Source organism: Imhoffiella purpurea (assembly GCF_000585215.1).
Taxonomy (GTDB): Bacteria; Pseudomonadota; Gammaproteobacteria; order Chromatiales; family Chromatiaceae; genus Imhoffiella; species Imhoffiella purpurea.
Window position 1 is genome coordinate 1 of record NZ_AONC01000003.1, and the last position, 55,146, is coordinate 55,146.

At 65.4% G+C, this 55,146-nt stretch carries 59 protein-coding genes, 2 tRNA genes and 1 pseudogene (1 of these 62 only partly in view); 36 read left to right on the plus strand and 26 right to left on the minus strand.

Annotation, left to right across the window (positions count from 1 at the left end; translation table 11 throughout):
• The 7 genes from D779_RS01020 to D779_RS01050 all read left to right on the plus strand — a co-directional run.
• Positions 1-334: hypothetical protein (locus tag D779_RS01020; protein ID WP_043748158.1), on the plus strand; the 334-nt coding region annotated here is incomplete at its 5' end.
• Positions 331-1,350, plus strand: a complete 1,020-nt coding sequence (locus D779_RS01025) for an ATP-binding protein (protein WP_043748160.1) — start codon at positions 331-333, stop codon at positions 1,348-1,350. The genes D779_RS01020 and D779_RS01025, both read left to right, overlap by 4 nt.
• A gap of 3 nt (positions 1,351-1,353) precedes the next feature.
• Positions 1,354-2,457: a metal-dependent hydrolase gene (locus D779_RS20835; protein WP_052347649.1), complete on the plus strand. Its 1,104-nt coding sequence runs from the start codon at positions 1,354-1,356 to the stop codon at positions 2,455-2,457.
• Positions 2,458-2,549: 92 nt separating this feature from the next.
• A complete protein-coding gene (locus D779_RS01035; RefSeq protein WP_081763261.1) occupies positions 2,550-3,092 on the plus strand; it encodes a thermonuclease family protein in 543 nt (180 codons plus the stop codon).
• Positions 3,089-3,373 (plus strand): hypothetical protein, encoded by a 285-nt coding sequence (locus tag D779_RS01040; RefSeq protein WP_043748164.1) that lies wholly within the window; start codon positions 3,089-3,091, stop codon positions 3,371-3,373. Before D779_RS01035 ends, D779_RS01040 begins: the two co-directional genes overlap by 4 nt.
• A complete protein-coding gene (locus D779_RS01045) occupies positions 3,360-3,686 on the plus strand; it encodes a hypothetical protein (protein WP_043748166.1) in 327 nt (108 codons plus the stop codon). The genes D779_RS01040 and D779_RS01045 overlap by 14 nt, the downstream gene beginning before the upstream one ends.
• Positions 3,683-4,342 (plus strand): 1-acyl-sn-glycerol-3-phosphate acyltransferase, encoded by a 660-nt coding sequence (locus tag D779_RS01050; protein WP_043748169.1) that lies wholly within the window; start codon positions 3,683-3,685, stop codon positions 4,340-4,342. The genes D779_RS01045 and D779_RS01050 overlap by 4 nt, the downstream gene beginning before the upstream one ends.
• Positions 4,343-4,853: 511 nt before the next feature.
• Here the strand turns inward: D779_RS01050 and D779_RS20840 are convergent.
• Positions 4,854-7,766 carry a DNA/RNA non-specific endonuclease gene (locus tag D779_RS20840; RefSeq protein ID WP_052347652.1) on the minus strand — a complete coding sequence of 971 codons (2,913 nt, stop codon included), beginning with the start codon at positions 7,764-7,766 and terminating at the stop codon, positions 4,854-4,856.
• Positions 7,767-8,424: 658 nt separating this feature from the next.
• On the opposite strand from D779_RS20840, the gene D779_RS01060 reads away from it, so the two are divergent.
• The 3 genes from D779_RS01060 to D779_RS01070 all read left to right on the plus strand — a co-directional run bounded on the left by D779_RS01060 (position 8,425) and on the right by D779_RS01070 (position 11,407).
• The gene (locus D779_RS01060; protein ID WP_043748172.1) at positions 8,425-9,006 is read left to right on the plus strand and encodes a LexA family protein; all 582 of its coding nucleotides are present in this window, start codon (positions 8,425-8,427) and stop codon (positions 9,004-9,006) included.
• A 5-nt stretch (positions 9,007-9,011) separates the two neighbouring features.
• Positions 9,012-10,274 (plus strand): Y-family DNA polymerase, encoded by a 1,263-nt coding sequence (locus D779_RS01065; protein ID WP_043748174.1) that lies wholly within the window; start codon positions 9,012-9,014, stop codon positions 10,272-10,274.
• 158 nt (positions 10,275-10,432) lie between these two features.
• Entirely contained in the window at positions 10,433-11,407 is a 975-nt protein-coding gene (locus D779_RS01070) for an HNH endonuclease (RefSeq protein WP_043748177.1), read from the plus strand.
• Here the strand turns inward: D779_RS01070 and D779_RS01075 are convergent.
• Positions 11,404-12,636 carry a DNA cytosine methyltransferase gene (locus D779_RS01075; RefSeq protein WP_043748180.1) on the minus strand — a complete coding sequence of 411 codons (1,233 nt, stop codon included), beginning with the start codon at positions 12,634-12,636 and terminating at the stop codon, positions 11,404-11,406. The genes D779_RS01070 and D779_RS01075 overlap by 4 nt on opposite strands.
• A gap of 134 nt (positions 12,637-12,770) precedes the next feature.
• Between D779_RS01075 and D779_RS01080 the strand changes: the two genes are divergently transcribed.
• The 13 genes from D779_RS01080 to D779_RS01130 all read left to right on the plus strand — a co-directional run bounded on the left by D779_RS01080 (position 12,771) and on the right by D779_RS01130 (position 21,421).
• The gene (locus tag D779_RS01080; protein ID WP_081763263.1) at positions 12,771-13,184 is read left to right on the plus strand and encodes a very short patch repair endonuclease; all 414 of its coding nucleotides are present in this window, start codon (positions 12,771-12,773) and stop codon (positions 13,182-13,184) included.
• An 81-nt stretch (positions 13,185-13,265) separates the two neighbouring features.
• Positions 13,266-15,533 (plus strand): pentapeptide repeat-containing protein, encoded by a 2,268-nt coding sequence (locus D779_RS20845; protein WP_052347654.1) that lies wholly within the window; start codon positions 13,266-13,268, stop codon positions 15,531-15,533.
• Between the two features lie 2,071 nt (positions 15,534-17,604).
• On the plus strand, positions 17,605-17,913 hold the full coding sequence (locus D779_RS01090; protein ID WP_043748185.1) for a hypothetical protein: 309 nt from the start codon (positions 17,605-17,607) through the stop codon (positions 17,911-17,913).
• A 75-nt stretch (positions 17,914-17,988) separates the two neighbouring features.
• Positions 17,989-18,201 carry a hypothetical protein gene (locus D779_RS01095; RefSeq protein WP_043748188.1) on the plus strand — a complete coding sequence of 71 codons (213 nt, stop codon included), beginning with the start codon at positions 17,989-17,991 and terminating at the stop codon, positions 18,199-18,201.
• The gene (locus D779_RS22030) at positions 18,194-18,364 is read left to right on the plus strand and encodes a hypothetical protein (protein ID WP_157726291.1); all 171 of its coding nucleotides are present in this window, start codon (positions 18,194-18,196) and stop codon (positions 18,362-18,364) included. Before D779_RS01095 ends, D779_RS22030 begins: the two co-directional genes overlap by 8 nt.
• 43 nt (positions 18,365-18,407) lie before the next feature.
• On the plus strand, positions 18,408-18,788 hold the full coding sequence (locus D779_RS01100; protein WP_043748190.1) for a hypothetical protein: 381 nt from the start codon (positions 18,408-18,410) through the stop codon (positions 18,786-18,788).
• Positions 18,789-18,829: 41 nt separating this feature from the next.
• Positions 18,830-18,994, plus strand: coding sequence for a hypothetical protein (locus D779_RS22035; protein WP_157726292.1), 165 nt, complete (start codon positions 18,830-18,832; stop codon positions 18,992-18,994).
• Between the two features lie 97 nt (positions 18,995-19,091).
• Positions 19,092-19,475, plus strand: a complete 384-nt coding sequence (locus tag D779_RS01105) for a hypothetical protein (RefSeq protein ID WP_043748191.1) — start codon at positions 19,092-19,094, stop codon at positions 19,473-19,475.
• Positions 19,472-20,215, plus strand: a complete 744-nt coding sequence (locus tag D779_RS01110; RefSeq protein ID WP_043748196.1) for a ribonuclease H-like domain-containing protein — start codon at positions 19,472-19,474, stop codon at positions 20,213-20,215. Before D779_RS01105 ends, D779_RS01110 begins: the two co-directional genes overlap by 4 nt.
• Positions 20,216-20,371: 156 nt before the next feature.
• Entirely contained in the window at positions 20,372-20,590 is a 219-nt protein-coding gene (locus D779_RS01115) for a hypothetical protein (protein WP_043748198.1), read from the plus strand.
• Positions 20,587-20,913, plus strand: a complete 327-nt coding sequence (locus D779_RS01120) for a hypothetical protein (RefSeq protein WP_043748200.1) — start codon at positions 20,587-20,589, stop codon at positions 20,911-20,913. The genes D779_RS01115 and D779_RS01120 overlap by 4 nt, the downstream gene beginning before the upstream one ends.
• Positions 20,910-21,122, plus strand: coding sequence for a hypothetical protein (locus tag D779_RS01125; protein WP_043748203.1), 213 nt, complete (start codon positions 20,910-20,912; stop codon positions 21,120-21,122). Before D779_RS01120 ends, D779_RS01125 begins: the two co-directional genes overlap by 4 nt.
• Before the next feature lie 62 nt (positions 21,123-21,184).
• Complete coding sequence (locus D779_RS01130; protein WP_043748208.1) at positions 21,185-21,421, plus strand: hypothetical protein; 237 nt, start codon at positions 21,185-21,187, stop codon at positions 21,419-21,421.
• Between the two features lie 169 nt (positions 21,422-21,590).
• Here D779_RS01130 and D779_RS01135 read toward each other — a convergent pair whose 3' ends face one another.
• Positions 21,591-21,950, minus strand: coding sequence for a hypothetical protein (locus D779_RS01135; RefSeq protein WP_157726293.1), 360 nt, complete (start codon positions 21,948-21,950; stop codon positions 21,591-21,593).
• A 224-nt stretch (positions 21,951-22,174) separates the two neighbouring features.
• Between D779_RS01135 and D779_RS01140 the strand changes: the two genes are divergently transcribed.
• The 4 genes and pseudogenes from D779_RS01140 (at position 22,175) to D779_RS01145 (ending at position 23,968) form a co-directional block, all read left to right on the plus strand.
• Positions 22,175-22,399 carry a hypothetical protein gene (locus D779_RS01140; RefSeq protein ID WP_043748213.1) on the plus strand — a complete coding sequence of 75 codons (225 nt, stop codon included), beginning with the start codon at positions 22,175-22,177 and terminating at the stop codon, positions 22,397-22,399.
• A 2-nt stretch (positions 22,400-22,401) separates the two neighbouring features.
• On the plus strand, positions 22,402-22,638 hold the full coding sequence (locus D779_RS22040; protein ID WP_157726294.1) for a hypothetical protein: 237 nt from the start codon (positions 22,402-22,404) through the stop codon (positions 22,636-22,638).
• Positions 22,635-22,793, plus strand: a pseudogene (locus D779_RS23245) (helix-turn-helix domain-containing protein); the annotation flags it as partial. The gene D779_RS22040 and the pseudogene D779_RS23245, both read left to right, overlap by 4 nt.
• A gap of 68 nt (positions 22,794-22,861) precedes the next feature.
• Entirely contained in the window at positions 22,862-23,968 is a 1,107-nt protein-coding gene (locus D779_RS01145) for a tyrosine-type recombinase/integrase (protein ID WP_052347656.1), read from the plus strand.
• Between the two features lie 11 nt (positions 23,969-23,979).
• On the opposite strand, the gene D779_RS01150 is transcribed toward D779_RS01145, so the two are convergent.
• From D779_RS01150 to ybgC, 8 genes are all read right to left on the minus strand, one after another.
• Positions 23,980-24,055: transfer RNA gene (locus tag D779_RS01150), tRNA-Lys, on the minus strand.
• Between the two features lie 175 nt (positions 24,056-24,230).
• Positions 24,231-25,124, minus strand: coding sequence for a tol-pal system protein YbgF (gene ybgF / locus D779_RS01155; RefSeq protein WP_043748215.1), 894 nt, complete (start codon positions 25,122-25,124; stop codon positions 24,231-24,233).
• 14 nt (positions 25,125-25,138) lie between these two features.
• Positions 25,139-25,684 (minus strand): peptidoglycan-associated lipoprotein Pal, encoded by a 546-nt coding sequence (gene pal / locus D779_RS01160; protein WP_043748218.1) that lies wholly within the window; start codon positions 25,682-25,684, stop codon positions 25,139-25,141.
• A 12-nt stretch (positions 25,685-25,696) separates the two neighbouring features.
• Positions 25,697-27,007 carry a Tol-Pal system beta propeller repeat protein TolB gene (gene tolB / locus D779_RS01165; RefSeq protein ID WP_043748220.1) on the minus strand — a complete coding sequence of 437 codons (1,311 nt, stop codon included), beginning with the start codon at positions 27,005-27,007 and terminating at the stop codon, positions 25,697-25,699.
• Positions 27,008-27,023: 16 nt separating this feature from the next.
• Positions 27,024-28,202, minus strand: coding sequence for a cell envelope integrity protein TolA (gene tolA / locus D779_RS01170; RefSeq protein WP_043748222.1), 1,179 nt, complete (start codon positions 28,200-28,202; stop codon positions 27,024-27,026).
• Between the two features lie 3 nt (positions 28,203-28,205).
• Positions 28,206-28,649, minus strand: a complete 444-nt coding sequence (gene tolR / locus D779_RS01175) for a protein TolR (RefSeq protein WP_043748225.1) — start codon at positions 28,647-28,649, stop codon at positions 28,206-28,208.
• A 17-nt stretch (positions 28,650-28,666) separates the two neighbouring features.
• A complete protein-coding gene (tolQ, locus tag D779_RS01180) occupies positions 28,667-29,341 on the minus strand; it encodes a protein TolQ (protein ID WP_043748228.1) in 675 nt (224 codons plus the stop codon).
• 5 nt (positions 29,342-29,346) lie between these two features.
• A complete protein-coding gene (gene ybgC / locus D779_RS01185) occupies positions 29,347-29,808 on the minus strand; it encodes a tol-pal system-associated acyl-CoA thioesterase (protein WP_043748231.1) in 462 nt (153 codons plus the stop codon).
• Positions 29,809-29,973: 165 nt separating this feature from the next.
• Here ybgC and D779_RS01190 point away from each other — a divergent pair, with 165 nt between their 5' ends.
• Positions 29,974-30,465 carry a methyltransferase family protein gene (locus D779_RS01190; RefSeq protein ID WP_043748234.1) on the plus strand — a complete coding sequence of 164 codons (492 nt, stop codon included), beginning with the start codon at positions 29,974-29,976 and terminating at the stop codon, positions 30,463-30,465.
• Positions 30,466-30,525: 60 nt separating this feature from the next.
• Here the strand turns inward: D779_RS01190 and purL are convergent, their stop codons facing one another.
• The 3 genes from purL to rnr all read right to left on the minus strand — a co-directional run bounded on the left by purL (position 30,526) and on the right by rnr (position 37,695).
• Positions 30,526-34,419: a phosphoribosylformylglycinamidine synthase gene (gene purL, locus D779_RS01195; protein WP_043748440.1), complete on the minus strand. Its 3,894-nt coding sequence runs from the start codon at positions 34,417-34,419 to the stop codon at positions 30,526-30,528.
• 110 nt (positions 34,420-34,529) lie between these two features.
• Positions 34,530-35,276 carry a 23S rRNA (guanosine(2251)-2'-O)-methyltransferase RlmB gene (rlmB, locus tag D779_RS01200; RefSeq protein WP_043748236.1) on the minus strand — a complete coding sequence of 249 codons (747 nt, stop codon included), beginning with the start codon at positions 35,274-35,276 and terminating at the stop codon, positions 34,530-34,532.
• A gap of 1 nt (position 35,277) precedes the next feature.
• Positions 35,278-37,695: a ribonuclease R gene (rnr, locus tag D779_RS01205; RefSeq protein WP_043748239.1), complete on the minus strand. Its 2,418-nt coding sequence runs from the start codon at positions 37,693-37,695 to the stop codon at positions 35,278-35,280.
• Positions 37,696-37,811: 116 nt separating this feature from the next.
• Between rnr and D779_RS01210 the strand changes: the two genes are divergently transcribed.
• Positions 37,812-37,898, plus strand: a tRNA-Leu gene (locus D779_RS01210).
• A gap of 365 nt (positions 37,899-38,263) precedes the next feature.
• Here the strand turns inward: D779_RS01210 and pssA are convergent.
• Positions 38,264-39,016 carry a CDP-diacylglycerol--serine O-phosphatidyltransferase gene (gene pssA / locus D779_RS01215; RefSeq protein ID WP_043748241.1) on the minus strand — a complete coding sequence of 251 codons (753 nt, stop codon included), beginning with the start codon at positions 39,014-39,016 and terminating at the stop codon, positions 38,264-38,266.
• A 304-nt stretch (positions 39,017-39,320) separates the two neighbouring features.
• Between pssA and hoxE the strand changes: the two genes are divergently transcribed.
• From hoxE to D779_RS01250, 7 genes are all read left to right on the plus strand, one after another.
• Entirely contained in the window at positions 39,321-39,815 is a 495-nt protein-coding gene (gene hoxE, locus D779_RS01220; RefSeq protein WP_043748243.1) for a bidirectional hydrogenase complex protein HoxE, read from the plus strand.
• Position 39,816: 1 nt separating this feature from the next.
• Positions 39,817-41,433, plus strand: coding sequence for a NuoF family protein (locus D779_RS01225; protein WP_043748245.1), 1,617 nt, complete (start codon positions 39,817-39,819; stop codon positions 41,431-41,433).
• A 78-nt stretch (positions 41,434-41,511) separates the two neighbouring features.
• The gene (gene hoxU / locus D779_RS01230) at positions 41,512-42,243 is read left to right on the plus strand and encodes a bidirectional hydrogenase complex protein HoxU (protein ID WP_043748248.1); all 732 of its coding nucleotides are present in this window, start codon (positions 41,512-41,514) and stop codon (positions 42,241-42,243) included.
• A gap of 11 nt (positions 42,244-42,254) precedes the next feature.
• The gene (locus tag D779_RS01235; RefSeq protein WP_043748441.1) at positions 42,255-42,797 is read left to right on the plus strand and encodes an NADH-quinone oxidoreductase subunit B family protein; all 543 of its coding nucleotides are present in this window, start codon (positions 42,255-42,257) and stop codon (positions 42,795-42,797) included.
• A 49-nt stretch (positions 42,798-42,846) separates the two neighbouring features.
• Positions 42,847-43,134 (plus strand): hypothetical protein, encoded by a 288-nt coding sequence (locus D779_RS01240; RefSeq protein ID WP_043748251.1) that lies wholly within the window; start codon positions 42,847-42,849, stop codon positions 43,132-43,134.
• A gap of 61 nt (positions 43,135-43,195) precedes the next feature.
• On the plus strand, positions 43,196-44,623 hold the full coding sequence (locus tag D779_RS01245) for a Ni/Fe hydrogenase subunit alpha (RefSeq protein ID WP_043748254.1): 1,428 nt from the start codon (positions 43,196-43,198) through the stop codon (positions 44,621-44,623).
• 5 nt (positions 44,624-44,628) lie between these two features.
• A complete protein-coding gene (locus D779_RS01250) occupies positions 44,629-45,096 on the plus strand; it encodes a hydrogenase maturation protease (protein WP_043748256.1) in 468 nt (155 codons plus the stop codon).
• 80 nt (positions 45,097-45,176) lie between these two features.
• On the opposite strand, the gene thiL is transcribed toward D779_RS01250, so the two are convergent.
• The 11 genes from thiL to pgl form a co-directional block, all read right to left on the minus strand.
• Complete coding sequence (thiL, locus tag D779_RS01255; protein ID WP_043748259.1) at positions 45,177-46,127, minus strand: thiamine-phosphate kinase; 951 nt, start codon at positions 46,125-46,127, stop codon at positions 45,177-45,179.
• A 10-nt stretch (positions 46,128-46,137) separates the two neighbouring features.
• On the minus strand, positions 46,138-46,629 hold the full coding sequence (nusB, locus tag D779_RS01260; RefSeq protein ID WP_043748261.1) for a transcription antitermination factor NusB: 492 nt from the start codon (positions 46,627-46,629) through the stop codon (positions 46,138-46,140).
• A gap of 1 nt (position 46,630) precedes the next feature.
• Positions 46,631-47,101, minus strand: a complete 471-nt coding sequence (ribH, locus tag D779_RS01265) for a 6,7-dimethyl-8-ribityllumazine synthase (RefSeq protein ID WP_043748263.1) — start codon at positions 47,099-47,101, stop codon at positions 46,631-46,633.
• 57 nt (positions 47,102-47,158) lie between these two features.
• A complete protein-coding gene (gene ribBA, locus D779_RS01270; RefSeq protein ID WP_043748265.1) occupies positions 47,159-48,283 on the minus strand; it encodes a bifunctional 3,4-dihydroxy-2-butanone-4-phosphate synthase/GTP cyclohydrolase II in 1,125 nt (374 codons plus the stop codon).
• A 48-nt stretch (positions 48,284-48,331) separates the two neighbouring features.
• Entirely contained in the window at positions 48,332-48,991 is a 660-nt protein-coding gene (locus D779_RS01275; RefSeq protein WP_043748267.1) for a riboflavin synthase, read from the minus strand.
• A 36-nt stretch (positions 48,992-49,027) separates the two neighbouring features.
• Entirely contained in the window at positions 49,028-50,179 is a 1,152-nt protein-coding gene (gene ribD, locus D779_RS01280; RefSeq protein WP_043748271.1) for a bifunctional diaminohydroxyphosphoribosylaminopyrimidine deaminase/5-amino-6-(5-phosphoribosylamino)uracil reductase RibD, read from the minus strand.
• Positions 50,176-50,691: a transcriptional regulator NrdR gene (gene nrdR, locus D779_RS01285; RefSeq protein ID WP_043748273.1), complete on the minus strand. Its 516-nt coding sequence runs from the start codon at positions 50,689-50,691 to the stop codon at positions 50,176-50,178. Before nrdR ends, ribD begins: the two co-directional genes overlap by 4 nt.
• 108 nt (positions 50,692-50,799) lie before the next feature.
• Positions 50,800-52,056, minus strand: coding sequence for a serine hydroxymethyltransferase (gene glyA, locus D779_RS01290; RefSeq protein WP_043748275.1), 1,257 nt, complete (start codon positions 52,054-52,056; stop codon positions 50,800-50,802).
• A gap of 84 nt (positions 52,057-52,140) precedes the next feature.
• Positions 52,141-52,578: a phosphate-starvation-inducible protein PsiE gene (locus D779_RS01295; protein WP_043748442.1), complete on the minus strand. Its 438-nt coding sequence runs from the start codon at positions 52,576-52,578 to the stop codon at positions 52,141-52,143.
• Between the two features lie 316 nt (positions 52,579-52,894).
• Positions 52,895-54,457, minus strand: coding sequence for a glucose-6-phosphate dehydrogenase (gene zwf, locus D779_RS01300; protein WP_043748277.1), 1,563 nt, complete (start codon positions 54,455-54,457; stop codon positions 52,895-52,897).
• A gap of 9 nt (positions 54,458-54,466) precedes the next feature.
• Positions 54,467-55,146: the 3' portion of a 6-phosphogluconolactonase gene (pgl, locus tag D779_RS01305; RefSeq protein WP_232424034.1), read on the minus strand. It continues 43 nt past the right edge of the window; the window shows 680 of its 723 coding nt (coding positions 44-723); its start codon lies beyond the right edge, outside the window; its stop codon occupies positions 54,467-54,469.

Consider the following 55,146-nt stretch of genomic DNA (forward strand, 5'->3'; position numbering starts at 1 on the left):
GGACCGGGCCAGCGCCACGGCCAAGGAGGACGCGACCCGGGCGGCGTTGCTGGGCGACGTTCAGGCGCTGTGCGAGCAGGCGCATCAGGTCCTGGCCCTGGATGCCGCGCACCAGTTCGCCCGCGATCAGCTCACCTACCAGCAGCAGCGGGTGGACCAGGGCATCGACCCGGCCGATTCGCTGTGGAACGCGGCGAGCGCCTTCCAGGTCGCCAAGCATCAGTGGGAGCAGGAGGCCGCGAAGCTCGACACGCGGCGCCTGACTCTCGCGCGTCACTACGGCGGGCAGGAATGGCTGCGGCTCCGGGTCCTCTTCGAGGCCATGACCCAATGAGCGCGACACCGGAGCTTGACCGCAACCACACTGAGGCCCCGGCCGACACAGACGCACGGAGCACACCGGAGCCGATCGCCGAGGAGCGGATCTTCGTTGGGCGCCGCCTGGAGATCAGCCAAATCACGAGCGCGTTGCTCAAGGGCTCCTCGGTCATCGTCAAGGGCCGGGCCGGGATCGGCAAGCGGACGCTGCTCGGGAAGGTTCGAGAGGAGCTGGCGACGCAGCGGGTGTGCCTCGCGCCCTCGATGTCGACCGTCAAACAGATGGCCGCCGACCTGGCCGAGCAAGTGCACGAGGCCATCGGGCTACAGGTGCCCGAGCGGCTGATCCCACCGCGTTTCCGGGCGATGGCCGAGCGGACCGGCGCGGTCCCCTTCCGCCACATCAAACGCAACCTCTCGCGCGAGCCCGTGGCCGATCAGCTCGCGCTGGTCATGCAGTCGTTGAAGAAACGCGACGATGTGATCCTGTTCGTCGAGGCCCTCGAGGTGCCGCCGACCCAGGCCGATTTCTTGGCGCAGATCGCCGAGCACTGCCAACTGTGCGCCGCGATGGACTCTGACAACCGCCGCGTCAGAATCCAACGGCTCTTGTGGAAGTTCCAGGCGACCGTGGAGATCAAGCCGCTGGTCTCGCCCGTGGTGCGTGAGTGGGTGGAGCTATGGCTGGAGCGTCACCCGCTGGCCTTCGAGTCGAACCGCATCCGTAAGGCGTTCATCCGGGGCGTGGCGCGAGACTCCAACGGGGTGCCCGCCGCCGTCCAGGGGATTCTGGACTTCGCCCTCACCGAGCATGCCGTGACCCGCTCGACACTGCGCGAGATGGAGCACGACGCCGCGATCTACTACCTCGACATGACGCCGATCCTGGTGATCGTCTCGGTGGGGTTCATGGCCTTGCGCTACATCAGCCGGGGCATGGGCATGAAGGAAATGATGGTCATGGCCGGGGTTGGGACCAGCATGTTCTATCTGCTCCTCTACTTCGGGCGGATGATGCAGAAGCGGAGATAGGCGATGCTGACACCGACCCACCTCTTGTTCGCGCAGAGCGCTTACCTGACCACCTGTGTCGTGGCGGCGCATCCGCCCGCGCCCGAGGAGGCCGCCGTGGCGTTGCTCGGGGCGACCCTGCCGGACCTCGATAGCCGCGCCTCCTACATCGGGCGCATCCTGCGGCTGACCTCGGATCTCATCGAGCGGTACTTCGGGCATCGCTCCTTCACCCATTCGCTCCTCGTTCAGCTCATCGCCGGAGGACTGGCGGTTTGGCTGCTGCCGGACGGCTACGGCCTGGCGTTGATGGCCGGCTGGGTCTCGCACTCCTGGGCGGACATGATGACCCCCGGCGGAGTTTCGTGGTTCTGGCCCTCTCGGATTCGCTGTGTGCTGCCCGGAAATCCGGACTTCAGGATGGAGCTTGGCAAGGGCGGCGAGATGGGCTTCATGCTCGTCATGACATTGCTCGGTGTGGTCATGATGCCGCTGGCCGCGACAGGCAAAGGGACCACGGGCTTGCTGCGCGGGGCGCTCGGGGATATGGAGATGGTGCGTCGAGAGTATGACCAGTATCAGGGCGGGTATCTGTTCTCTGTCCAGATCACGGGGAAGGACAACCGGACCTCGGCGGACATCTCGGGAACCTACTCGGTTCAGGGTCCGTGGCGCGATGCGGGGCTGATCCTCGACACGCCAGACGGCCCTCGGTCGCTGTGCCCGTCGAGCGCCTGCCAGTGGTACAGCGCCCATGCCGGACTCAACCGGGGCGAGCCGATCAAGACCTCGACCGTGAGCGTGAGCGCTGGCCTGCTGGCAGTGTCCGAGCTGCGCGAGCGCGTCTCCGAGCTGACCCAGGCCGGGGAGGTCTTCCTACTCGGGACCGCCCAGGCGGAAGGCGTCAAGGCGCAGCCGCCAACCCTCGAGGTCACCACCGACACGCTGACCTTCGCCTATGCCGCTCCCGCGATCCTGGAGCCGTTCCAGGGACGCACGCTGCGCAATGCAGACCTCACCATCCAGGTGCGGCACAGCCCGGATATCGCGCTACCAGCGGCGAGCCGAGCACCGATCCAGGCGCGCAACGAGGACATTCCGGCCCTGCTCGAACGGTGGCTGAAATGACATCGGCGCCCCGCGAGCTGGCACGCGAGCTTGCGCAGCTGAGTTTGAGTCAGTGACAAAAAAATCCGTTCAAAACTCGACAGGAGGACGGCATGACAGGATTCCGCATCCCGTGGCACCGCTTGGTTCCGCATCATCAGAGAGTCACCGTGTTTTGGATCGTCTCGGGGTTGGGAATCGCCGCGCCCTGGCTGTTGGGCGATGGGTTCCTGTTCGCCCCCCGATCAGAGAGCGCGTGCATCGTCAACAGCATCTATGACGGCGACACGATGCGGGCGACCTGTGGCGGCAACGAGAAGGTCAAGATCCGGCTGTACTGTATCGACACGCCGGAAATGCAACAGAAGCCGTGGGGCACCGAGAGCCGCGACCATCTGCGCCGCATCGCCCCTCGCACCGTGCGTCTCGTCGAGCATGACAAGGATCGCTACGGCCGGATCGTCGGCGAGGTCTTCAACGACGAAACGAGCCTGAATCTCGCGATGGTCGCTGCCGGGCACGCCGCCGTTTACCCGAAATACTGCTCCGAGTCGCGCTTCTTCCAGGCTCAGAACCGGGCCAAGTCGCAGCGGCTGGGGATCTGGGAGAAGCCGGGCGACCAGCAACGCCCCTGGGAATGGAGGCGCCACAAATGACCCGCCGCGAGGCTGGTTTGACCCTGGTGCTGATGGATCGGTTGCGCACCCAGCGCTTGCCCAGACTTCAGGCCATGCATGCCCGCGTGACGGCCGGAGACTGCCTCGACGCGCACGACCTGCGCTATCTGTGTGTGTCGCTGGAGGAGACCCAGCGGATGAAGTCCCCGAGCATTGACACGCGCGAAGCGATCCGCGCGGTCCTGGCCCGGCTGTATCACGAGATCACCACCCAAGCACTCAGCAACGAACAGGCGAGGTTCCGCCATGCCGCGCATTGAAGACGCCGATATGACGCTGGATTGGTTTGAAGCAGGCGAGGCCATCTTTGAAGCCGCGACCGATGACCCGAGCTGCTACCCGCCGCTCCATGATCCCGAGACCCAGCGTGCGTGGCTGGCGGGATTCGTCGCAGCCTGGGGCGAGCATGACATGGTCGAAGCTGAGAAGCGGACAGGCGACCCGCGCGACCTACCCATACGAGAGATCCTGGCCCTCAGACTGACCGACCACCCCGAGCTGTTGAGCCAACTACAGGAGATCGGCGAGCGTTCCCTCGACGAAGGCGCCTCTTATCGAGTCAAGCGGACATGACGACCCTGGACCTGGCGCGCTGGGCGGCGGCTCGACTCCTCGCCCTGCGCTATCGGCTCGACATCCGCGACCGCTCGCACCTGCCCGAGACTGGTGCCGTCCTGCTGCTAAGCAATCACGCGAGCTGGATCGACTGGCTGTTGATCGGGGTCGCCTCCCCGCGACCCGTGCGCTTCGTCATCGACCGAGGCATCTATCGGCGCTGGTACTGGCGATGGCTGCTCGACCGTGTGGGCGTGGTCCCGATCTCCAGGCGGCGGCCGAGACAGGCGCTCGCGACCATCGCCGAGCGGCTGGAGTCCGGCGAAGTGGTGTGCCTCTTCCCGGAGGGCACCATCACGCGAACCGGAGCCCTGGGAGAGTTCCGACCGGGATTTGAGCGCGCCGCCCGCGCCGTGAGAAGGGGCGTGATCCTCCCGGTTGCGATCACTGGCACCTGGGGAAGCCAGTTTTCCCGAGGGCGACGGTTGCGAGTCGCGGGACTGCTTCGCCGTCGAGCAATCGGCCTTCGGTTCGGCCGTCCGCTTGGGTTGGACGTGACAGCCGCCGAGGTTCAGGAGCGAGTCGTCGAATTGCTTGCTGGCTCCGAGGACAGCGTAGAGCGGGCCAGTCACGGCGCTTGCAGATCCAGGCCACCCGGAGCCTTCGCCGCTTGATCCAGGTGTGGCGGCCCCGGCCACCCTGGGCAAGCGCCGCGCCCGCCCCGACCGACTCTGACATCTCCCTCCCGGCCCCCGCTGGGGGTGCATTGCGCGCGTCCGCCCGGCTCTTGGCACACACCGCCAACAGCCGTTCGGCCACGACCGACTTTCGATGCGGGAGCCCCCGCACCCCTCGGGGTCGCTGTGCTCCAAGGTAGGTCTGCCGCCGCGGGGTCGTGCCCGGCAAACCCCGCCGGTCACTCCTTTCCCGCGCCGTCAGCCCACCGAGTTCGATCACCCCCGGCCCCCTCAAGGTGGAAGGCATAGCCACGACCTCTGTGGACATCTCCCCCCTGTCCCCCCGCTGGGGGGAACGCCCGGTGCACGGCTCACGTCATGGGGCCAGCCATGGGGCGTGGAGACTGGCCGCCTAATTTGCCCGGCGGTACCCATTGGCCTTGACCTCGATCCCGGCTGAGATGCCCGAGGCAGGCACCAGCAAGGTAAAGGCCACTCGCTCCATGGATCAGAGTCCGAGATCTTCGCGGCCCAGGACCAGGCGCACCCCACCACTTGTCTCGAAGCCCTCGCCGGCGACGTCTTCAGAAATGAGCCCCTCTAGGTCAAGCCCCGAAAGCTCCGCCAGGATATGGATTGGCACTCGGTGCGTCTTGTAATCGCCGAACGCCTCCTCGACTGAGGGGATCAGGTTTTTCTGGGTGTGCAGATAGCCGACCGCCCGAAAGCGGCCCGACTGCTCGGCGATGGCGACCTTCCAGTAATCCGCAGGCACCTGCACCAAGCCGCGATAGAGTGGATCGTCGGGTCGGAACAAAGGACCGGTGAAGATCGACAGTCGTGCCGCGTTCTCCTCCGCCCAGTCGAGCAGGTAGTTCTCCAGCTCGAGCCAGCTCTTCTGATTGAGCCGAGCGTGCTGCGGAGCGCACACTGTGTAGTGGAAGGTATCGGCCTCGGCAAAGCGTGCCTCTGCCTCGCTTCCCCACATGGGAGCCACACGTCGCACCAAATGGCCGCGGTCATAGTCGTTGTTGACATAGGCCTCGTTGCCGATCTGCTCGGTGCGTGTGAGCCGCGGATCGTGGCGCCAAGCCCCGCGCCGCTTCAGCCGCTTGAGGCGCGTGCCATCGACATTGCATGCCGTGACCATCGGCAGCTTCCTGGTCGCATGCATCACCACCGAGAAATGCATGTAGGTTAGGTCCGCGCGTCCATCCACCTCGCGGACACCATTCCCGCCCTGGGGCAGCGGCAGCGATATTGGTTTGTTGAGGAAATTAGGGTCGTATCCGGCCACCTCGCGCCAACGATCGACGCCAAAGGCCGCCTCTTCCAGATCGACGCGCCGATAATTAAGGGTATCGCCCGTCAGCGATGGCATCAGACCGGATTCGCCAGGACGCAGCGGCTGCGGCTGTAACGCAGGCATGATAGGCGCGCTGACGGGTGTGTCCGCGTCTAGGAGCGCGAGGATCTTCTGCGCATCCCGATCACCCTGAGTGGCCGCCTCGCGTAGGCGCGCGAAGATCCGACTGATGCGGATGCCCCGGTTGGCAATCCACTTGTCGCTGCCTTTGGGATCCGGAACCGAGCGGTGATGCAACGCCACCGGTAGCCATTGATCGTTGAGCACAGGTGCACCAGAGGAGCCGGGCTCGGTGTCGGTGGTGTAATAGATGAAATCACCCTTCACCCCGAGAATACGGCTGTCGCGTAGCGCGATGCTCTTGAGCCCGCCGCTCGGGTGCTGAATGATGGACACGGGCTCATTCTTGATTGCCTTGCCGGATTCCTCGATCAGGGTGAAATGCCCGAGCTCGGTCAAATCTTGGCCCTGATTGTTGACCGGGCGCACGGAAACGAAGGTGAAGTCGAGTGCGTCGCGATCCGAGGTAAAGAAGATGTCGCCGGTCAGGTCGAAGCGCTTGCTCGGCATGACCTGGAATTGGTCGTTTTCCTGGTAGTCGAACACAGCCTTTGCCAAGCGCGCCTCCTCACGGCTGCTCAGCACATGGTTGTTGGTGAGCAGCAGACCAGGCGCGACCAGGAAGCCAGAACCGGAGCCTGAGGGGATCGCCCCTTGGTAGAAGAGCTGAATCTTGGCCACCGCACGTGCCAGGTGCGCTCCGCGGCTGAGGTAGTTGATCGGAAAGAGATTCGAGATGCCAAGGATGCGCTCGAAGGCTTTATCGTCCGCCTCCGGCACCATGTGGCGGCGGGCACGCAGGCGCTTGTCCTGATCCGGCTCGAGCGTCTGGCGGCGCAGCGCACGAGCGTCCTCGAGAATCTCCCGCTCCAGCGGTGTGGGTCCGGAGGCGATTGCCGCAGCCGCCTGCACTTGCGACGCAGGCCTGACGTCGATCAACGCCTCGTCCGTCAGCCCAAGCAGGGCTTCGGCTTGAGCGAACGCTTCGTCTCTGGGGGTCCAGACTTCATCCATCGGAGTGGTGTGACGTTCTATGCCCCCGGCGGATGTGACCGCGCGACGCTCGTGGCGCATCGCCTCGATCTGCTGCTCGAATAGGTCGGCTACTCGTGCATAGCCGGGGTTGCGTGGGTGCAGCTCGTCATACCAACTTTGCATACTTGGACCGACGCGACCACGGCAGTCGACGTGACGCACCTGTCCAGGGAAGCGCGATTCCAGTTGTGCAAGCCGCTCGTTCAGGTGGTCGATCAGATAGCCCGTCACTTCGGGCTGCAGGAATGCGGGAATCCCCAGCCCAGCCATCGGTTCACCGAGCCAGCGCCCATCTTGGCGGGGCACGGGACGATCATAGCCGTGGAAGAGAACCCCAATCCTTGGATTGACGGCAATCACCTCTTGGATGACGGTCTGATATCCATCCTCGATCTTGGCCAGCGTAGCGGATAGGACGTCGTGTCGGACGATGTCCTGCACCTCCATGCCCGGGGCATAGGAATGAAGGAGATCCGCTAAATGGCCACCACCAAGGGCATCATTACCCGAAGCGCTGAAGAGGAAGAAGTCCGCTTGTTCCTCAGCGATGGCATCGCGGTATTCTGCCTCGGCAAGCATGTTCGTCAACGTGTCCCCGGCGGCCCCGAGCGACAGGATGGCATAACGCTCGGAGAGGTTATCGATCACGTCCTTGAGTCGCACTGGGTACTGAAACCAGCTGTCGCCCTCCGAGACGATAATCGGTCCCGTATAGCCTGAGCGGCGCCGCTGGCGATAGCGAAGGGTGCGAATGGCTCGGCTAAGGCCGTTGGCCAGCGCGATGCCGGTATCCGCCTCAAGCTCGGACTCGCCGGGGCTGCTGCGCAAACGCACGCAGGGCTCAAACGGCCGGCTCGGTTTGCCGTCGTCTAGAAACTCCTGCTGCAGTTTCTCCAGTGTTTCGAGATCCTCTGCATCGATTGCGGCATTCAGCGCATGCTCGAATTCGGTCGGTGTCATGAAACAGTCCTCGCTCTGGTTGTTGTTGTCGCCGACACCTGCGGAGGGTGTGGCGATTGCTCGAGACAGCGAAATCGAGGAGATCGGCGGCGGGAGGGGACCGGAGACGGCGCCGCTGCGAGTGCCAGTATCGACCGACCTCGATCGGGGGAAAAATGAAGATTTGATGACGTGGGCTAGGCGCCAAGCGCTCAGCCGTGTTGGCCAGAGAATCCACGTCAGTTGCCTCGCATCTATCGAAGCCACCCCGTCGAACGGATGCAGGGAGCCACGGCTCCCAATGTGCATATGTGGCTGGCTGAGTATGGCGCCCTGAGAGCGGCACGAAGGTTGTGGACCTCTGCGTGACGCCGCTCCCCATCATGGTTTCAGAGTGTGCGGGCCCTTACCGGATGCCACCTCTGGCTACTTACCGTTCGGTGCAAGACGGACACAGCGTGGCACCTAACATCCGCGCGCGCGACTCGCCCCCGCCGGACGGCGGGGTCTCGACCGCCCGCGCGCGCGGCGTCGGCGTGGCTGAGAGGTGGGTCAGGGCGCGCGCGGTCGCTCTCGGGCGTCGCGACCCCGGCTTGGCCGTCACGTCGCGCGTTTCACACGGCACTCGCCCAGTCGGCTATGATTTCCGTACAGGAATCATTATGACGACGGTTTCCACATGACGGATCGACGCTCGAAACCCCGTGGCGGCTTCCGGCCTGGCGCTGGCCGCAAGCTCGGCTCGGGACCCTACGGCGAGCCCACCCAGGCGATGCGTCTCCCCGTGAGCGCGGTCCCGGCGGTGCGCGCCTGGCTCGCCGAGCGCACGGCCCCACTTCTGTCGGAGGCCCTGGCCTTCACGGCTTCACCGATCCCCTGGCCCCTGCCGCTCTACGGCTCGCGCATCTCCGCCGGCTTTCCCTCGCCAGCCGACGACGACATCGAGGCGACCATCGACCTCAACGAGCACCTGGTCCAGCATCCGGCCGCGACCTTCTTCGTCCGGGTCCAGGGCGAGTCCATGACCGGGGCCGGCATCCATGACGGCGATCTGCTGGTGGTCGACCGCGCCCTGGAGCCCCGATCGGGCGCGATCGTGGTCGCCGTGGTCGATGGCGAGCTGACGGTGAAGCGGCTCAAGATCGAATGCGAGCGGGTCTGGCTGATGGCCGAGAACCCGGCCTATCCGCCGCTGGAGATCCGCGACGGCCAGGAGCTCTTCATCTGGGGCGTGGTCGCCCATGCCGTGCGCTCCTTCTGAGCGCCATGCTGGCCCTGGCCGACTGCAACAACTTCTATGCCTCCTGCGAGCGCCTCTTCCGGCCCGATCTGGAGGGGCAGGCAATCCTGGTGCTGTCCAACAACGACGGCTGCGTCATCGCCCGCAGCAACGAGGCCAAGGCGCTCGGCATCGCCATGGGCACGCCCTTCTTCAAGCTCGCCCCCGCGCTCCGGCGCCAGGTCGTCGTCTTCTCCTCGAACTACGCCCTCTATGGCGATCTCTCGCGGCGGGTGATGCAGGTCCTGGCCGGATTCGCGCCCCGGATCGAGGTCGATTCGATTGACGAATGTTTTCTCGACCTCGAGGGATCCGCGGATCCGACGGCGGAGTGTCTGGGCATCGTCCGCATCCTGCGCCAGTGGACCGGCATCCCGGTCTCGATCGGCATCGCGTCGACCAAGACCCTGGCCAAGCTCGCCAACCGGCTGGCCAAGCAAGGCCGGAGCCCCGACGGCCCGGTGCTCGACTGGTCGCGTCTGACCGATCCCGAATCCCATCTCGCGGCGACGCCGGTCGAGGATCTATGGGGAATCTCCCAACGTTGGGGTCAGCGTCTGCGCGCGCTCGGCATCGCCGAGGCCCTGGCCCTGCGCGAGGCCGATCCCAAATGGCTGCGCCAGCACCTCGGCGTGGTCGTGGAGCGCCTGGTTTGGGAGCTGCGCGGACAGTCCTGTCTCGCCCTGGAGGAGATGGCCCCGCCACGCCGGCAGGTCCGCGTCTCGCGGAGCTTCGGCGCGGCCGTGACCCAGTGGGTCGAGCTGCGCGCCGCGCTGACCCGCTTCGCCACCCGTGCCGGCGAGAAACTCAGGGCGCAGGGACTGGCCGCCCCGGCGTTGACCGTCTTCATTCAGACCGATCCCTTCGACACCAGTCGTCCCTTCTACAGCAACGCCCACACCAGCGCCTTCGACCAGCCGACGTCGGACAGCGCGGTGCTGATCCATCATGCGACCCAAGGCGCCAAGCGGCTCTGGCGCCGGGGCGACGCCTACCGCAAGGCCGGGGTCCTGCTGCCCGATCTAGTGCCGGCACGGCTCGGGCCTGGGGATTTCTTCGCCGATCCCGCCGAGGCGGAGCGCGGTGCACGCCGGATGGCCGTGCTCGATGACATCAACCGCCGCTTCGGGCGCGACAGCCTGCGCTTTGGCGGCGAGTTCGTCGGCACCACCTGGCACCGCCGCGCCCGGCTGACCTCCTCGGTCTCGACCACGCGCTGGGAGGCGCTGCCGGTGGTACGGGCGCGTTGAGGTTGGCGGCGGGGGTATGGGTACCGGTCGATCGCTGGAGGATTGCCGCAATGCCCGATGGTGATCAGCCACCGCGGGTAGGCGTCGACAGATTGAGGGGCGCCAGGATAGCGGTATTATTGCTCCCAGTAATAATGCTGTGGAAGGGATAAGCAGTCATGGCTAGAGGTCGGCTTCGTTATCTTGAGCTGCTGGCGGATCAGCTGGGCTCGGATCTGATGCGGGTTTTGAGTGAGCGGGACGGATGGCCTGCGCTGTGCGAGTTTAAGGTTGGCGATGCCTGGATGCCGGTGGGGCTGCACATCGGGCTGATTGGCAAGTCCGGCCGTGGACGTGATGACGTCGAGCGGCGGTTCCAGAACCCGGGCGACAAGCGACCTATGATTGCGCTGCAAGGCTATATACCGGCCCTGGTTGGCGTGCGCTTAGGCGCCGATGAGCGCATCGACGTGATGGCCGGGATGCACGCCGCGCCGCGTGTTGGACAGGCTACCCGGCAGTCCCTGTTTCTTCCTCTGCAAGGGCTTGACGCGGCAGCGTCGGGGGGATGGGTTGATCATGTCTCGGCTTCGGGGGAGGTCATCCACCTGTTCCGCCCCGAGCTTCTGCCAGCCCACCTCGCGCTCGGTGATCACAACATCGGCCTGCCCGAGGCGCCCGCAATCGTCGAGGCATCCGGCTGGCTGGACGAGCAGGATACGGCTTCCATCGAGCGCGCGCGTTATGCCTCGGTGCGCGCCGCGCGCAGGCAAGGCTTCGGACGCGAGGTCGCGCTGGCTTATGGCGAGCGCTGCGCGATGTGCGGGCTTGGCTCAGGGCTAATCGAGGGCGCGCATATCTACCCGGTCGAGGCGCCGGGAAGCCCGGATGCGGTCTGGAACGGCATCGCCCTTTGCCGGAACCACCACCGGGCGTTTGACCTGCATCGCATCGCCGTGGATGTCGGCTCCTGGCGGATTGCGGTGCATCCCGAGCTTCGCTCCGCCAGCGGCGCCGACGCCGCGCTCAGCCGTTTTCTGGAGATGACATCGCCGGTCCTGACGCTTCCGGCCGACCTGGCGATGCAACCGAAGGTGGAGATGCTCGAGCAGCGCTACGCCTTCTATGGGGATCAATACGAGTGGCTGGGCTAGGCCGCCTGGTCCCGCCGACGGGCGCCAGGACCAAGGCCGGTGCCTGGGTGATCCTCGTGCTCCCCGATGAGCCGCTGATATTGCTTCGGCAGCGGAGCTAGGGCCTCCGGCGGGGGCATCCCCTCCCGCCGAGGGGGTAGAAGCGTTGGCGCCGGGGGCAGCCCCTCGGCCTCATCGAGCAGCTGCATGCGGATCTCTCGCGCCAAAACCTCGGCGAGCAACGATGGGACGGCATTGCCGAGCATGCGCTGCACATCGCGCTGTCCTGCGCTGAAGCGCAGGCCATCTGGGAAGGTCTGGATCCGGCAGAGCTCCTGCGGAGAGAGGTGGCGGCTTCGCCAATGGAAGGGGCCGACAGCCGGCCCAGGCTGAGCTTGGATGGTCCAGGCCGGTCGGTTCTTCGCCAGCTTGAGCAGGAACGACCAGAAGCGCGTCCGCCAGCCGAAGATGCTGGCTCCGCCACCGCGGTTGGTGTGCCAGAGGTAGTTCTCGCCCTCGGGGATGGTTGGCAGCAGGGCGGCCCATTTGCCGCGCATGCTCAGCGCGGGGTCATCCAGCTCCTGCGGCAGATCTCCGATGGCGTCCCACGCCGTGCGGAGCGGCTCCAGGCCGGAGGCCAGGAGGTCGTCCTCAGCCATGTCGGCATGGGTCGGCTCCGGGAAATGGAACGGGGTGCCGTCGCGGGCGCCGACCAGAAAGACACGCTCGCGCATCTGCGGCACCCCAAAATGCGCGGCGTTGAGCTTGGCGACCGATGGGCGGTAAGCGGTCCCAGCGCTGCGGTTGATCGCCTTGATGCCATCGAGCAGGAGCTTCATCCCCTCGCTCTTGGAGCTGAACACCATGCCCGGCACGTTCTCGAGCAGGAAGGCGCGAGGGCGCGTGTCGCGCAGAACACGGAGATACTGCTCCAGGGTGCTGGAGCGCGGATCGTCCAGCCGCTTGGTCTCCCCGCTGGCCCAGAAGCCCGCCTTCGAGAAGGGCTGGCAAGGCGGGCCGCCGATCAGGACATCGGCCTCGCCGGGCTCGAGCCCGGCCGCGCTCAGGATCTGCGCGGATGTGAAGCCGTGGATGTCGCCTGGCAGCACTGGCCAGCCTGGCCGGTTCTCGGCGAGTGCCGCGCAGCAAACCTTGTCCAGCTCAACGGCGGCACGGGTCTCGAACCCTGCCGCCTCGAAACCGAAGTCCAGGCCGCCTACACCGGTGTAAAGGCTGATCGCGGTAGGCATCTGCTGCGGATGCTCCTCTGATGAGTGATTGAACGGGGATCCTTGGCCACGCGGCGCGGCGCTGGATGCTTGCCGCCGTATCATACGCGACCTGGCGTGCGTCACGAAGGGCGGCGCCTCTGGCTTCTGGAGGCATGCCGACGGATAAGATCAGCCCGCAAGCGCGCAGCGAGGTCATGCGCAGGATCCGCAAGCGCGACACCAAGCCCGAGCTTGCCCTGCGCCGCCTGGTGCATGGCATGGGCTACCGCTACCGCCTGTACCGCAAGGATCTTCCAGGATCGCCGGATCTGGTCTTCCCAGGGCGCAGGGCTATGATCTTCATGCATGGCTGCTTCTGGCATCAGCATCCCGGGTGCCGGCTGGCCCGCCAGCCGAAGAGCCGTCCCGACTATTGGCTCGCCAAGCTCGCGCGCAATGTCGAGCGCGACGCCGAGGTGAGGGCGCAGCTGGCCGCCCTTGGCTGGAAGGTGCTGGTCATCTGGAAATGCGAGATCACGGATCCCGGACTCGTCGGCGAGCGGGTGGCCGCGTTCCTGGGCTCATGAGCCATGATGCCCAGGTGGTGACGCCTCGTTCGCGCCCTCCTACAATGGGGCCACCCAACGTGGCATGGAGCATGGCCCAGCATGGCCAGGTTCACTCAGGATAACCTCTGGTCGCTCGAGGAGGAGTACGTCCTCAACAAGCTCGCGGTGCTGCGGAACGCGGCCGATGATGCCGCGCGGCATGTCCGCAACCTCTATGTCACCTTCCTGCTGTTCGCCTTCTACATCACGGTCATCGTCCTCTCGACGGATGACGAGCAGCTGCTGAAGGAGACCGGCGCCACCCTGCCGCTGCTCAACGTCGAGCTGCCGCTGCTCGGGTTCTACATCATCATCCCCTGGCTGGTGCTCCTGTTTCACGGACACCTGCTGCTGCAGGTCTTTCAGCTCTCACGCAAGCTGTTCAACTTCGAAGATCTGCTGCGGACGCTTCCCCCCGAGGTCGAGCGCGTCCACCGGGAACTGCCCTTTCCGCTCGCCTTCAGCTATGTCCTCATCGGGCGTCACCATCCAGGCCTGATCCGCTGGCTCTTCCGGGTCGTGGTCAAGACGACCATGGTGCTGCTGCCCGTGCTCCTGCTGGTGGCGATCCAGTGGAAGTTCCTGCCCTACCACAGCGGCTGGATCACCTTCGATCAGCAATTGGTGCTCACCCTGGACCTGCTGCTGCTCTGGGCGATCTGGCCGCGGATGCGCTCGCGCACAGGACGCTGGCGGGTTTGGTGGCCCTGGCGGATGCGGCTTTCTTGGCTCTGCGAGGTTGGGGGGTTCATTCGGCCGTGGCGGCGCAAGCAACGTTGGCAGGCGGCCGGAATGCCAGTGCTCATCAGCTGCTTTCTGATTGACGTCTGGGGCTTCCTGATTCCGCCAGGCGACGGGATCGAGCGTCTGATCGGCTATCAGACCTGGCTGAACCTCACGCACCGGAATCTGGTTCTGCGCGAGCGCGTTCTGATGCGTGAGGCCCCGCCGCTGGAGGTTTTGTTCGCCGCGCATGTGGATACCGAAGAGGAGAGAGCGGAGATCTGGCGAGAGGCTGGGCAGGCGCTGGATTTGCAGGGGCGGGATTTACGGTATGCGGATTTTTCGCAGTCGGTTTTCTGGAATGCTGATCTCCGTAATGCTCAACTGCAGGGGGCGAATCTCGGGTCGGCGCAACTGCAGGGGGCGCATCTCGGGTCGGCGCAACTGCAGGGCGCGAATCTCGGGTCGGCGCAACTGCAGGGCGCGAATCTCTGGTCGGCAGAACTGCAAGGGGCGAATCTCGATATCGCGCGCCTGCAGGGGGCATCTCTCACCTACGCGAAACTGCAGGGGGCGAATCTCCTCTTGGCACTAATGGAAGGAGCGGATCTCAGCAATGCGGAACTGTGGGGAGCGAATCTCCTCGTTGCGCAACTTCAAGGCGCGGATCTCAGTTTTGCTGAACTGCAAGGGGCGAATCTCGGGTCGGCGCAGTTGCAGGGGGCGGATCTCAGTTTTGCTGAACTGCAAGGGGCGAATCTCAGCAAGGCGCAGTTGCAGGGGGCAGATCTCAGGAAGGCGCGCCTGCAGTGGGCGGATCTTAGGGAGGCGCAACTGCAAGGGGCGAACCTTAGGGAGGCGCAACTGCAGAGCGCTAATTTGCGTGGGCTACATGTCTTCTCAACCAAATTTGAAGATGCGGATGTAACGCTTGCCGATCTGCGAGGGATTCAGTCAGTCCCCGTGGGGATTAGCCCAAACCCAAAGAATGATCCGACGTGTTCGTTTTTGCCGGAAGGGTGTATCGGCTCAGCTAGCATCGATCGGGTCAGCCTGCTGCTCACTCAGGATCCTAGCGCGTTACCCTATGAGGCGAAACAACGCATTGCTGCAAGCGTCGAGCAATATTGGTCCCTTACCTTCGACTTGCCATTTGAGCCGACGGAGATATCGCCTTTGCAGGGTTTCGACGCGGTGCACGATCAGCGCGGACTCTTCATTACTTGGCCCCTCCCACCAGACGAGCCCAGTCTACAGCAGGCCGGATGGGTAGATTTCCCCGAACTCATCCAACTCGCCATACGCGTCTGCACCAACGAATACTTCGCTAAGAGCATAGCCTCAAGATCCGACAGATCACCAGAATTAGTCCAAGCCCTTCAGCGTTGGGCGGACGAAGACGGATGTGCACCTGTGACCGATTCGTTCAACGCCTTGAGAGCCTTGAGGTCCTTGGGATTCCACCTATCGAACGACCGCGGATCCGAATGTCAGATCTTTTCAACACTCTCGGTATACATGCCTGGCTGGAAAATTGACTGTGATGATCGGTTCTGGCCGACGCTGCCAACCCGAAGAGGGTTCTTTCTCTTGCATCCACCCTAGCGTTTTGATGACCAGCACAACTCCTCCGGACACGAAGAGCTGAAGCCAAATTGACTTCCACCGCTGAGCGCTCTGCGGAAACACTTCTCCGCGCCGGATCCTGCCTTTCTCGTCCCAGGGACCGTCCAGACCAACCCCGCTGAGACGAATCACACTTCCCACATACCCGGAGACCATTCCGCCACTTCACACCCTATGGCAGGGTAGCCAATTGTCCGGGGTTCCATTCCGCTACGGTCGTCGTTCCTCCTCCCTACGCTCCACTCCACCCCGGCCAACCGGCAACTGATCCTGCCGGGTGTGAAGCGTCGGCATGGTCTCCTCAGCGGCTGTTGTCGCGCTCCAAAGCAAGGTGGTGCCCGCTTCCATGCGCTCGGGCCTCTCAGCTCGCCCCACCCTCCTACCAGCGCATCGAAGCGGTCACGGCTGAGGATTTTGATCCCCCCTCCGCCCCCCAGGGGGAACGGGTGCTCGCATCAGCATAGGCGCTCTGCGCCGTTTCGCGTTAAACGCAAGTTATTGTTTTAATGTGCTTTACTTGCTTTTTAATTGCCTTCAGCTATAATTAATAGCATAAAGCAATAGCTTGTGGGGCTCACCATGCCAGTATCCGCTTCCTTCTCTTCGGTCCCCGGTCGCTGGTCGGGTCGCGTGGTCTTTCGCGTTCACGCGCGCGGGTCGGTTTGGGCGTTGCGCCTGCCTCGTGCCGGTGAGCGTGTTCCGCCTGCCTGTCTGTTCCTGCCTGCCTCCCGTAAGCCCTTGGCGCTGGCCTTCGCGGCCTTGGCTCGGGGCCTCGGTTGGCGCGCGGAAGTGCGCCCTGGCTCTGGGTGCGCGGTCTGGCGGTCTGGCCCACTGTCGGCTTCGTGTCCAGCGTTCGCGGTCAAGGTCTGGTTGCCGGCTGGCGTGTCGGCCGCCCAGGCTCGCGCCGCCCTGCGTTCCGCTTGGGTCGCGGTTCATGTTGCGTAAGTGGCCTCGGTGCCTGGCGTTGTGGCGCGGGTTTCGCGCCTCGGCGGGGCAGGCGCCGCTCGGTCGGCGGCTGCTCGGGCTGGCCCTGGCCCTGCTGCCTTTGTCGGTGCGTCGTCCGGTGCTGCGGCTGCTCGGCATCACCTGGCCGCGCTGGGTGCGGTTTGGCGTGTCTTGGCTCGGTAGTTACCTGGCGGTGTGCTCGGTCGCGCTGGTCGTGCTGTGGTCGCTGTCACTGGTCGGTCCCTGGCTGTGTTCCTCCTCGGTCTTGTCTTGCGGGGTGTCTCATGTCTCAGCTTTGCCTTGATTTTGCATTGTCCCCTTCGGTTCCTGCGGCTGTTCCGGTGTGGGCCTTCGGCGGTTCCCGCCAGCTTCCGCCCCAGGGGTGCGCCCTCGCGGAGCGCGCGGCCTTGGCGCTGCTGCGCTCGGGCGCGGAACTGGTCACGGGGTGCTGTACGGGCGCGGATGCATGCGCGCTGTCTGCTGCGTGCTCGGCTGGTCTGGCTCCTCGGGTCTCGGTCCTGTCGGCCTTTGGCCCTGTTCCTGGCTCGGGCTGGCCTTCGGGTGCCTGTCCTGCGTCCGCTGTCGCTGATGTGCGCCGGGCTGCTGCTCTCGGGGCCTCAGTGCGGCCCTGGTCTGGCGGCCCCGCGTCCGTCTCGCTTTCGGCACGGCTCGCGTCACGTACTCGCGCCGTTGCTCGGGCTTGCACGGCGGGTGCGGTTGTGGTCTTGGCTCCAGGGTCGCGCGGTTCGCTCATCCTCGCCCGCGCTGTCGCGCGTCGTGGTCTGCCGGTGCTGGGCCTTCCGGTCGCGGGTGCCTCGCTGCCGGATCTCGGCGGTCATTGGGTGCCGGCTACTGGCGCGCTCGCCAACATCAAAGCGTGTTCTCTGCGCTTGTCAAATAATTGCTGACAGCTATAATATATAACTATAAGAAGTTGATCGGGAACGGCCCCCGCGATAGGCCGGAGCCCCGGAGGATCCAGGACGGAGACGATGGGAGCGAGGAAACGGCCGGCAGCCGCCCGCCATGCCTCGCAGCTGCTGGTGTGCAGATCGGAGCGTTCGCATCGCGAGCGTTGGGCTGTGCTCACTAGGAGGCTACGCACATGGGCTATATCGCCAAAATCCCCTCGCGCGTGTCGGGCATCCCGTGCCTGGTCGGCGTGGAGTCGTACCACCGTCAGCCGCCGGATCACGGCACCTGGGCGAGCGATTGGGATTACTACGGTTACACGGAATCGGATTGGCAGATCTTGGACCGCCGCGGCCGGCCGGCCGATTGGCTGGAACGGAAGCTGACCCGCAAGGATGAAGATCGGATCGGTGAGGAGATCGACGCGCATTTTGAGCGCGAAGCGAAGGAGGCGAGAGACGACGCCGCGATTGATCGGTACTTGGACCGTCGCGGCGACTAACGAGAAACGGCTTGTCAGGGGGCAACCTGGCAAGCCGCTTGAGTTCCTCAACATTGGCACGCCGAGGAAATTTGAATGTATCTCGAAGACCTGCAAGACATCAACACCCTTGTTGACGATGAACGCCCGGTCGACACGTTCGAGGATTGGGCCATGTCGTTTGACGCCTGGCTGGACACGCCCGCCGGGCTGGTCTGGCTGGCCGAGCAAGAAGAGGCCTTTTCAATGGCGCGCGATGCCGAGCTGTACGGCGTCCGCCCCGCTCTCGGGGGACGCCGCCATGGCTGAACGCGCGCTGACTTCCTACCTCATCAGCATCCTTGCCGAAGCAGTGCAGGAACTGGCCGAAGCAATGGATCAGTGGGGCGCCGGTTCGGATGAAGTGTTCGGCATTCTGCGCGAATGCCTAGCCGCCGCAGAGGTAGACCAACGTCTCGACAAAGCCGCCTAACCCCACCCAGCGCCCGGCCCCGCGCCGGGCTGGAGGATCGGCAATGAACTATGCACGCAACGCCCTTGAATCGCTGCGCTATGCGGGCATCGACGATTACCAGGCACTCACCGATTCGGAACGGTCGAAACTGACCGAGCTTTTCGGGGACTGGACCCGGATCACCGCAGAGCAAAACGCACGGCTCGCGGCCCTGGCCGAGGACGCGCAAGCCGAGGCAGAGCGGCAAGCCGCCCGCGCCAAGGTGCACGCCCACCAAGCCACCCTTGAGGATGTCTATTGCGGACTCGGGGGCTTCGCCCGCCGCGAGCTTTCGGCCTACCTCGCCGAGGATGCCGACTTCGACGCTCCACTTGATACCTGGCTCAGCCAGCTTTCACCGCCTGAACGCGCCAAGGTCACCGCCTTGGTTGCCACCATCTGACCCACCCACCGCCCGGCATCGCGCCGGGCTGGAGCAACACCATGTCAGACCATGAAGACCTCGACCGTCTGTACCGCGAGGAGATCGCCGCCAAGCGCCGCATGAACGCCCAGGAAGAACAGGCGGAGATCGCCGCCGGTCGTGAGGACTGGCGAACTGAGGACGATAGCCACAGCGAGTACATGATGCTCCACGGCACCGAATGACCACCACCAACCCGGCCGAGCGCCGGGTTCTTCATTGAAGCCGACGCAGCGATGCGCAAATTCTTTGCGCTTCGATGCGTTGGCAGGAGCCGCCAACATGACCGACCAACCCAACCCCGACCCGAGCGCCCAACTCGCCGCCCAGCTCGCGGCCCTGCAACAGCAGATGGCCGCTTTGCAGCAATCCCCGGCCGCTGCAACGCCCGCCGCTTCGCCATGGGCGAGTGCGCCGACCGCCGCGCCTCAGATCAACGGGGTCGCGGTCCCAGTGAAGATGCAGACGCCTGCCGGCTCGATCCGGCTGTATTTCTCGCTGCCGGCCGAGTGCGCCGCGACTCCCGAGGCACTGATGGCTGCCCTTGAGAGCATGGCCGCCGCCGGTCTTCCCCTCGACACCTGGAGCTCGCGCGAGAGCGGGAGCGGATGGGGAGGCAGCCGCCGCGACAGCTACGCCAGCAACCGAGGAGGATGGAAACGATGATCGCCGCCCCACAAGCCGCCCCCGTCGTCACCCTGACCCAGACCGCCGCCGCGCGGTATGTCGTCCTCGACATCGAGACCGGCGACGCCCCCGAGGACGCGATTCAAGCCGCCCTGGGTTCCTGGAAGGCCCCGAAGAACTGGAAGCCGGAAACCGTCGAGAAGAACCGCGCCGAGGCGGCCGAGAAGATCCGCAGCAAGGCCGCGCTTCTCGATGCCTCGCCGATCCTCTGTGTCGGCGCCCGAACCGATCGCGAGGCGATCATGTTCAACGGGATGGGCGAGGCTGGACCGCTCGAACTGTCCGGCTGGTCTGTCCGCAGCTACCCGGACGAGGGCGCCATGCTGGCAGGCATGGCCGCATGGCTCGACACCCAGACCGACGCGGACACGATCTTGATCGGTCATAACGTCCGCGCCTTCGACTTGCCGAAGATCCGCGGAGCTTTCGTCCGCCACCGCTTGGCTCTGCCCGCGTGTCTCAAGCCGCGCACGGACGGCAGCCAACCGATGACAGACACCATGAGCCTATTCAAGAGCTTCAGCATGGAGCATCGAGACGCCTTCGCGGTCGGGCTGGATGTCGTCTGCACCGCCTTCGGCATCCCGCGACCCAAGCAAGTGATCTCGGGTGATGACGTGCCCCGACTGCACCGTGAGGGCCACTTCGCCGAGATCCTGATCTACAACGCCATCGACGTGGACGCCACCACCGAGATCTACCGGCTGATGATGGCGTGAGCTTCGCTCGACATCCGCCCGACGAGCCCGCTTTGTGCGGGCTTTTTTGTGGGCGCCGATTTAAAAGCCGGCACGCGGCCGAGCCGATGCAAGAAGAGGCCGCCGCTTGAACCTCCCCGCTCTCGCGGGGAGGCCCCACCGCATGGAGGACCACCGATGACGACGATCCATCTCACATTCCACCAAGCTCCCACTGAGCCCGGCTGGTATTTCGTGCAACTCCAGCATGGCCACCCCGACGGCAAACCGTATGACGTGGATTACTTCTACGGCATCCGCCACGGCATTGCCGAATGGGCGACCTGGTATGCCCACAACATTTCGGCCTGTGCGCCGATCGAGTCATGCGACAAGACCGAGGATGACCCGCGATGACCGCAACCGAACGCGCACTTGTTAATGCCGTCGCTCTGCGCGTCCAATGGGGCGACTGCCGCGACGCCATCCAGGCCGAGCCGATTCCGCCGCTCAACTGGCAGCTCGGCATTCATCGCATGCCCTGCCCGGTCCTGGCCCACTCGCCCTGGGGGGTGTCCGATCTGGTCACTGGCCGCCTGGTCGCGATCGAGACCAGCCGCGAGCTGGCGATCTCGGGAGCCATCAAGCGACTGGCCCGCGCCGCCTGCGCCGAACGGCTGAGCATCCCCGAATTTCTGAACCGCGCCCGCCAGCGCATCGCCTGCGGGAGCCGAGCATGAACCAGGACCTCGACCGACTCTGGTGGCGTAAGCGCGTCACCCAGCAACGCCTCGAGCAGGCCCAACAAGAGCTCGCCCAACTACGCCGCCAGCTTCGCGACGCCGAACGCCGCGCCCAGAAGCTCGCGCATGAACGCAACGCCGCCCGTGCCGACTGGCGCACGGCAACCGCCACCAGAGCCCAGCTCATCCCTCAACGTCTCCACTGACCCCGCCGGCCCGGCCGTGCGCCGGGCGGTCCCGCTCACCCTGGACACCGGAGGTTTCGACCATGCTCGACCTGACTCAGCCGCTTCCGGATTGCCTCGTCACCTGCCGCTGCGGACACACTGGCCCGCTGGATGCCTTCGCCGTGGAAACCGACCGCTGGGCGTGCCCCGCCTGCGGCTGGCGTTGGCGGGTCAACAGCGTTGGCTCAGCGAAGATCGGCCTACTCGGCACCCTTCAATTCCCGCGCCGGGTCTGCCAAGACGACCCCGACGCCCAGCAGATGGAGATGACTCTATGATCGCCCGCCGGAAGCGCGCCGCCTCCGACTCAGGACTTCGACGACGATATCCCGTTTTTGGGTTGAGAATGGCCGCAACATACGCCGATAGGCTCAATTCCGTGAACCGATTTAATCGACCCAACAGGACGACCTCAAGCTAATGGAGCACCGCCCATTTTCTCAACGACTATTCATCAAGATACCCAGAAATAGCCGCCTGGCTCCGACCGAGGATGTCCCCGATCTGCTTCTGCGTCAGACCCATGGCACGTAATTCCCTGGCTTCCTCTTTCAGTTTCGGATCACCGTGCTGGGGTTGCTTCCCGACGATGCGACTCTCAGCGATACGACCAGTCGATCCCACTTCCTTATAGGTTGCGAAAATTTGCTGATCCCCATGCTTACCCATGATCTTGACACTCCCATCCCGGCCAATGCTTGCCTCTAATTCGTTCTGTGGATCGGAAAGCGTATCCACAACGTGTCTGATAACTGCTTCCGAAATGACCGGTTTCTGGCTGCCGCGCTTTACCAACTTACGTTTCATGTCATGACCCTCGCGTATCATTTTGATGATATTGATATCATAAATATCATTCTTGCATATCGCAAGCAGTAGTCGATGATGACTCTCGCTCAACCAGCGTCACGATCAGATGCTGAATCCTGACGCAGCAAGAGACTTATGACAGGATCAGCAGAGTTACAGAGTTCCAGCCGTTTTAACCAAGCCCGCCTCGCGCGGGCTTTTTCGTCTCTGGAGATCAGCCAATGACTGAACTTGAGCAATGGGCCAAGCCAGCCGCCCAAGATTTGTGCTGGATCGTTGCGGAAATCACCCGCAGTGATGGACACGACCGAGGGACCGTCGAGCTGCGAGCGTTCCTCAAGGAGTGCGACGAAATTCGCGCCGGGCGCCCGACCTGGCGGGCACGACTGGCGAAACCCGCTCACCGTGACGACCTGTGCATCTTGGCCTTTCTGGGGGAGGACTGAGCATGCCGACCACCAAACGGCTTGATGTACTTGTGGAGCATCTCAGAGCGGATGGAGGTAGCGCCGAGATCGGCCCGTTGTCGACAGGAGAGCGCTGCTTTGTGGCTATCGCTGCGGATCGCTACGACCTCTTGCCGCCAGCCTATGCCGATCCGATCGAGGCATGGTTTCGGCTCGATACCCACTGGCAGCTGGCGGCCTGCGAGTGGCGTGATTGGCCAAGGAGCTACGCACGATGACCAGTCCCGACTTGCTGTTACTCACCCTGGAGCATGCCGCCAAGCGCCTCTCAGTCAGCACCCGCACCGTGCGCAGACTGATCGACACGCGCGAACTCACTTCGGTACGGATCGGCCGATCCCTGCGCGTCTCAGCCGACAGCATTCAAGCCTACGTAGACCGCAATATGACCCTGAGCAATAATTCCGGTCGCGTGGGGCCGGTTGTGCAGGAGAAAGGCACATGCCGAGAAAACGCAAGCAAGACCAGGACGGCCTCTATCGTCGTCCCGATTCGGAAAAGTGGTGGGCGTCCTACATCGGCAGCGATGGACGCCGAGTTAGACGCTCTACTGGAACCAGCAAGAAGACAGAAGCCGCCGCGCTCCTCGGCAAATGGAAAGCCGAAGCGCACAACGAGACCCACTGGGACCAAGCGCCTAGCCGAACATTCGAGGAATTGATGACCCGCTACCTGATCGAAACAGCGGGGGAACGGCGCAGCGAAAGCAGCGTAAAGCTGAACATCGCCCGCCTGCGACTCACCTTTGCTCAGTTCGACATTCAGGCACTTGAGCGCGAGCACATCCGTGGATACATCGCCCAGCGCAAGGAAGAAGGCGTCGGCAATGCCACCATCAATCGCGAGCTTCAAGCGCTCGGGGGTGCGATCAACTACGCCAACATCCATTGGCAATGGAACCTGCCGAACCCGGTCAAGGGAAACATGCTCAAAGAGCCAGATGGGCGTTTGCGCTGGATCACGCGCGAGGAAGCCAACAGGCTTATCGATGCTGCGCAGTTGCAACCGAAGGCGGCACACCTCGCGCCGCTGATCACTCTGGCGCTGCATACCGGCATGAGACGTGGGGAAATGCTCGGGCTGGAATGGTCGCGGGTGGATCTCCAAGGTAGCCTAATCTACCTGGAGAGCCACCACACGAAAGCCAAGAAGCGCCGCAGTGTCGCCCTCAACAAAACGGCACGCGAGGCCATCCTAGCACAAGCCCGATTCCGCGCGGCCCACTGTCCGGCCGCCCCCTGGGTCTTTTGCGACAAGGAGGGAAACCGGATCGCGAGCGTCAAGCGTAGCTTTGCCACCGCCTGCCGGGTGGCCGAGATCGAGGGCTTCCGCTTTCATGACTTACGCCATACCTGCGCCGCTTGGCTGGTACAGGCGGGTGTCCCGATGGCTGAGGTTAGGGATGTCCTCGGCCATTGCACCCTGGCGATGACTGAGCGATATGCTCATTTGGCACCTGAGAACCTTCGGGCGGCGGTCGCCCACTTGGACCGTTCCGAGTCACGTTTTAGTCACGTTACCCCGGAACGGTCGAGAGAAGCTCTCTAAGTGCTTGAATTTGGTGCGCCCTGTGCGACTCGAACGCACGACCACCTGATTAAAAGTCAGATGCTCTACCAGCTGAGCTAAGGGCGCGATGAGGAGCGGTATTGTAGCGGGATATCCGCCGATTTCAACCTTTGGGTCAAGAAAATCTGTGCCAACCAAGCAGGGATATGATCCGAAGGGGACGGAAACCGCAATCCTCACAACTGGTTTCGCGGGGTCGCTCTACAACACCAACCCCATGAACCAAGCGACGAGCCTCGGGTCAAGGCGCGGACTGACCGATCCGATCCAGCCGGCTCCGCGCCAAGCGCGCCTCGGTGCTGTTGGGATAGGTCGCGATGACGCGCTCGAAGGATGCCTTAGCCTGCTCGAAGTCCTTCTGATCGAACTGGATGAATCCGATCTTGAGCATGGCGCCTGGAACCTTGGGGCTCTGGGGATTGAGTTGGAGCAGGCGTTCGAACTCGGCGAGCGCCGCCGCGAGGTTGCGCTGCACATAGTAGGTTTCGGCCAGCCAGTAGCGGGCGTTGTCCGAGAACTCGCCTTGGGGGTAGCGGCGGAGCAGATCGCTGAAGGCGGCGGTCGCCTCGTCGTATTTGCGCTCCTTGAGCAGTTCGAACGCCTCGGCGTAGGCATCGCGCTCGTTTCCGCCGACCGTTTCCGGCGAGGGCAGCGAGGGGATCCCGACCGGACCGATGGAGGCGGATTCGGCGAACGGGGTCGCTCCGGGCTGCCCCTGGGCCGGAGACGGACCCGACGCCGCGCCCAATCCGCCGCCACTGGCGTCGACCACCCCGTCGGGCAGTGTCGGCTTGGCGTTGCCGAGCGTCGAGGACATGCCGGAGTGACCGGCGACGCCAGCGGATCCGGCCGCTCCCAGCCGCGAATCGATGTCCATGTACTGCTCGCGCTGCTGACGCCTCAGCCGGTCGAGCTCGATCTTCTGGGACTCGAGCATGCCGCGCAGTTCCTGCATCTCGATCTGCAGCTGCTGGACCTTCAGCAGCAGCTCGGATCCCGTCTGATTCTCCAGGATGCGTTCGAGACGGCCGATCCGCCCTTCGAGGTTGGAATAATCGGCCGCTGCCGCCCCGGTCGAGAGACAGGCCAGGATCGCCGTCACGAGCAGGCGTGGACGATGCGATGGGTGATTCATGACGCCGGTCTCCCTCAGTATTGGATGATGACGCGACGATTCTGGCGCCACGCGGTTTCCGAATGCCCGGAATCGGCCGGGCGCTCCTCGCCGTAGCTCAGCGTCGTCATCTGGTCCGCGCGCACGCCCTCGGCGAGCATGAATTTGCGCACGGTTTCGGCACGCTGATCGCCGAGCGCCAGGTTGTACTCGCGTGTGCCGCGCTCGTCCGTGTTCCCTTCGAGCGTCACCTCGACGCGATCGTGGGTACCCAGATAACGGGCGTGGGTGCGCATCAGGTCCAGATATCTGGGCTTGATCTCGGCGCTGTCGTAATCGAAATAGATGGTGCGGTTGTAGAGCGGGCTGGTCGGATCCTCCCAGGGGCCGGCATAGACCGGGCGCGTCGACTCCACGCCCGATGTACGGGCGTCCTGGCCGGGCAGCGCGGACCTGGAGGCGTCGCTCACCGGGGGATTGGCACCGGCATCCGAATGGGGCGTGGTGGAGCACCCGACGATGCCGACCATCGAGGCCAGCATCACCGAGATGGACAGTATATTGCTGATGAGGACGCGCATGCTGCGGGCTCCTTACTTCATGAAGGGTGACCAGGCCGGTTCGCGGACCTGACCGGAATCCTGGGAGAGACGCTGATTGCCGCCGCCGTCCACCGAGGTCGCGGCCAGGACGCCACGCCCGCCGTGGATGGTGGCATAGATGATCATGGAGCCGTTCGGGGCGAAGCTCGGCGATTCGTCCAGATTCCCGGAGCTGACCAGCCGCACGATGCCGCGCTCGGTATCCAGCACCCCGATACGGAAGCTGCCGTTGATCCGGGTCACCATGGCGATCGAGCGTCCGTCCGGCGAATAGGAGGCACGGCCGTTGTAATCGCCCTCGACGCTGATCCGCTCGGCCGGCCCGCCGTCCGATGACATGCGATAGATCTGCGGACTGCCGGCACGATCGGAGGTGAAGATGATGTAGCGCCCGTCCGGCGACCAGGAGGGCTCGGTGTCGATGGCATAGTGATCGGTCAGACGCACAAGTTCGCGGCTGAGCAGGTTGAGGCTGTAGATCTCGGGGTTGCCGTCCTTCGACAGGGTCATGGCCAGCCTGAGTCCGTCCGGCGAGAAGGCGGGCGAGCCGTTGATGCCCGGATAGCTGGAGACCAGATCGCGCCGCCCGCTGGAGAGTTCCTGGACATAGATGGCGGCACGGCGGTTCTCGAAGGAGACATAGGCGATCCGGCGTCCGTCCGGCGACCAGGCCGGAGACATGATGGGCTCGCCCGAGGAGACGATGGTCTGGGGGTTGTAGCCATCGGCATCCGCGACCTTGAGGGCCACGGTCTGGGAGTCGCCGCTCCCGGTCGAGGTCACGTAGGCGATCCGGGTCGCGGCGACGCCGGCCTGGCCCGTGAGCTTCTCGTAGATGATGTCGGCGACCAGATGCGCGGTGTGGCGCATGCCGGCCTTGCTGGAGATGAGACTGCTGCTGGCCAATTCGTTGCCGCGAAAGACGTCGTAGAGACTGAAGCTGACGCGGTAGCCGTTGCCCTCGGCCTCGACCCGGCCGATGACCAGGCTGTTCATGCCCAGCAGGCTCCAGTCGCGCAGATCGACCTCATCGCGCGTGGTGGGCATGTCCAGCATGTCGCGGGTCGGCATCGGCTTGAAGCGGCCGGTTCGCGCCAGATCGGCGCCGATCACGGCGGCCACGTCGGCGGGCGGGATCAGCCCCTCGGAGACACCGAAGGGCACCACGGCGATCGGCTGGGCGGCCTCGACCCCGCCGGTGATCTCGATGTTCAGTCTGGGGGCGGCCAGAGTCGCGCTGCTCGCGGCCAGATTGAATGCGCAGAGTGTCAGGACGAGCAGCAGTGGCTGGAATCGGCTCATGGTGCGAGGTTCCCACTTATTTTGGCGTAAAGGTTAGGTCGAACTCCCGAAAAGGCTCGAACGCGGCCCCGGATGGCACGGGCAGTGGCGAGGCGCTGACAACGGCGGCGATCACGGACTGGTCGTAGGCGAGGTTCCCGCTGCTCTGGACTACGCGCACACTGCTCTCGATCACGTCGCCTCCCGGCATCAGACGCACCGATACGATCGTGGTCAGCCCTCTGCCCACGCCAGGCGGACGTGTCCAATAGGCGCGCACGCGATCCTGGATGACCGGAAAGTAGCGCGTCGCCTCCAGAGACATCTCCTCGGCGGCCAGCTGAGACTGCAGATCCTCCTCGAGTGCCCGCTGGGCCTCGGCGGCCCGCCGGCGCTCATCCGCCGCGGCCTGCTCGCGCGCCTCCTGTTCTCGACGCCGTTGCGCATCCTCCTCGGCCAGACGGCGCTCCTCCTCCCTGGCGAGGCGCTCGGCCTCCTCGGCGATCCGGCGCTGGCGCTCGGCCTCGGCGGCCTGGCGCTGCCGCTCCTCCTCGGCCGCGCGACGCTCCATCTCCTTGCGGATGCGCTCGCGCTCGGAGGCCATACGTCTGGCCTCCTCTTCAGCACGCAGCCGCTCGGCCTCGGCCTGGCGACGCGCCTCCTCGGCGGCACGTTCCTCCTCGGCCTGGCGGCGCGCCAGCTCCTCCGCCTGACGACGCGCCTCCTCCTCGGCCTGGCGTCTGGCCTCCTCGGCCCGCTGGCGAGCCTCTTCCTCGGCGCGACGGCGCTCGGCCTCCGCCCGGGCCTGCGCGGCCAGACGCGCCGCCTCTTCCTCGGCCCGCCGACGCGCGGCTTCGGCCTCGGCCCTGGCCTGGGCCTCTTCGGCGAGACGCTGCCGCTCGGCCTGGCGCTGCGCCTCCTGTTCGGCCTGCTGCCGCGCCTCCTCCTCGGCGAGACGCTGCCGTTCGGCCGCCTCCCGCGCCCTGTCCTCGGCCTCGGTATCGACCTTCGGCGGCTGATCGGCGCGAATCTCATCGATCATGGCCTCGAGGGCGCGATCCGTCACCAAGGTCGCCTGCACGACCCGGACCTTGTCGGCCGCGTCCAGCGACGGCCGATCGAACCGAATCCCGATCAGCAGCAGGATCGCGAAGATGAGATGCAGCCCCAGCGAACAATAGAAGGCCCGGGGATCGTCCCTCAGGATCTGCCACATGGTCTAGGGCTCGCGGCGTTCCGGAGGCACCGTGATCAGCCCGACCTCCGGGGCGCCCGCCGACTGGGCGATGGCCATGGCGCGCACCACCTTGCCGTAATCGACCTGGTTGTCGGCCCGGACGAGAATAGGCGTGTCCGGCTTGTAGCCGAGGACCACCCGGATGCGATCGTAGAGGATCTGGTCGCTCGCGGGCTGGTGCTTCTCCTTGCCGACGTCGATGTAATAGTCCCCGAAGGCGTCCACCGTGATCACCACCGAATCCACCGTCGGACTGGCGATACCGCCCGCCTTCTCCCGCGGCAGGTTGACCTTGACCCCGGTGGTGATAAGCGGCGCCGTCACCATGAAGATGACCAGCAGCACCAGCATCACGTCGATGTAGGGCACCACGTTGATCTCGGCCATGAGCCGGCGGCGGTTGCGGCTGCGCGTGTGCTTGATCATGGCTCGCGTCCCGGCGCTCAGGCGCGGCCCTGGCGCTGGAGCAGGGTCGAGAATTCCTCAATGAATTCCTCGTAGCGGTTGTTGATCCGCTCGACCTGATTGGAGAAGCGATTGTAGGCGATCACCGCCGGGATGGCGGCGAAGAGCCCGATGGCGGTGGCCACCAATGCCTCGGAGATGCCCGGCGCGACCAGCGCCAGGGTGGCCTGCTCGACGTTGCCCAGGGCATGGAAGGCCTGCATGATGCCCCAGACGGTCCCGAACAGCCCGACATAGGGGCTGGTGGAACCGACGGTCGCGAGGAAGGCGAGATTGTTCTCCAGGCGATCCATCTCGCGGCTCGTCGCCACGCGCATGGAGCGTTCGGCGCCTTGCAGCACCGCCATCATGTCCGCACCCTCGATCTTGCGCAGGCGCACGTATTCCTTGAATCCCGAGCGGAAGATGGCCGCCAGCCCCTGATTCCCCGTCTCGTCCTGGCTCAGATCCTTGTAGAGCGCGCTCAGATCGCCCCCGGACCAGAATCGTTCCTCGAAAGCGTTGGCGCTTCGGCGCGCGCCGGAGAGCACCCGGGCGCGATCGAAGATCATGGTCCAGGAGATCAGGGAGGCCGCCAGCAACAGCACCAGAACCATCTGGACGACGAAGCTCGCGTCCAGGATGAGCGTGACCAAAGAGAGATCGGAGACCATGACCGTTACCCCTTGGAGTCGCGCGCCGAGCGCTCCATGCCAGACAGGATTCCATCGACCATCTCGGACGGCATCCGGCGCGGACGCTTGGTGCGCGCGTCGAGACAGACGACGTTCACGGTGCCCCGGCAACACTCCTTGCCGTCTGCCTGACGCAGGATGCTCTGCTCGAACTCGATGCTCGCGCCCCCGAGATGCTTGACCGCGGACCGGACCAGCAGCAGATCGTTGAAGAGCGCGGAGACCCGATATTCCAGGCCGACACGTCTCACGGCGAAGAGGATCCCCTGCTCGTCGCGCAGCAGATCCTGCTCGTAGCCGAGCGCGCGCAGCCACTCGGTTCGCCCACGCTCCATGAATCGCAGATAATTGGCATAGAAGACCACCCCGGCCGCATCCGTATCCTCGTAATAGACACGCACGGGCCAGTCGAAGGTCACGCCTGAAAGATCGTTCGAAATCGCCATGGCACCCGTCAGGCGGCATCCCCGCCTAAAAAGTCCATAAGTCTATCGGAAACCCTGAGCCCCGACACTCTGTCATACAGGATCCAGCTCGCCAGACGCCGCTCCATGCGTCACAGTGCGACCGACGAATACGGCCAGATAACTCAATAACCAAGGAATCCATCGATGTCATTTCTTTCCTCCCTGCAGGGCAAGCGCGGCGAATACCTCGTCGCAGTCCAGTTCATCCTCGTCTTCGTCTTCGTCATGACCCCGAGATGGAATCCGCTCCTGACACCGGCCTTGCTGGACAGTCTGGAGCCGGTGCGCTGGGCGGCGCTCGCGATCCTGGGCGCGGTGGGAATGGTACTCGGCGGACTGGGCTCGATGCACATCAAGGAGTATCTAACCCCCTTGCCCTACCCGGTCGATCACAACCAGCTGGTGCAGCATGGCGTCTATTCCTGGGTGCGCCATCCGCTCTACAGCAGCCAGCTCTTCATCGCCCTGGGATGGGTACTCTTCACACTCAGCCTCTCCCACCTGGCCGTCCTGGCCGCGGCCTTCGTCTTCTTCGACTACAAGGCGCGCAAGGAGGAGGGCTGGCTGACCGAACGCCATCCGGATTACCCTGACTATGCCAAGCGGGTGAGAAAGTTCATTCCCTGGATCTATTGAGGGGAAGCTGCCAGCCTCCAGCGGCCAGCTTCCAGCTGATTGCCGGCGGCTGGATATGCATCAGTCCACCCAGACCCGCGCATTGCGGAACAGACGCATCCAAGGGCCGTCCTGGCCCCAGTCGTCCGGGTGCCAGGAGTTCTGAACGGCCCGGAACACACGCTCCGGATGCGGCATCATGATGGTCACCCGGCCGTCGCGCGTCGTGAGTCCGGCGATGCCCTCGGGCGAGCCGTTCGGATTGGCCGGATAGCGCTCGGCGACCCGCCCATCGTTCTCCACATAGCGCGCGGCCACTCCAGATCGCGCCTGGGACAGATGCGCGGCATCGCGGAACTCGGCCCGGCCCTCGCCGTGCGCCACGGCGATCGGCATGCGCGATCCGGCCATGCCGGCGAGCAGTACCGACGGGGTCTCGGTGACCTCCAGCATCAGGGTCCGCGCCTCGAACTGCTCGGAGCGGTTGCGCACGAAATGCGGCCAATGCTCGGCGCCCGGGATCAGCTCGCTCAGATTCGAGAGCATCTGACAGCCGTTGCAGATGCCCAGCGCGAAGGTGTCCGAGCGCTCGAAGAATGACTGGAACTGATCGCGCGCCCGCGGATTGAAGAGGATGGTCTTGGCCCAGCCCTCGCCGGCCCCCAGCACGTCGCCGTAGGAGAAGCCGCCGCAGGCCACGAGCCCCCGGAAACGGTCCAGTTCGATGCGTCCGGCGATGACGTCCGAGAGATGGACGTCGACGCACTCGAAGCCGGCCGCGTGGAAGGCCGCGGCCATCTCGATCTGGCCGTTGACGCCCTGCTCGCGCAGGATGGCGATCGGCGGACGCGCCCCGCGCTCGATGAAGGGCGCGGCGATGTCGTGATCCGGATCGAAGGTGAGGCTGGCGTGCAGCCCCGGATCCTCCTCGGCGATCCGCGCGAAGGCCTCCTCGGCGCACTCGGGGTTGTCGCGCAGCGACTGCATCCGGTAGCTGGTCTCGGACCAGGCCCGCTGCAGGTCGACCCGCTCGGCCTCGAAGAGCACCCGGCAGCGGCGGCAGACGCGCACCGTGTCGCTGTCGTCGATCATGCCGATCACCGGGCTGAACTCGGCCAGACCGTAATAGTCGAGGATCTGGAGCACGGCGTCGGTCTCGGTATGACGGACCTGGATGACCGCGCCCAGCTCCTCGCTGAACAGGGACGCGACGTCGTCGCAGCCGACCGCCGCCAGATCCACGTCGATCCCGCAGCGCCCGGCGAAGGCCATCTCGCAGAGGGTCGCGATGAGACCGCCGTCGGAGCGGTCGTGATAGGCCAGGATCATCTCCTCCCCGCGCAGCTCGCGGATCGCGGCGAAGAAACGCTTGAGCAGATCGGCATCCTCGATGTCCGGCCCCTCCTCGCCCAGCGCGCCGTAGACCTGGGCGAGACAGGAGGCGCCCAGCCGGTTGCGGCCCTGGCCCAGGTCGATGAGGATCAGATCCGTATCGCCCTGATCGGTGCGCAGCTGGGGCGTGAGGGTACGGCGCACGTCGTCGACGGGCGCGAAGGCGGAGACGATCAGGGACAGGGGCGCGGTCATCTCGCGGCGCCCGCCCTCGGCGTCCTGCCACACCGTCTTCATGCTCATGGAGTCCTTGCCGACCGGGATGGCGATGCCGAGCTCGGCACAGAGATCCATGCCGACCGCGCGCACCGTGTCGTAGAGCCGGGCGTCCTCGCCGGCATGTCCGGCGGCCGCCATCCAGTTGGCCGAGAGCTTGATGTCGCCCAGCGCCTCGATCGAGGCGGCGGCGATGTTGGTCAGCGCCTCGCCGACCGCCATGCGCCCGGATGCGGGAGCATCGAGCAGGGCCAGCGGGGTGCGCTCGCCCATCGCCATGGCCTCGCCGCAATAGCCGCGATAGTCGCTGAGGGTCACGGCACAGTCGGCCACCGGGATCTGCCAGGGACCGACCATCTGGTCGCGCGCCACCTGGCCCGTGATGCTGCGGTCGCCGATGGTGATGAGGAAGCTCTTGTCCGCCACCGTGGGCAGACGCAGCACCCGGAACACCGCCTCGCGCAGATCCAGGTCCCGGGTCGCGAAGGGCGCGGACGGCGGGCCGACCCGCTCGACCTCGCGCTGCATCTTGGGCGGCTTGCCGAACAGCAGGGGCAGCGGCATGTCGATCGGACGGTCGTCCAGCAGACGGTCGCCGAGGGTCAGGCGCTCCTCCTCGGTCGCCTCGCCGACCACGGCATAGGGACAGCGCTCGCGCTCGCAGATCGCCTTGAAGGTCTCCAGACGCTCGGCGGCCACCGCCAGCACATAGCGCTCCTGAGACTCGTTGCACCAGATCTCCATCGGCGACATGCCCGGATCGTCGTTCGGGATCTCGCGCAGCTCGAAACGCCCTCCGCGCTCGCCGTCGTGGACCAGCTCGGGCAATGCGTTGGACAGACCGCCGGCGCCGACATCGTGTATGAAGAGGATGGGGTTCTCCTCCCCGCGCGCCCAGCAGCGGTCGATGACCTCCTGACAGCGGCGCTGCATCTCGGGGTTGGCGCGCTGCACCGAGGCGAAGTCCAGATCCTCGGCCGAGGCGCCCGAGGCCATGCTGGAGGCCGCCCCGCCGCCGAGACCGATGAGCATCGCCGGACCGCCCAGCACGATCAGGGGCGTGCCCGGCGGGAAGGCGTCCTTGGCGACGTGCTCGGCGCGGATGTTGCCCATGCCGCCGGCGAGCATGATCGGCTTGTGATAGCCACGCAGCTCGGGCGCGCCGCCGGGGCCCGGCACCTCCTGCTCGTAGGTGCGGAAATAGCCGGCCAGGTTGGGACGACCGAACTCGTTGTTGAAGGCCGCCGCGCCGATCGGACCCTCGAGCATGATGTCGAGCGCCGAGACGATGCGCCCCGGCTTACCGAAATCGCGTTCCCAAGGCTGCTCGAAGCCGGGGATGCGCAGGTTGGAGACCGAGAAGCCGCACAGACCCGCCTTGGGCTTGGCGCCCCGACCGGTCGCGCCCTCGTCGCGGATCTCGCCGCCCGAGCCGGTCGCCGCGCCCGGATCCGGGGCGATGGCGGTCGGATGGTTGTGGGTCTCGACCTTCATGAGGAGATGGATCTCCTCCTCGGACTCGCAGTAGATGCCGGTCTGGGGACAGGGCATGAACCGGCGCCCGTCCCAGCCCTCGATGACCGCCGCGTTGTCCTTGTAGGCCGAGAGCACCCCCTCGGGCGAGGTGTCGGTCGTGTGGCGGATCATCTTGAACAGCGAGCGCTCCTGGGCCTCGCCGTCGATGATCCAGTCGGCGTTGAAAATTTTGTGCCGGCAATGCTCGGAGTTCGCCTGGGCGAACATCATCAGTTCGACGTCGGTCGGATTGCGTCCGAGCGACTGGAAGCTCTCGGTCAGATAGTCGATCTCGTCGTCGGACAGGGCCAGACCCAGCTCGCCGTTGGCGGCGACCAGTGCCGGACGGCCGAGCCCCAGGACGTCGACCCGTTGGGCCGGCCTCGGCTCGGCACCGTCGAAGAGACGATGCGCCGCGTCCATCTCGAACAGGGCCACCTGGGTCATGCGGTCGTGAAGCATGGCGGCCGTCCGGCTCAGCACATCCCCTGCGACCGCCGCCGTCTCTGTGGAGAGATAGTAGGCCGTGCCGCGCTCGATCCGGGCGATCTGGGTCAGTCCGCAGTTGTGGGCGATGTCGGTGGCCTTGGACGACCAGGGCGAGATGGTCCCCGGCCTGGGCACCACCAGGACCAGCGCTCCCTCCGGGGTGTGCGCCGGCAGGCTGGGTCCATAGCGCAGGAGCCGCTCCAAGACCGACCGCCCGGCCTCGTCCAGATCGCCGGACAGCTGGGCGAAATGCACGAACTCGGCATAGAGTTGAATCCGCGTTCCGGTCCGCTCGCTCAGACGCTCGGCGAGCTTGCTCAGACGGAACTCGGAGATGGCTGGGGCGCCGCGGAGGACCAGCATCGGCGATTGCTCTGGGTGCTTGGAGGTGTCGGACATAATAGCGTGACTCGGCGGGGGATGAGGAGCTCGCCCTGATGAGATCAGGAAAGTGGATCGCCCCGGATCCGGGGCTAGGCATGACGGCGCTGACGCAGCGCCTCGTAGAGACAGACCCCGGTCGCGACCGAGACGTTCAGACTCTCGACGCGACCGAGCATGGGAAGACGGATGAGGCTGTCGCAGCGCTCTCGGGTCAGACGCCGCAGCCCGGTGCCCTCGCTGCCCATCACCAGCCCCAGCGGACCGGTCAGATCGGCGGCATGGAGATCGCCCGGCGCCTCGCCGGCGGTGCCGATCAGCCAGATGCCGCGCGATTTGAGCGCATCCATGGTGCGCGCCAGATTGGTCACCTGATAGTAGGGCATGGTTTCGGCGGCACCGCTCGCGACCTTGCAGACCACGGGCGTCAGACCGACGGCATTGTCCTTGGGCGCGACGACGGCATGAACGCCGACCGCCTCGGCTGTGCGCAGACAGGCCCCCAGGTTGTGCGGATCCTGCACCTCGTCGAGCAGCAGCAGGAAGGGCGCCCCCTCGATGCGATCCAGGTGGGCGCTCAGATCGCGCTCGGTCCGGGACGCGGGGACCCGCACCCAGGCGAGCACGCCCTGATGATTGGCCCCGGACGCGGCATCGTCCAGTTCGCCCCGATCCACGGAACGCACCTGGATGCCGCCCTGGCGGGCCAGATCGGCCAGCTCGCCCAGACGCCGATCGCGACGGCTGCGTTCCAGCCAGAGCTCGCCGACGCCCTCGGCGCCGAACTTGAGCGCGCTGCGAACGCTGTGTATTCCAGCGACGGGAGAATGGTCCTTCATCTCAATCGGTCGACGCCGTGCCGCCCGGCTTGCGTTTGCGGCGATTGCGCGAACGCGGCTTCTTCGCGCCCGAGGCATTGGAGTCGCCGGAAGGCTTGGATGAACCGGATGGCTTTGAATCACCGGATGCCTTGGGTTCGCCCGACGCCTTGGAGGCGGCCGGTGCGCCCGGCTTGCCCCTGCCTCGCGACTTCGGTTTGCGCCGGCCCGAGCCATTGGTCTGCGAGCTGGCGGGCTCGGCAAGCACGAAGTCGATCTTGCGGTCGTCCAGATTCACCGCCGCGACCTGGACCTTGAGGCGGTCGCCCAGACGGTAGACGGTGCCGGTGCGCTCGCCGTGCAGACGGTGACCGATGGGGTCGAAATGATAGAAGTCGTTGTCCAGTGCGGTGATGTGCACCAGACCGTCGACATAGACCTCGTCGAGCTCGACGAAGATGCCGAAGGAGTTGACGCTGGTGATGGTGCCCTCGTATTTCTCGCCCAGCTTGTCCTGCATGAACTCGCACTTGAGCCAGTCCTCGGCGTCGCGGGTCGCCTCGTCGGCGCGGCGCTCGGTCCCCGAACACTGCTCGCCGATCTGCTGCAGCTCGGTGCCCGAATAGTCCATGTCGGCCACCGTCCCACCGACCAGCAGATGGCGGATGAGCCGGTGCACCACCAGGTCCGGATAGCGCCGGATCGGCGAGGTGAAATGGGTATAGGCATCGTAGGCCAGCCCGAAGTGCCCGGCATTGTCCGAGCTGTACATGGCCTGCTGCATGGAGCGCAGCAGGACGGTCTGGATCAGACGCCGGTCCGGGCGTTCCCTGACCATCTCGAGCAGCTCGCCGTAGTCGTGCGCGGTCGGCTTGGGACCGCCGGGGAGCTTGAGCCCAAGCTGGCCGAGGAATTCGCGCAGGTCGTTGAGCTTCTCCTCGCCCGGGGTGTCGTGGATGCGATAGATGGCCGGAATGCGCCTGCGCTGGAAGAGACGCGCCGCGGCCACGTTGGCCGCCAGCATGCATTCCTCGATCAGCTTGTGGGCATCGTTGCGCACCAGCGGAACGACCTCCTCGATCCGACCCTGATCGTTGAAGACGAACTTGGTCTCGGTGGTGTCGAAGTCGATCGCACCGCGTACCTGCCTGGCTGCATGCAGCACATGATAGAGCTGGTAGAGCTCGTGCAGATGCGGCAGCAGGTCGGCATATCTGGAGCACAGCTCGCCGTCCCCATCGACCACCATGGCGGCGACCTGATCATAGGTCAGACGCGCGTGCGAGCGCATCACGGCCTCGAAGAAGCGCGAGCGGGTGACCTTCCCCTCGGCGTTGACATAGAGCTCGGCGGTCATGCACAACCGATCCACATCGGGATTCAGCGAGCAGAGACCGTTCGAGAGCACCTCCGGCAGCATGGGAACGACGCGGTCGGGGAAATAGACCGAATTGCCGCGCGACTGGGCCTCGCGGTCGAGCGCGGTCCCGGGACGCACGTAGCTCGAGACGTCGGCGATGCAGACCAGGAGCTTCCAGCCCTTGGGCTTGCGCTCGCAATAGACGGCGTCGTCGAAATCGCGGGCGTCCGCGCCGTCGATGGTGACCAGCGGGAGCGCGCGCAGATCGGTCCGCCCCTCCTTCGCCGATTCGGGCACCTCTTCGCCCAGCCCGGCGATCTCGGCCACGACCTCGTCGGGCCAGTCGACCGGCAGGTCGTGGGCGCGGATCGAGATGTCCGTCTCCATGCCGGGCGCCATGTGATTGCCGAGCACCTCGGCGACGCGTCCGATCGGCGGAGTTCGACGCGTCGGCTGATCGATGATCTCGGCGACCACGATCTGACCTTGCTCGACCTCGCCGATGCGATCGCTGGGGATGATGATGTCGTGCGTGAGCCGCTTGTTGTCCGGCACCACGAAACCGACGCCGCTCTCTTTATATAGACGGCCGACAATGCTGCGGGTATTGCGCTCCAGGATCTCGACCAGGGCGCCTTCGAGCCGGCCGCGGCGATCCCGCCCGCTGACACGGACCACGACCCGATCGCCGTGGAAGAGCGCGCGCATCTCCTTGGGATAGAGGTAGAGGTCGTCGCCCCCCTCGTCCGGACGCACGAATCCGAACCCGTCCGGATGGCCGATCACGCGTCCGGCGATGAGGTCGCGCTTGTTGACGGGACAATAGACCTGGTTGCGATTTCGAACCAGCTGACCATCGCGCACCATGGCGCCGAGACGACGATCCAACGCGACCAGGTCCTGCTCACCGTTCAGATCCAAGGCGGCGGCCAATTCGTCGAACGACTGTGGGGCGCCGTTGCTGGTCAGGGTTTCGAGGATGAATTCCCGGCTGGGAATGGGGTTGGCGTATTTCTTCGCCTCGCGCTGGCGATGCGGATCCGCGTCTCTCGCGGCGGTGGATGATCGACGTCTTGTCACGTGAACTCGGTACCTCCAAAAAAATACAAGTGTACTCTTGACAACCCCGGCCTGTCTCTCTAATATTCGCGGCTCACCACGGGAGCACGACAAAACGACGTCTCTCGTGCCCCTTTGCCGAGGTGGCGGAATTGGTAGACGCGCATGGTTCAGGTCCATGTGGGCGAAAGCTCGTGGAGGTTCGAGTCCTCTTCTCGGCACCAAATTCCTAGGGTAGTCGAAACCGATTATCCTGCGCAAAAGGCGCCGCACCCAGTGCGGCGCCTTTTTCGTATGCGCACCCATCCCTGACCGCAACAGCCCCTATTGCGCCGCATGGCTCAGTGAAGCCCAGCCACCCGAGTCGACTCGCGCTTCTCCAAGGTTGAACGAGCTGTCCCCTCAGCGAGCGCTGTCAGTGACCAAGGCACCAGCCCAGCCAAATGTTCCGTTCGCCGGATTAAGTCTCTGAGACACAGAAGAGGGCCGGATAACAACCGCGATCTTCAATGGCCCCAGACTCCCTGCATGCCGATGCGGCCGAGGCCGCACCGACGAACGCCTTCCACAGTGGACCCGACGCAACGGTTCAGGACGTCTCCCGACGCCGCTTCGCCCGATTCTGCCGCAGCACCATCAGGGTCCAGGCCGGCCCAGAGACGGCATAGGTGAGGGCCATCAGGAAGAGCACCAGCGGCGGATAGATGAAGACCACTGCGAACCCGAGCATGACCGCGACGGCCAGCAGGAAGGGAACGCGCCCATGCAGACTGAGCTGCTTGAAGCTCTGATAGCGGAAATTGCTGACCATCAGCAGGCCTGCAACCGCGGTCAGGAAGGCGGCGAGCCAGGAGACGTCGGAGCCATCGATCCCGAGATCGTTGGCGGTCCAGATCCCTCCAGCGATGATAGCGGCGGCGGGCGGACTGGCGAGCCCCTGGAAATAGCGTTTGTCGGCGATCCCGACCTGGGTATTGAAGCGGGCCAGACGCAAGGCGGCCGCCGCCGTATAGACGAAGGCGGCCAGCCAGCCGACCTTGCCCAGCTCGCCGAGCGCCCAATGATAGGCGACCAAGGCCGGGGCCACGCCGAAGGCGACCATGTCCGAGAGACTGTCGTACTCGGCGCCGAAGGCGGTCTGGGTCTGGGTGATGCGGGCGATGCGCCCGTCGAAGCCGTCCAGGACCATGGCCGAGAAGATCGCCAGCGCGGCGGCCTCGAAGCGGTCCTGCGTCGCCGAGAGCACGGCATAGAATCCGGCGAACAGGGCCGCGGTGGTGAAGAGGTTCGGCAGGAGATAGATGCCGCGCGGTCTTTTGCGGGGTGGAAGCGTTTCGTCCATAGTACCGATATCGTGATGAGGAAGGGCCCGATGGCGGTGGAAGTATATCGCCGCATCCCTTCGAGCGTCGAAAGGGCTGGAACCGAAGGATCGCATCCCCGCCTAATGCACCGAGAAACGCCGGCCGAGCCCTCGCAAAGTTGGAGCGACCATTCCCTGGCGCAAGTAGGATTCTGTCATACACTTGCGCCATAGTGTCCGCTCACCGGACCCAAGATTCAGCATCTGCGCCGACGCGGAGATTCGCGCCCCGGATCGCCGCGTTGGCCCGACAGACACTGCAACCATCCGCCCGGGAGGTGACATGACGCTGCAGCAAGCCAAACCGCCGCTGCCCAGCGCCGACAAACGCTGGAAACTGGTCAACGCGACGATGCGCCGCAACGGCTATGCCGGACATGCCCTGATCGAGACGCTGCACAGCGTACAGGATGCCTTCGGCTTTCTCGACGAGATTTCACTGCGCTTCGTCGCCGCATCGCTCGACCTGCCATTGAGCAAGGTCTTCGGCGTCGCCACCTTCTACCACATCTTCATGCTCAAGCCGAAGGGGCGCCACACCTGTGTCGTCTGCACCGGCACGGCCTGCTACATCAAGGGGGCTGGAGAGCTGTTGGACGGCATCCAGGCACGCTACGAGGTCGCACCGGGCGAAACGACGCAAGACGATCGTCTCTCGGTGCTCTCGGCCCGTTGCGTCGGCGCCTGCGGACTGGCTCCGGCCGCGGTTCTGGACGGCGACGTCCTCGGCAAGCAGACCTCCGACACCCTCATCGCCAAGCTGGAGGAGCTGGACTGATATGCATCTGGAAGATCTCGCCGAAAAGGCCGCGGAATTCCGCGCCGAAGAGGCCGGCATCCAGCGCGAAGTCCGCGTCTGCGTGGCGGCCAGCTGTCAGTCGTCGGGCTCGCTCGCCGTCATGGAGGCGCTCGAGGATGCCTGCGGGGACGGCAAGGGCACCTGCCGGGTCAAGGGCGTGGGCTGCATGGGACTCTGCTCGGCCGGCCCGCTGGTCTCGATCGCCGACAAGGACTGCAGCCTCGACGAATCCGTGCTCTATCGCGACGTGACCCCGGCGGACGCCCCTGAGATCATGGGCAGCGTCTGTGGATCGCCGGTCGAGCGTCTGCGCTGCCCGACCGACCAGCCATTCTTCGCCCGCCAGCACAAGATCGTGCTGGAGAATTCAGGTTTCATCGATCCGGACAGCTTCAAAGGTTACGTCGCCGTGGGCGGCTACGCCGGCATGGTCCGCGCATTGAGCGAGATGACACCGGCGGACGTGCTGCGCGAGGTCACGACCAGCGGTCTGCGCGGCCGGGGCGGCGGCGGCTACCCGACCGGACTCAAATGGTCGACCGTCGCCAAGATGCCGGCCGGGCAGAAATACGTCATCTGCAATGCCGACGAGGGCGACCCTGGCGCCTTCATGGACCGCGCGGTGCTGGAGTCCGACCCCCATCGCGTCCTGGAGGGCATGGCGATCGCCGCCTATGCGGTTGGGGCCAACAAGGGCTACATCTATGTCCGGGCCGAATATCCGCTGGCGGTGGAGCGGCTGCAGACGGCGATCCGCAAGGCCAAGCGCGCCGGATTCCTCGGCAGCAAGGTCGCCGACACCCAGTTCAGCTTCGAGGTCGAGATCCGGCTCGGCGCCGGCGCCTTCGTCTGCGGCGAGGAGACCGCGCTCATGGCCTCGATCGAGGGACTGCGCGGCCAGCCGCGACCGCGTCCGCCCTACCCCGCCGAGTCGGGCCTCTGGGGCTGTCCCACGCTCATCAACAACGTCGAGACCTTCGCCAACATCGCCCCCATCGTCCGCGAGGGCGGCGACTGGTTCGCCTCGATCGGCACCGAACGCTCCAAGGGCACCAAGGTCTTCGCCCTGGCCGGAAAGATCCGCAACACGGGGCTGATCGAGGTGCCCATGGGGACCTCGCTGCGCGACATCATCGAGATCATCGGGGGCGGCATCCCCGACGGCAAGGCATTCAAGGCGGTCCAGACCGGCGGCCCCTCGGGCGGCTGCATCCCGGAGGCGCATCTCGACATCCCGGTCGACTACGACAGCCTCAAGACGCTCGGCACCATGATGGGATCGGGCGGCATGATCGTCATGGACGAGACCTCCAGCATGGTGGACGTGGCCCGCTATTTCATGGAGTTCTGCATGACCGAATCCTGCGGCAAGTGCATCCCCTGCCGCACCGGGACCTGGCAGATGCACGGACTGCTGGACGCGATCGCCAAGGCGCAGGGAACGCACGCGGATCTGGCCCTGCTGGAAGAGCTCTGCGAGGTGGTCCAGGCCACCAGTCTCTGCGGCCTGGGTCAGACGGCGCCCAACCCCGTCCTCAGCACGCTGCGCTACTTCCGCGACGAGTACGAGGAGAAGCTGCAGCGAGCGGAGCTCTGAGGCCGGCGCCAGGATCGACATCGGCCATCGGGGATTCTCCTCGGACCACGCATCATCGACGACCCTCACGGAGCCACCATGCCGCTACCCGCTACCCAGCCGAACGTCCGTGTCGTCACGCTCAAGATCGACGATCTGGACCTGTCCGCCCGCGAGGACGAGACCCTCATCGAGGTCTGCCGCGAGAACAAGATCCCCATCCCCAGCCTCTGCCACCTCGACGGGCTCTCGGTCTGGGGCGGATGCCGTCTGTGCGTGGTCGAGCTGGAGGGACAGAACCGATTGCTCGCCGCCTGCTCGACCCGGGTCGCCGAGGGCATGAGGGTCCATACCAACACCGAGCGGCTGCAACGCTACAGACGCACCCTCATCGAACTGCTGTTCGCCGAGCGGAACCATATCTGCTCGGTCTGTGTCTCCAATGGTCACTGCGAACTTCAATGGCTGGCGCAGAAGTGCGGTGTCGACCATGTCCGCGTCCCCTACCGTCAGCAGCCCTACCCGGTCGACAGCTCGCACGAGATGTTCCGCCTCGACCACAACCGCTGCGTCCTCTGCACCCGCTGCGTGCGGGTCTGCGACGAGATCGAGGGCGCCCATACCTGGGACGTCATGGGACGCGGCAGCGACTGCCGCGTCATCACCGACCTGGCCCGGCCCTGGGGCGAGAGCGACACCTGCACCAGCTGCGGCAAATGCGTCCAGGTCTGTCCCACCGGGGCGCTCGTCAAGCAGGGGACCTCGGTCGGAGAGATGGTCAAGGACCAGCACTTCCTGCCGATCCTCGCGCGCCGGAGACATGCCAGATGAGCACCGATCACATGAGCACACCGACCAAGATCAGGGTCGCCACCACCTGGCTCGACGGCTGCTCGGGCTGCCACATGTCCTTCCTCGACATGGACGAGCGTCTGATCGCACTCGCCGAGCGGATCGAGATCGTCTACAGCCCGCTGGTCGACACCAAGGAGCTGCCGGAGCAGGTGGACGTGGGCATCCTCGAAGGCTCGATCAGCTCGGAGGATGACCTGGAGAAGGCCAAGACCTTCCGCAAACGCTGCAAGCTACTCGTCAGCCTCGGCGACTGCGCCGTCAACGGCAACGTCCCCTCGATGCGCAACCATTTCAAGCTGGCCGACGTCATGGACCGCGCCTACCGCGAGAACGTCACGCTGCAGCCCCAGATCCCGACTCGCGAGGTCCCGGCGCTGCTCGGCACGGTCAAGCCGATCCATGGAGTGGTCCCGGTCGACATCTTCGTGCCCGGCTGCCCCCCTCGGGCGGACGCCATCTGGCACGTCCTGAGCGAACTGATCGAGGGCCGCATACCCGATCCGAGTCAGGTCACCCGCTTCGGGGCCTGACAGCCTTCAACACTACTAACGATAAGAGACTATCCGGAGACACCACTAGATGATCGACCAACAACTGGAGGCAGGAATCATCGTAACCCTATTGGACCGAATGCGAACCCAGCGCCTGCCGCGAGCGCTCGACCTCAAGGAGAAGGTCGAACGAGGCGATCGCCTGGACAGCTTCGACATCCAGTTCCTCCAAGATGTATTCGAGGACGCCCAAGGCATGCAACACAAATGGGATAGTCATCCGGAGCTCCACGAGATCATCGCCAAAATCACCCATCTCTATCACGAGATCACCAGCAAGGCGCTGGAGAACGAAGAGAAGGCGAACGGCGCCTGAAACTTCCCGGATCGCCACACCTCAGCAATCGACCCATCGTCATGCACAAGGGGCTGAATCCATGAGCCGAACCCTCACCATCGAACCAGTCACTCGTATCGAGGGACATGCGCGCATCACGCTTCAACTCGGTGACGGCGGCGAGGTGGAGGACGCCAAGTTCCATCTCACCCAGTTCCGCGGATTCGAGAAGTTCTGCGAGGGCCGCCCCTACCGCGAGATGCCGGCACTGACCGCCCGGACCTGCGGCATCTGCCCGGTCAGCCATCTGCTCGCCTCGAACAAGGCCTGCGACCATCTGCTCTCGGTCAGCATCCCGCCGACCGGGGAGAAGCTGCGCCGCATCATGAATCTGGCCCAGCTGGTCCAGTCCCACGCGCTGTCCTTCTTCCACCTCTCCTCGCCCGATCTTCTCCTGGGCTGGGACGCGGATCCGGCCTCGCGCAACATCTTCGGCGTCATGCGCCAGGATCCGGCACTGGCGAAGGACGGCATCCGTCTGCGCCAGATCGGCCAGACCATCATCGAGATGCTCGGAGGCAAGAAGATCCATCCGACCTGGGTCGTCCCGGGCGGGGTGAACGAGCCGCTGTCGCAGGAGAAACGCGACGCCATGCTCGCGCTCCTGCCGGAGGGGCTGGAGATCGCCAAGCGGACTTACGCCTTCTTCAAGGCCCTGGTCCCCAAGTTCCAGGACGAGGCGAACCATTTCGGCAACCAGCCGACCATGTTCCTGAGCCTGGTGACGCCCCAGGGCAATCTGGAGCACTACGACGGACTCTTTCGGCTCAAGGACGCCCAGGGACGCATCCTCGAGGACATGGTCCCGCCCGAGGACTACGAGCGCCTGATCGGCGAGGCGGTCGAGGACTTCAGCTACATGAAGTTCCCCTATTACAAACCCCACGGCTATCCGCAGGGCATCTACCGGGTCGGCCCACTGGCCCGGCTCAACAACGCCAACACCTGCGGCACTCCCTACGCCGACGTCGCCCTGGCCGAGTTCCACATGCTGCAGGAATCCGGCCCCATCGCCAGCAGCTTCCACTATCACTATGCCCGGCTGGTCGAGATCATCTTCGGGCTGGAGATGATGGAGCGTCTGCTCAAGGATCCCACCATCCTGGACCACCGGGTACGCGCGCGCGCCCGCAGCAACCGCTACGAGGGCATCGGCGTCTCCGAGGCACCGCGCGGAACCCTCATCCATCACTACCGGATCGACGACGAGGGGCTCATCACCTGGGTCAATCTCATCATCGCCACCGGACACAACAACCTGGCCATGAATCAGGCTATCCGCCAGGTCGCCGACGCCTATGTCGACGGCAACGACCTCAAGGAAGGCATGCTGAACCGCGTCGAGGCGGTCATCCGCTGCTTCGATCCCTGTCTGTCCTGCGCCTCGCACGCCTTCGGCCAGATGCCGCTGCACATCGAGCTGCGCGACCGCTCGGGGCAGCTGGTCGACACCCTCAGCCGGAGCTGACGCACTTGAGGACGCTCATCATCGGCTACGGCAGCCCGATCCGCGGCGACGACGCCCTTGGGCCCCTGGCCGCGGACCGCCTGGGGAGTGCCGATCTACCGGATCATGTGCAGGTGATCTCGCGCCACATCCTGACGGCCGAGCTGGTCGCCGATCTGGTGGACAAGGAACGCGTCATCTTCCTCGACGCATCGGTGGACGCGGAGCCCGGCGAGGTGCGCTGCCGGCGATTGGAGCCCGATTCCGAGGCCGTCTCGACCATGGCCCATTTCCTCGACCCGCGCGAACTCCTGGCCTGGTGCCAGACCCTCTACGGTCGCGCGCCCGAGTCCTATCTGGTCTCGGCCGGGATCTCCTCGCTCGACTATGCCAGCTATCAGCTCACCCCCATCGCCGAATCCGCCCTCGAGCGGATGCTCGAGGCGGTCGACCGACTCGTCGCCGAACCGAATCTGGAAACGGTCGATCGATGACGCTCCCCTTCGGTTCCGCTGGAAACGAGGATTTCCCGTGAGCTGTCAGCCTATCCCGAGGATGACAGATGATGCGATCCCTATCGAAAATGATCGTATCCGAGCCTGTCGAGCATGAGCGGACTGCCGTCGGCGAGCCGACATTCGAGACCCGAGCCGGGCCGAATCACACCGATCTGGCAAACGGGGCAGCCCAATTCTCTCGCCAGCTCTCGGGCCTGGATGGCGCGTTCGGGCGGCAAACAGAAACAGAGCTCGTAATCGTCCCCCGATGCGAGTGGCAATGCCCAGTCGTCCGATGCGGCAACGGCCTCGGCGACTTGGGGCGACAGCGGCAGCCGGGCCAGGTCCAGCTCGGCCCCGACCCTGGATGCGGCCAAGATGTGGCTCAGGTCCGCCGCCAATCCATCCGAGATGTCGATCATCGCGGTCGCCAGTCCGAGCAAATGCCGTCCCAGCTCGACGCGCGGGGTCGGATATTCGAGACGACGCCGCAGATCTGGCTCCACGGCCTCGCCAGCGAGCAGGTGACGCAGGGCCAGCCCAGCATCGCCCAGCGTCCCGCTGACGAAGACCAGATCGCCCGAACGGGCGCCACAGCGGCGTACCGCCGAGCCGGATGGGACGAAGCCATGGACCTGAACCGTCACGCTCAAGGGGCCTCGCGTGGTATCGCCACCCACCAGCCGGATACCGTAGGCATTCGACAGACGCGCATAACCGGCGCTGAACTCGCGAATCCAGACCGGATCCGGGCTCGGCAGGGTCAGTGCGAGGGTCGACCAGGCCGGCTCGGCCCCCATGGCGGCGAGATCGCTGAGCCCGACGGCGAGCGACTTGTAGCCGATGGCGGCGGGATCGCAGTCGGAGAAGAAATGCGTGCCCGCGACCAGGGTATCCATGCTGACGGCGAGCGATCGGCCCTCTGGCACGTCCAATAGGGCACAGTCGTCACCGACCCCGAGCCCCACGTCCAGACGGCAGGGACCCAGGTTGGCGAAATAGCTGCGGATCAGGTCGAACTCGGACACGCGCGGCAGCTCACACCTTGCGGTTCATGTCGCCGGCGCGGCGACGGGCGATCTTGTCGAGCACGCCGTTGACGTATCTGTGCCCCTCGTGGGCGCCGAGCAACTTGGTCAGCTCGACCGCCTCGTTGATGGCCACGCGATCCGGAACGCTGTCGGAGAAGAGGATCTCGAAGGCGCCGAGACGCAGGATGGCCAGTTCGACCGGGTCCACCTGACTGATGGGACGATCGAGGAAGGAATCGAGCTGGCTATCGATCTCCTCGATGTGCTCTGGCACTCCATTCAGCAATTGCTCGAGCAGCTCCAGATTGAAGTTGAAGCGCTCCTTGCCCTCCAATGCCTCTTCCTCGCCGATCCCGCTCAGGGAGGCGGCGACGGCATCGAGCCAGTCCGGATCGTCGAGCAGATGACGCTTGATCGTCATGGGATCGTCGCCGGTCAGACGCCATTGATAGAGCGCGAGTGCGGCATAGCGCCGCGACTGGGTGCGTGGTCCCACCATGTCAGCCGATCTGCCTCATGAGGCCCACCATCTCCAGTGCGGACATGGCCGCCTCGGCGCCCTTGTTGCCGGCCTTGGTTCCCGCGCGCTCGATCGCCTGCTCGATGCTGTCGACGGTCAGCACGCCGAAGGCGACCGGCAGGCCGTACTTGAGACTGACCTGGGCCATGCCCTTGACGCATTCGCCCGCCACGTACTCGAAGTGCGGCGTCCCGCCCCGGATCACGGCGCCCAGCGCGACGATGGCGTCGTAGCCGCCCTTGGCCGCGATCCGCTCGATCGTCACGGGCATCTCGAAGGCGCCCGGCACCCGCACGATGGTCAGGTCCTCGTCGGTCGCGCCGTGCCGCTTGAGCGCGTCGATCGCGCCCTTCTCCAGGCTCTCGACCACGAAACTGTTCCAGCGGGACACCACCAGACAGAAACGGGCACGGTCGGCGCGCATGGCGCCTTCAATGGTCTTGATCGTCATATTACCTCGAATGATTCAGGGTCTATCCATATCCAATGCACGCCAATGCGGCAGATCCTATTTTCCGCCCGTGTATTCGACGACCTCCAGATCGAATCCGGAGATCGCGTGCATCGACTTGGGGGCGCTCATGACCCGCATCTTGCGGACCCCCAGATCGGACAATATCTGGGCACCGATGCCATAGGTCCGGAGCTCGCTGCGATCCTGGCGCCGGGCCGGAACCTCGTCGTCGCCGTCGTGCAGCTGGAAATCCTTGAGCCGGGCCAGCAGATCGGCCGAGCTGTCGCGATTGCGCAGCACCACGATCACGCCCTCCCCCTCGGCCGCCACCTGACGCATCGCGTCCTGCAAGGGCCAGCCGCAGGCATTGTGGGTGGTACCGAAGAGATCGCACAGGGTGTTCTGCAGATGCACGCGCACCAGAGTCGGCCGATCGGGCCGGATCTCGCCCAGCGTCAGGGCCAGATGGATCTCCTTGTCGATGGTGTCGCGATAGGCGACGACACGGAATGTCGCGGCGGGGGTCGGCAGCTCGCATACGCACTCGCGCATCACGGCCTTCTCGTTGCGCACCCGATAGTGGATCAGATCGGCGATGGTCCCGATCTTGATATCGTGCGCCTTGGCGAATGCCTCCAGATCGGGACGGCGCGCCATGGTGCCGTCCTCGTTCATGATCTCGACGATCATGGCCGCCGGGGTGAATCCGGCCAGACGGGCGAAGTCGCAGCCGGCCTCGGTATGCCCGGCCCTCACCAGCACCCCGCCCGGCTGGGCCATGATGGGGAAGACATGGCCGGGCATCACCAGATCCTTGGGGCTGGCCTGCGGGGCCACCGCCGCCTTGACGGTGGTCGCCCGGTCCGCCGCCGAGATCCCGGTGGTCACGCCGCGCGCGGCCTCGATCGAGACCGTGAAGGCGGTGGAATGGGCCGCCTGGTTGTCGTTGACCATCAGCGGGAGACGCAAACGCTCGCAGCGCTCCTTGGTCAGGGTCAGACAGATGAGACCGCGGCCGTGCTTGGCCATGAAGTTGACCGCCTCGGGGGTCACGCAGTCCGCCGCCATCAGCAGATCGCCCTCGTTCTCGCGATCCTCGTCGTCCATGATGACGACCATCCTGCCCTGCCGCAGGTCCTCGATGATCTCTTCGGTGCTGTTCAGGCCGGGACTCGTCATAGCTGTACTTTCATCGGTGAGGCATGAATGGGATGGGCCGGGACCGGCTCACTTCATGAAGCCGTGCTCGGCGAGGAAATCGAGGGTCAGGCCCGAGGCATTGGGATCGGCCGCGCGTTCGCCGAGCAGCAGACGCTCCAGATAGCGGGCGACCAGATCCACCTCCAGATTGACGCGGGTACCGGGACCGTAGTCGCCGATGACGGTCTCCTGGACGGTATGGGGAACGATGTTGAGCTCGAAGACCGCCCCCTCGACCCGGTTGACGGTCAGGCTGGTCCCGTCGACGCAGACCGAGCCTTTGTGGGCGATGTAGCGCGCCAGCCCGTCCGGCGCCTGGATACGCAGACGCCAGGAACGGGCGTCCTCGTGCCGCTCCAGCAGGGTGCCGACCCCGTCCACATGACCGCTCACCAGATGCCCGCCCAGGGGCGTCGAGAGCGTCAGTGCCTTTTCGAGATTGACCCGGCTGCCGGGAGCCAGGCCGCCCAGGGTCGTCAGCGACAGGCTCTCGCGCGAGACGTCGGCCGCGAATCCCTGCGGATTCAGCTCGACCGCCGTGAGACAGACGCCGTTGACGGCGATGCTGTCCCCGAGGACCACCTCGTCGAGCGACAGCTTGCCGGTCTCGATCGACAGCCGCACGTCGCCGCCTCGCGGCTCCAGGCGCCGGATCCGACCGACCGATTGAATGATTCCAGTGAACATGAATGGATTCCTGCAAGCCAGGGGATACCTGGAGGATCAGATAGTGGGGCCGCCGACCGCCAAACGGAGACGCAGGTCCGGCCCGACCCGCCGCGCATCCAGGATCTCCAGCGCCAGCCGGTCGGCCATGGCCGAGATCCCGGGCAGATGGAAGAGCCCGCGCGCGGCATCGCCCATCAGATGGGGCGCCAGATAGAGCTGTATCTCGTCGACCAGGCCGGCCTCCAGCATGGCGCCGGCCAGATTCGGACCCGATTCGAGCATCACCTCGTTGATCTCGCGCCGCGCCAGCTCCGCCATGAGCGCCCGGAGATCGACACGGCCGTTCGACCGGGGCGCATGCCAGACGGAGGCGCCGGCCGATTCCAGGGCGGCCATGCGCTCGGGTGCATCCGCGACTCCGACCACCAGCGTCTCGCCTTCGAGACCCAACATGCGGGCATCGGCCGGCATGCGCCAACGGCTGTCCACCACCACGCGCAGCGGCTGGCGGATCAGTTCGCCCGACTCCATCCCCTCCAGATCGCCCGCCGACAGACGCACGTTCATACTGGGATCGTCGGCCAGCACCGTCCCGATCCCGGTCAGGATCGCCGAGCTCCCGGCCCGCAGGGACTGCACGTCGCGACGCGACTCGGCCGAGCTGATCCAGCGGCTCTCGCCGTCGGCCATGGCGGTCCGGCCGTCCAGGCTCGCCGCCATCTTGCAGCGCACATAAGGCAGCCCATGCTCCATGCGTTTGACGAACCCCGAATTCAGGGAACGCGCCTCGGCCTCCAGTACACCGATCGACGTCTCGATCCCGGCATCGCCCAGCCGCGCCAGCCCCCGCCCGGCAACCAAGGGGTTAGGATCGACCATGGCGCAGACCACTCGAGCGACACCGGCCTCGACCATGGCATCGGCGCAAGGTGGGGTCCGGCCATGGTGGCTGCAAGGCTCCAGCGTCACATAGGCCGTGGCGCCACGCGCCTCGGCACCAGCCTGGGCCAGCGCATGGCGCTCGGCATGCGGACCGCCGGCCCGGCGATGCCAGCCCTCGCCGACGACCCGACCGTCGCGGACCAGCACGCAGCCGACGCGGGGATTGGGATCCGTGGTGAAACGTCCGAGCCGGGCCAGGCGGATGGCACGGGCCATGTATTCCCGATCCGCAACCCGTCGCGGACCCGGACGGTCGTCGGTCATCGCGTCTTCGGCTCCAGATCCTCGAGCAGATCCAGCTGGTGGTTCTTGAGGTCGGGATTGGGGTGACGCTCGAGCCGTTCGATCTCCTCGCGGAAGGCGGCCACGTCCTCGAAATGACGATAGACCGAGGCGAAGCGCACGTAAGCGACCTGATCGAGCTGGCGCAGCTCGTCCATGACCATCTCGCCCACCCCCAGCGAGGGGATCTCGCGCTCGCCGCTCGACATGAGCCGGCGCTGGATGCGCGCCATGGCGGTGTCGATCTGCTCGGTGCTGACCGGACGCTTCTCCAGCGCCCGCATCATCCCGGAGCGCAGCTTGCGGCCGTCGAAGGGGACGCGGCTGCCGTCGCGCTTGACGATCCGGGGCAGATTCAGCTCGGCGGACTCGTAGGTGGTGAAGCGTTCCTTGCAGACCGTGCACTTGCGCCGGCGCCGAACCTGATCGCCCTCGCCCGAGAGGCGCGAGTCGACCACCTTGGTATCCTGGGCACCGCAGAAGGGACAGCGCATGGGGATTCAGCCTCCAGCCGCCAGCATCCAGCCACCAGCAACACTGGCGGCCGGAAACCGAGGTGGCGATGGATTCGAGGTCATGCGCCGCAACCGCTGGATCCGGGCTCAGCGACCGTAGACGGGGAAGCGCTTGCAGAGATCCAGCACCTTGGCCTTGACGTCTTCGATGACCGAGGTGTCTCCGCGACCGTCGATGACGTCGCACATCCAGCCGGCGAGCGCGGTCGCCTCGTCGGTGCCGAAGCCGCGGGTGGTGATGGCCGGGGTGCCGACCCGGATGCCGCTGGTCACGAAGGGCGACTGGGGGTCGTTGGGCACGGCGTTCTTGTTGACCGTGATGTTGGAGTCGCCCAGCCAGGCGTCCACGTCCTTGCCGGTCAGACCCTGCTCGATGAAGCTCACCAGGAAGAGATGATCGTCGGTGCCGCCGGAGACCACGTCATAGCCGCGGGCGATGAAGACCTCGGCCATGGCCTTGGCGTTGCGCACCACCTGCTCCTGGTAGGTCTTGAAGCCGGGCTCCAGCGCCTCCTTGAAGGCGACGGCCTTGGCCGCGATCACGTGCATCAGCGGACCGCCCTGGATGCCGGGGAAGACGACCGAGTTGAGCTTCTTCTCGATCTCGGGATTGGACTTGGCGAGGATGAGACCGCCGCGCGGACCGCGCAGGGTCTTGTGCGTGGTGGTGGTGGTGACGTCCGCGATCTGGACCGGGCTCGGATAGACGCCGGCCGCGACCAGGCCCGCGACATGAGCCATGTCGACCATCAGATAGGCACCGACGGCGTCCGCGATGTCGCGAAAGCGCTGCCAGTCGACCACGCGCGAATAGGCCGAGAATCCGGCGACGATCATGCGCGGCTTGTGCTCCTTGGCAAGACGCTCGACGGCGTCGTAGTCGATCTCGCCGGTCTCCGGGTTCAGGCCGTACTGGACCGCGTTGTAGATCTTGCCGGAGAAGTTCGGCTTGGCTCCGTGGGTCAGGTGCCCACCGTGGGCCAGGCTCATGCCGAGCACGGTATCGCCCGGCTGACAGAGGGCCATGTAGACGGCGGCGTTGGCCTGGGAGCCCGAGTGCGGCTGGACGTTGGCGTAATCGGCGCCGAAGAGCTCCTTGGCACGATCGATGGCGAGCTGCTCGGCGACATCGACGTACTCGCAGCCGCCGTAATAGCGCTTGCTCGGATAGCCTTCGGCATATTTGTTGGTCAGGACGCCGCCCTGGGCCTGCATGACGCGGGGGCTCGCATAGTTCTCGGAGGCGATGAGCTCGACGTGGTCTTCCTGACGGCGCTCCTCGTCCTGGATGGCGGCCCAGAGCTCCGGGTCGTAATCGCTGATCTGCATGGTCTTGTCAAACATCTGTCTTGCCCTCAGGCGCCGCAAAGCAGGGTATTGTAACGATTTTCAAACCCTGCGTCGCGGCTGGATACAAGGAAAATCGGATCAGCCGTCGCGCTCGCGACCGCCTCCCTCGCGAGAGACCTCGTAGGGGTAGCGCGAATGCCCGAAACGGATCACCAGAACGGCCCCGGCCAGGATCAGGATCGCGACCGAGGTGGCGATGACCTGCCATTCGGTGAATCCCTTCATGTCCAGGATCAGATGGCGGGCGAGCGCGACCATGGCGATGTAGAGCGGCATCCGCACCGGCAGCGCGCCCGATTCCAGATAGACCGCCACCATGCTCAGCACCTCCAGATAGATGAAGAGCAGCAGCAGGTCGGCCAGCGTAACCCTGCGCAGCTCGACCATCTCATAGAGCTCCTGGCCGCCGGCGATCACGGTCGCGATGGTAATGGCACCGAGCCCGACGAGCTCGACATAGGCCAGCGCACCCACCACCAGACGGGCGACGAGGGGATGACGCGGCTTATTGGTCATGGGCGTCCATTCCCAGATGGGCATCCGCGCCCTCAAGCGAAACAACGATCCGTTTCGACCCCGCAACAGGGTCCGATCTCAACACATTCATGGGTTCCACAATCTCGTTCTATCGACCACTTGATCCGGTTTGGGCATACAGAGAACGGGGGCGAGATGAAAACCCTTCGGGCTCGGAATCCGAAAACCCGATCCGAGTCTCAGCCGGCCGTTGTCCGCCGCACGAAAACCGCCCGATCCCAACGGGAAACGGGCGGCAGGCTACTCGGACCGGCGGTCGCTATTCGGGTTCCGTCGAGGGGTCGAACCGAAGAAGTCAGATCCGGCACGCCCAGCGCGCATCGGCGATGGAGCGCCAGGCATGGCCGTTCCATTCCAGCAGTCCCTCGGCCTGGTGCGGCCCGTCGCTGCCCGCGACATAGGTCGGCATGGGCTCTTGATCCTGCTCGGCCCAGGCGGTCGCAATGGGGGTCATGATGCGCCACTGGGCCTCGACCCCGTCGCCGCGGGTGAACTGGGTCGAGTCGCCGCGCAGCGCGTCCAGCAGCAGCACCGCATAGGCCGAGAGCGGATCCTCGAAGTTGCCCTGATAGCAGAAATCCATGCTCACCGGCACGGCCCGGCGCGAGGTACCCGGCTGCTTGGCGCCGAAGGTGAGACTGATGCCCTCGTCCGGCTGGATGCGCAGGATGATGACGTTGGACTGGAAACAGTCCTGACAGGGGAAGAAGCTGAGCGGCGGCTTGTGGAAGTGGACCGCGATCTCGGTGACCTGCTGCGCCAGACGCTTGCCGGTGCGCAGATAGAAGGGCACCCCGGCCCAGCGCCAGTTGTCGATGCGCAGATCGAGCGCGACATAGGTCTCGGTGCGGGACGAGGCCGGCACATCCGGCTCCTCCAGCCAGCCCGGCACCTGCTCCCCGCCGACCGTGCCGGCGACATACTGGGCGCGCACGGTCCGGCTGGCGACCTGCTCCGGGGTCATGGGGCGAATGCTGCGCCAGACCTCGGACTTCTTGTCGTGCACCGAATCGGCCTCCAGCGACACGGGGGCATCCATGGCCGTCAGGGCCAGCAGCTGCATCAAATGATTGGCCACCATGTCGCGCAGCGCGCCCGACTCGTCGTAATAGCCGGCCCGGTGACCCACGCCGAGCGACTCGGCGGCCGTGATCTCGACGTACTCGATGTGATTGCGATTCCAGACCGACTCGAAGAGCGCATTGCCGAAGCGGAAGAAAAGGACGTTCTGGACCGTTTCCTTGCCCAGATAATGATCGATGCGGTAGACCTGCGACTCGTCGAAATCCTCGGCGATCAGCCGATTCAGCTCCTGGGCCGATGCCAGGTCGTGACCGAAGGGCTTTTCGAGGACGATGCGCGAGAAACCCCGCTCCTCGCGATTGAGCCCGACCTCGGCGAGCCGCCGGACGATCTCGGGCGCGGCGCTGGGGGCGGTCGCGAGATAGAAGAGGCGGTTGGCGCCGGGGAAGTCCTTCATGCGCTCGGCCAGGCGCCGGTGCGTCTCGGGATCGAAAAAATCACCGGAGAGATAGGAAATGGATGCCGCGAAGGCGTTCCAGGCATCCTCGGTGAAGGCGCCGGCCTCCGCCGTCCCCTTGTCGCTCCCGCTCGCCGTGAGGCGTCCGCGCAGATCGTCCCGGAACGCATCGTCGCTCATCTCGCGGCGCCCGATCCCCAGTATCCGGAAGTCTTCGGCCAGACAATCCTTGCGAGCCAGACTGAAGAGGGATGGAATCAGCTTGCGCCAGGTCAGATCCCCGGTCGCGCCGAAGATCACCAGAACGCAGGGCTCGGCCTTGGGCAGCTGGGTCTCGGGAAGATCGATACGGGTCGTGAGGTCGATGCTGGGTGGCATGTCCGACTCCTATTCGGCGGATGACTCGGGGGGCGGAACGGGCCGAGCATTGATACAGGTGAAGACGTCGACCCCTTCGATCGCACCGATCCGGCTCGCGGGCAAGTCGACCCCGGCGCACCAGCGCGAGACCGCATCCCGTTTGTCCGCCCCGGCGACGAGAAAGAGACAGCGGCGGGCATAGCTCAAGCGCGCAGGGCTCAGCGAGACACGCGACTCTGGCGGCTTGGGGGCGCCGTGCACCGCGATGGCGTCCGGCCAGCGCGTCGAGCGCTCCCAGTCGCCGCCCGGAAAGAGACTGGCCGTATGCCCGTCTTCGCCGAGCCCCAAAAGGACGAGATCGAAGGCATCGACATCGGCGAGCTCGCGGCTATAGGCGGCGGCCGCCTGCTCGGGCCCGAGCTCGGCGGGGATGGCATGGATCCGCCCCGGTGGAATGGGCACCGCATCGAGCAGGGCCTCTGCGGCCATGCGGCTGTTGCGCTCGGCATCGTCCGGGGGCAGGCAGCGCTCGTCGCCGTAATAGATCGACCAGGCCGACCAGCGCGTATCGGCGGACCGCAGGGCCTGGTAGATGGACCGCGGCGTCCGTCCTCCGGCCAGAACCAGGCTAAACCTTCCGTTCGACGCGATCGATTGGGCGGCGACGCCCAGGATGACATTCACCGCCGCCTGTTCCAGCGCCTCCA

Coding starts and splice junctions, on each gene's coding strand:
- D779_RS01025 (WP_043748160.1), top strand. CDS start 331: ATGAGCGCGACACCGGAGCTTGACCGCAACCACACTGAGGCCCCGGCC.
- D779_RS20835 (WP_052347649.1), top strand. CDS start 1,354: ATGCTGACACCGACCCACCTCTTGTTCGCGCAGAGCGCTTACCTGACC.
- D779_RS01035 (WP_081763261.1), top strand. CDS start 2,550: ATGACAGGATTCCGCATCCCGTGGCACCGCTTGGTTCCGCATCATCAG.
- D779_RS01040 (WP_043748164.1), top strand. CDS start 3,089: ATGACCCGCCGCGAGGCTGGTTTGACCCTGGTGCTGATGGATCGGTTG.
- D779_RS01045 (WP_043748166.1), top strand. CDS start 3,360: ATGCCGCGCATTGAAGACGCCGATATGACGCTGGATTGGTTTGAAGCA.
- D779_RS01050 (WP_043748169.1), top strand. CDS start 3,683: ATGACGACCCTGGACCTGGCGCGCTGGGCGGCGGCTCGACTCCTCGCC.
- D779_RS20840 (WP_052347652.1), bottom strand. CDS start 7,766: ATGACACCGACCGAATTCGAGCATGCGCTGAATGCCGCAATCGATGCA.
- D779_RS01060 (WP_043748172.1), top strand. CDS start 8,425: ATGACGGATCGACGCTCGAAACCCCGTGGCGGCTTCCGGCCTGGCGCT.
- D779_RS01065 (WP_043748174.1), top strand. CDS start 9,012: ATGCTGGCCCTGGCCGACTGCAACAACTTCTATGCCTCCTGCGAGCGC.
- D779_RS01070 (WP_043748177.1), top strand. CDS start 10,433: ATGGCTAGAGGTCGGCTTCGTTATCTTGAGCTGCTGGCGGATCAGCTG.
- D779_RS01075 (WP_043748180.1), bottom strand. CDS start 12,636: ATGCCTACCGCGATCAGCCTTTACACCGGTGTAGGCGGCCTGGACTTC.
- D779_RS01080 (WP_081763263.1), top strand. CDS start 12,771: ATGCCGACGGATAAGATCAGCCCGCAAGCGCGCAGCGAGGTCATGCGC.
- D779_RS20845 (WP_052347654.1), top strand. CDS start 13,266: ATGGCCAGGTTCACTCAGGATAACCTCTGGTCGCTCGAGGAGGAGTAC.
- D779_RS01090 (WP_043748185.1), top strand. CDS start 17,605: ATGGGCTATATCGCCAAAATCCCCTCGCGCGTGTCGGGCATCCCGTGC.
- D779_RS01095 (WP_043748188.1), top strand. CDS start 17,989: ATGTATCTCGAAGACCTGCAAGACATCAACACCCTTGTTGACGATGAA.
- D779_RS22030 (WP_157726291.1), top strand. CDS start 18,194: ATGGCTGAACGCGCGCTGACTTCCTACCTCATCAGCATCCTTGCCGAA.
- D779_RS01100 (WP_043748190.1), top strand. CDS start 18,408: ATGAACTATGCACGCAACGCCCTTGAATCGCTGCGCTATGCGGGCATC.
- D779_RS22035 (WP_157726292.1), top strand. CDS start 18,830: ATGTCAGACCATGAAGACCTCGACCGTCTGTACCGCGAGGAGATCGCC.
- D779_RS01105 (WP_043748191.1), top strand. CDS start 19,092: ATGACCGACCAACCCAACCCCGACCCGAGCGCCCAACTCGCCGCCCAG.
- D779_RS01110 (WP_043748196.1), top strand. CDS start 19,472: ATGATCGCCGCCCCACAAGCCGCCCCCGTCGTCACCCTGACCCAGACC.
- D779_RS01115 (WP_043748198.1), top strand. CDS start 20,372: ATGACGACGATCCATCTCACATTCCACCAAGCTCCCACTGAGCCCGGC.
- D779_RS01120 (WP_043748200.1), top strand. CDS start 20,587: ATGACCGCAACCGAACGCGCACTTGTTAATGCCGTCGCTCTGCGCGTC.
- D779_RS01125 (WP_043748203.1), top strand. CDS start 20,910: ATGAACCAGGACCTCGACCGACTCTGGTGGCGTAAGCGCGTCACCCAG.
- D779_RS01130 (WP_043748208.1), top strand. CDS start 21,185: ATGCTCGACCTGACTCAGCCGCTTCCGGATTGCCTCGTCACCTGCCGC.
- D779_RS01135 (WP_157726293.1), bottom strand. CDS start 21,950: ATGAAACGTAAGTTGGTAAAGCGCGGCAGCCAGAAACCGGTCATTTCG.
- D779_RS01140 (WP_043748213.1), top strand. CDS start 22,175: ATGACTGAACTTGAGCAATGGGCCAAGCCAGCCGCCCAAGATTTGTGC.
- D779_RS22040 (WP_157726294.1), top strand. CDS start 22,402: ATGCCGACCACCAAACGGCTTGATGTACTTGTGGAGCATCTCAGAGCG.
- D779_RS01145 (WP_052347656.1), top strand. CDS start 22,862: ATGCCGAGAAAACGCAAGCAAGACCAGGACGGCCTCTATCGTCGTCCC.
- ybgF (WP_043748215.1), bottom strand. CDS start 25,124: ATGAATCACCCATCGCATCGTCCACGCCTGCTCGTGACGGCGATCCTG.
- pal (WP_043748218.1), bottom strand. CDS start 25,684: ATGCGCGTCCTCATCAGCAATATACTGTCCATCTCGGTGATGCTGGCC.
- tolB (WP_043748220.1), bottom strand. CDS start 27,007: ATGAGCCGATTCCAGCCACTGCTGCTCGTCCTGACACTCTGCGCATTC.
- tolA (WP_043748222.1), bottom strand. CDS start 28,202: ATGTGGCAGATCCTGAGGGACGATCCCCGGGCCTTCTATTGTTCGCTG.
- tolR (WP_043748225.1), bottom strand. CDS start 28,649: ATGATCAAGCACACGCGCAGCCGCAACCGCCGCCGGCTCATGGCCGAG.
- tolQ (WP_043748228.1), bottom strand. CDS start 29,341: ATGGTCTCCGATCTCTCTTTGGTCACGCTCATCCTGGACGCGAGCTTC.
- ybgC (WP_043748231.1), bottom strand. CDS start 29,808: ATGGCGATTTCGAACGATCTTTCAGGCGTGACCTTCGACTGGCCCGTG.
- D779_RS01190 (WP_043748234.1), top strand. CDS start 29,974: ATGTCATTTCTTTCCTCCCTGCAGGGCAAGCGCGGCGAATACCTCGTC.
- purL (WP_043748440.1), bottom strand. CDS start 34,419: ATGCTGGTCCTCCGCGGCGCCCCAGCCATCTCCGAGTTCCGTCTGAGC.
- rlmB (WP_043748236.1), bottom strand. CDS start 35,276: ATGAAGGACCATTCTCCCGTCGCTGGAATACACAGCGTTCGCAGCGCG.
- pssA (WP_043748241.1), bottom strand. CDS start 39,016: ATGGACGAAACGCTTCCACCCCGCAAAAGACCGCGCGGCATCTATCTC.
- hoxE (WP_043748243.1), top strand. CDS start 39,321: ATGACGCTGCAGCAAGCCAAACCGCCGCTGCCCAGCGCCGACAAACGC.
- D779_RS01225 (WP_043748245.1), top strand. CDS start 39,817: ATGCATCTGGAAGATCTCGCCGAAAAGGCCGCGGAATTCCGCGCCGAA.
- hoxU (WP_043748248.1), top strand. CDS start 41,512: ATGCCGCTACCCGCTACCCAGCCGAACGTCCGTGTCGTCACGCTCAAG.
- D779_RS01235 (WP_043748441.1), top strand. CDS start 42,255: ATGAGCACACCGACCAAGATCAGGGTCGCCACCACCTGGCTCGACGGC.
- D779_RS01240 (WP_043748251.1), top strand. CDS start 42,847: ATGATCGACCAACAACTGGAGGCAGGAATCATCGTAACCCTATTGGAC.
- D779_RS01245 (WP_043748254.1), top strand. CDS start 43,196: ATGAGCCGAACCCTCACCATCGAACCAGTCACTCGTATCGAGGGACAT.
- nusB (WP_043748261.1), bottom strand. CDS start 46,629: ATGGTGGGACCACGCACCCAGTCGCGGCGCTATGCCGCACTCGCGCTC.
- ribH (WP_043748263.1), bottom strand. CDS start 47,101: ATGACGATCAAGACCATTGAAGGCGCCATGCGCGCCGACCGTGCCCGT.
- ribBA (WP_043748265.1), bottom strand. CDS start 48,283: ATGACGAGTCCCGGCCTGAACAGCACCGAAGAGATCATCGAGGACCTG.
- D779_RS01275 (WP_043748267.1), bottom strand. CDS start 48,991: ATGTTCACTGGAATCATTCAATCGGTCGGTCGGATCCGGCGCCTGGAG.
- ribD (WP_043748271.1), bottom strand. CDS start 50,179: ATGACCGACGACCGTCCGGGTCCGCGACGGGTTGCGGATCGGGAATAC.
- nrdR (WP_043748273.1), bottom strand. CDS start 50,691: ATGCGCTGTCCCTTCTGCGGTGCCCAGGATACCAAGGTGGTCGACTCG.
- glyA (WP_043748275.1), bottom strand. CDS start 52,056: ATGTTTGACAAGACCATGCAGATCAGCGATTACGACCCGGAGCTCTGG.
- D779_RS01295 (WP_043748442.1), bottom strand. CDS start 52,578: ATGACCAATAAGCCGCGTCATCCCCTCGTCGCCCGTCTGGTGGTGGGT.
- zwf (WP_043748277.1), bottom strand. CDS start 54,457: ATGCCACCCAGCATCGACCTCACGACCCGTATCGATCTTCCCGAGACC.